Source organism: Methanobrevibacter thaueri, assembly GCF_015062915.1.
Classification (GTDB): Archaea; Methanobacteriota; Methanobacteria; order Methanobacteriales; family Methanobacteriaceae; genus Methanocatella; species Methanocatella thaueri_B.
This window is the reverse complement of record NZ_SUTJ01000003.1, coordinates 57672-115342: the sequence shown is the minus strand read 5'-3', so window position 1 is coordinate 115342 and position 57671 is coordinate 57672. Positions and strand designations below refer to the sequence as shown.

Below are 57671 nucleotides of genomic sequence, written 5' to 3'. Positions count from 1 at the left end.
AATGTCTTCGAGTACAGTGTATTCGCCTTCTGCTGCGATTTCTGTAACTTCCCCTTCCATAGTTGGAGGAACCATGATTTTGTGTAAAACTGCGGTAGTTTCTTGTACTTCACCAAGCACATCTCCGCCTTTTACTTTGTCTCCCACTTTAGCTACTGGTTTAAATGCCCATTTTTTCTCTTTGTTGATTGAGTCTACGTCAATACCTCTAGCAATGAAGTCACCAGATTCTTCTCTGATGATTCTTAAAGGTCTTTGAATTCCGTCGAAAATGGAACTCATTACACCTGGACCGAGTTCTACTGACAATGGACCACCAGTACATTCAACTACTTCACCCGGTTGAATACCGGCTGTTTCTTCATATACTTGGATAGTTGCGGTGTCACCTTCTAATTCGATGATTTCTCCGATAAGCTTTTCGTCACCTACCCTAACCATCTCAAGCATCTGAGCCCCTCTCATACCATCTGCGATAATAACAGGCCCAGCAATCTTAATAATATTTCCTTCAATAATCATTTAACCATCTCTACCCCAATAACTCTTTTAATAAGGTCATTTATTTGATCAGATGAACCTTCAGAGGACCCATCTTTATCAGGTATTTCAATTATCATTGGTAAAACACTTGAACCAATTTTTCTATCAATGTGATTTCTTATTTCATTAGCCATTAATTGAGTAATGATAATAATTGAAATTTCTTCATCTAAAAATTTATCAAAAGCTGCGATAGCTTCGTCAGGAGTATTAACTACTTCTGCCTTTTTGACACCGCCTAACCTAAATCCTGAAACAGTGTCAATATCGCCTATAATTGCTACTGAACTCATATTAACATCTCCATGATTTTAGAATTAGGGAAGTCTGCTTCTCTTTTTGCCCTTGCAATAATTTTTAAATTCTTAATTTCATTTTCTTTTTGACTTAAATAACCAATAATTGGACCAATTCCTAATGGTTTTTTAGAAGCTAAAGATTTTGAATAGTCTGAAGTGTATTGATCTAATGCCTTTTCGAATACGGCAACTGAACCGGTTTCGTTGTAGACTGGCATTACGTCAGTCAATGCGTCGGCATATTTTGTACCTTCTAAACCAGAGACTACGTTAGTAACGTCTGGTGATTCCATTAAATCTTTAAGTTTCCATTCACGTAATTGGTACCCTTCTTCTAATATATAAGGAGAGATTGCATCATAATCAAGGCCATCCTCTTTTGCCCTTATAATTAGTTTTAGATTAGCTACATCAACTTGAGTTCCAACATATGAGTATAATATTTGTTTGTTTTCATCTGAAGGAACGTCAGTAGAACGTAATAACTTGCGTAAATAGTATTTATCTAAAGCTGATTCTAATGGAAGAATCATTTTAGTATCTTCATATTGTGGAAGAGCATCTTCTAATGCTGTTGCATATTCAGTACCATCTAAACCTGTTATGATATCGGTTACATTGTCGGAGTCAGCTAATGATTCTAACTCTTCGTATAATGAACCACAAGGAATTAATAATTCTCTTGTTTCTTCAGGGGAAAGACCAACTTCCTTAGCGGTTAAAAGACTTTTGATGTTGTCAATGTCTGTTTTCTTGGACATTGTAGCAAAAGGCTTTTTAATTTCCTTAGGAGCTAATCTTGCAACTAGATCATAAGTATTAGCACGTTCAACGTCTAATGCTTTGTCTAATGGATAGTCATCTAACACATCAGCGTAGTCAGGAGAACCTTTGAGATAGTTTTCAACTTCTTCGACATTGTTGGTTTCAACAAGTTCGGAGATTTGTTTTTCGTCAAATAGCCTTCCTTTTCTAGCTCTTGCTCTTGCACTTGGGTTAAGATAAGGATAAATGTCCAAAATTGGTCTGGATGTAATGATTACAACTACTGCACCTACAACAAGTATTGCGATTAAACAGAATACCAGGAAGGTTTCTTGTGTTAATCCCAATGAACCTATTAAGGTAGCAATTCCATCTGCCATAATTTATCCTCCTAATTATTTAAATAAAATTTCAGCAACTTCACTACGTAAGATACTTTTAAATCTTTCTAATCTAGCTTCAATAGTGTTATTTACTTCAATATCTCCATTAACGGTTTTTAAAACAGCTCCACCCATAGCATCAATAGGTTCACCTATTGTGAAATTGATTCCTTCTAATTGGAAAGAGTCTGCACCATCTGCAGATAATTCTTGTTTAATTTTATTTGTATCAGCTTCATTTAATTGAATAATTAAATCATTACCGCCGATTTCATCAGCAGCTTCTTTAATCATTTTACTTAATGAATCTTCATATTCATCGTCACCAGAAGAAGCTTTTGTTTTTAATTCTCCAATAGCTTGATTGAAAGCAGCTTCAATAACTTCTTCTTTAGCGCCCAATTCTGCTCTACGAGCATTCATCTTAGCTTCAGAGATAATTTGCTGATATCTCATATCAGATTGTTTTTTACCGTTTTCCAAAATTTTTGTTTTTTCAGCTTCGGCAGTTTTTTCAGCTTTTGCTTGAATAGCTGAAACTTCAGCATTTGCATCTTGAATGATTAAATCAGCTTTCTCTTGGGCTTCAGACATAATGCTTTCAACAATTTTACTTGTGCCTGAGCTCATATAAAATGCCTCCTTAACCTAAGATTCCACCGAATACCATAAGTAAAATAGCAATCAAGAAACCGTAAATAGCTTGTGTTTCTGGTAAAGCGGAGAAAATAATACCACGTGCGAACATATCATTATCTTCTACAATAGCACCAACGGAGGATGCTGCTGCCATACCTTGTCCCATACCGGAACCTAAACCTGCAAATCCAATGGATGCACCTACACCGATAGCAACAATACCTGCTTCAGTAGGTAATCCTTGTCCTCCACCGAGTAAACCGGAGAAAACTAATAATAAGATTGCAACCAAGAACCCGTAAATAGCCTGAGTTTCTGGCAATGCAGAGAAAATAATACCTCTTGCAAACATGTCATTGTCTTCTGCAACTGCACCAACAGATCCAGCAGCTGCCATACCTTGCCCTAAACCGGAACCTAATCCAGCAAAACCAATTGCTACTCCAGCACCAATAGCTGCTAAAGCAGTACCTAAAGCAATTTCTACCATATTTAATTCACCTTTGAAATAATATTGATTTTTTTAATTTAATTTAAGATATAAATGAAAAATTTTTAATTTTTAATTTTAGTAAATGTTCTTTTTGCTTTGAAAGCTTCGAATTTACCTTTACCTTCCATGAAGAATTGTGAGAAGAACTCTACATAGTTAAGACGTAAAGCGTTAATAAATGCACCTAATACTTGGAAAGCGAAGTTTGCAATGTGACCACCAATGAATATGATGATTGCTAAGATGAAACCAATGAATGGAATCATGTCGCCGACTAAGTTGGTCAAGATGTTAACGGTCATAGCAATACCACCGGTAGCTAAACATAAAGCTAAAAGACGTGCGTAAGATAAAACGTCTCCCATGTAACCGAAAATATCCATTACACCGTATGCACCGTTAGCCCATACTAACATTCCAATAGTTGCAACTATTAATATTCCACCTAATACCATACCAATCATTCCGATTGCAGGCATTAAGAATCCTAAAGCAAGTAAGATAATACCAGCTTCGAAAACAAACCAACAAATTTGAGAACCAATTGCGTCTTTAACATTACCGTATCTAAGGTTGTTAATAGCACCTAAAATAAATCCGATATTGGTGTAGATAAGACCAACAATGATAGCTATTATCAAAATAGTATCTGGATGTACAAATGCTTCAACCGCAGGAATTACAGTTGGTAAACGGTAACCTAACATTCTTTCCGGGAAGTCTCCCAGGAAACCGTTAGTTATAAGACCCAGCACAACTGACCACAGACCGGACCAGATTAAGATCCAACCAAATGAGTGCATTGATTCTTTAACTTTACCCATTCCTTTTAACAATAGCACACCAATGAGAGCTACAAGCAATCCATAAATTGAATCGGTCAAACAGAAACCGAAGAAGAATGGAAATGTGATTGCAACAAAAATTGTTGGGTCCATTGCATTGTAACGTACAGGGGAGTACATGTCAACAAGGTATTCGAATGGTTTTGCGTACCATCCATTTTGTTGTAGGATTGGAACATTTTCATCATCAGTACCTTCAACCTCTATTGTTTCAAAGGCACAATGTCCATCGGAACTTTTTTCAACAAGTTGTTCAACCTTTTCGGTATCTTTTACAGGTACCCATGCTTCAAGAACGTAAGCATCCTTGGTTTGAACAAATGATGAAAGAATTTCGTTCTTTTCTTTTTCATTTTCTAGTTGTTCTTTGAGCGCTAATATATCGTCATCCCATTGTTCTGCAACGGCTCTGAGTTCTGTTTTAACAGATGCCCTTTCAGATTCAATGGTCAAGAGTCTTGATTCAGCATTTGAAATGATCTGTTGAGGAGTACCTTCAACATCACCTACTTCAATTCTCTCAAAGTCGAATTTACGAAGTGTTGAATAAACATCATCACTAAATTCTTTTAATGTTACTGCAACGATAATTTCTCCTTCTTTATCATCCGCAGGAACAGTAAATATATCTAATTCATCAGTCAAGTTACTTAATTCATTTTTGATTTCTGAAGCAGATCCAGCATTAATCCTTCCAACAGTAGTAGAAGTGTACTTAGAATCTTTTAAATCAGCTAAATCCATGTCAAAATTAGACAAGCGATTAGCCAAAGTTATATTAGACTTGAGTTCACTTGTTTCAGCGTCGAGTGCGGAAAGTTTCCCTTCAATAACATTTGTTTTAGCTTCCACCTGGGATAGAGTGTCTTCAGCTTTTTCAATGAAAGCTTCAGTGTCTAACTTATCTATTTCTTTTGGAACTGGAACATCTGGACTAATAAAAGACATTGCTAAGTCTTTTAACCCATGGCCTTCTGATAAAGAATTTCCTAATAGTTCAGATATACCGTTTGTTTTCATAAGAAGTGAAGATAATTTACCAGTGTATGGAGTGGCTTTAGCAGGAGTTACTAATTCCGCTAATTCAGGATCTTGCTGAATGCTATCAGAAATATCACTGATTTGTATGAGCCCTGATTCGTGGAGAGCGTCCACTGTAGGAGCCACATACTTCTCCAGTGTTACTATTCTAATTTTTCGCATTCTAGCTGTCTTGAACATATAATCTCACACTACAAAATATTTTTGACAATTATAGAAGCAGCTTCATCAACATTTGCCATAGCCTTGTCTTTTAAGGATTTAACCTCCACTTTGGACTGCTCTGCAATAGTTTGTGCTTCTTTTTTAGCTTTATCTTCTGCATCAAAAACAGTATCTTTAGCATCGTCTTCTGCTGCTAGCTTAGCTGTTGAAACAATTTCTTCAGCTTTAACTTTAGATTCAGCGATTAAGTCTTTTGATTGAGACTCTGAATCAATAATGAGTTGTTCAGCATCAGATTCAGCTTTTTTTATCATTGCGATTGCGTCTGATATCTCTGCCATAATTAATCACCATGGTGTACTTATTTTTGTTGTGTAATATATATATCTTTTACTATTCAATTTGATTAGAAGTGGTAAAATTCTAAATAAATTAAAAAAAAGTATTTAAATGATAATAATTACATGAAAAAATTTGATAAAAAAAAGAATAAAAGATAAATAGATTATCTATAGAACCATTTCAATATGCTAGGCGGTAATTTTTGCAAATAAGCAAGGATTGCTATTACAATAATGATTAAACCCACAATTGCAAATTCAATGTTGTACGGATGGGACAATAGCATATACCCGCTGACACCTATGACGATACCTTCAAAGAAGAACACTGCCTTGGTCCAACCTGGGTTGAACAGTATGACAAAGTAGGCAATTGCAATCATAATCAGCACTATTGCGGTAGCCATGACATCATTTGTTACTGGCTGGTGCCTTAGGAATGGAGAGATAGCCCAGACAATCAGCATCAAAGCCAACATTACTCCTAACAATTTAAACATTTTAACGTTTGCCATAATAACACTTAGTCTTTAATCTTGACTTCATAATATTTATATCATTTCATATTAACTACTATACATGGAACGTGCAGTTTGGATTATCTTAAACAAAAACTTTTCACTTACCCTGGACGGTGAAATGGCTGACGGAAAGGTGATTGACAAGAAATTCTCACCTGGCAATGACATATGGACAAATGAGCTTCCTCGCCTTGGATTCAGTGATGAGAAAGTTCAAAAGGATTATGATGAGTTCATTTCAGACATATTCGCATTGTTTTCAGAGCCAAGCGTGGATGAAGTGTTCATCAATGCAAAATTAGGTGAGGAATCAGAGTACCTCAATTGCGAAAATCCGTTATTGATTAGAAAAATAGAAGAGTATAGTGTAGATGAGATTATAGAATAGCTGTTGCCTTATCAAGAATTTCATCCATACTATTGAATTCCAACGGGTTTCCCTCATCATCGACTTTTTCTGTTGTAATCAGCACATTCGGTGAAGCCCATAGAAGGGAATATGCAAGATAAACCACATTAACGAATATTGCCAATGAAAAAAAGAACAGTGCAATCACTAAAATAACTGCATGCACAAGGACATTACCGTATCTTTTTCTTTTCATCAATATGAAATTGTCCTGCTGTTCAATGATTTTAAACTTGTTTTGAGATAACTCCACGGATATATTCTCCATGTCCTTGGAATTATCTGCCGGCAGTACGAATAAAGACATCTTAATCTACATACACTACAAATTCATCCAATTCTTTTCTTGGAGTTTCCCTTGGTTCAGCATTGCCGTAGCCTAAAGGTGTGAACAGTACTGCTTCCTCGTTTTCACCTAGGCCTAGGAATTCATGAGCCTTATATTTTTTGAATGCACCAATGTAGCAGGTTCCAAGGCCAACGTCGGCAGCTGCAAGAATCATATGATCCATTACGATTGTGGCATCGATGTCTGCAATGTTTTTCATGTCCCATGGTCTGGTCCATGCCTCGTTTTTAATTGCAACAACGCATAATACGTAAGGAGCTTCCACAAACCATTTTGCTCCGTAGATTTCAGACAGTTCGTCCTTATGCTTTTTGGTGTCTATGACATATACCTTGAAAGGCTGTGCATTTACGCCTGTAGGTGCTATTGTAGCTGCTTTAAGCACATAATCAAGTTTTTCCTTTTCGACTTCCTTATCCAAGTATCCTCTTACACTGTATCTTTCATTGATTACATCAATAAATTCCATTTTATCTTCCTCCAACGTATTCTATATCATCAAGGTCGCAGAATCTTCTGAATTCTTCCTCATCCATCCTTTCCTCACGAATATGGGCGATTATGCCTGGAACTCTTCCAATGATGAAGACTCCCAATCCTAATTCAGGGTCAAAACCCAAATCAGACAGTATTGCTGCATTTGCACCGTCCACATTCAATCGAATGTTTTTCTTTTCAGCCAGCAAATCCTGAACTGCAAGCGCCAATTTAAGGTGAGGTCCTATAAATCCTTCATTGATGGCAACTTCTATCAATTTATCCGCCCTTGGATCAACCTTGTGATACCTATGGCCAAAACCTGGTATCTTTTTACCCTTAAGGACATATTCCTTGTATATTTCAATGGCCAAACTAGCAATCTGCTTGTTGTCAATGTCCGGATCATCAATCAGATGAGCTGAATTGATTTTGGATTGGTACAGTTCCATGGCCTTTTCAATGGCTCCGGCATGCTTGTGTCCGAATGAGAGCAATGCACCTGCCACAGCGGAATTCATGGGAGAACCTGATGATGCAATCAAACGTGCGGTCTGTGTGCTTGGCGGAGTCACACCATGGTCACAGAATGACACCAGAACATGATTGAATATTCTAGCCTGCTTAACTGTCGGCAATCTTCCTTTTAAAAGCAGAAAAACCATGTCGCTATATCTGATTTTTTCAATCAAATCCCTCTGGTTGTATCCACGGGTTACAATCTTATCCTTCTCAACACGTGAAACAGCAGTTTTTAAAGAACGAGGATTAACCTTAAAATTATTTTCTTGCATTTTCAAAAACCTTTAATCTTGTTAATTAAAAATAATATTAAATTAATATATAAACTTTACAATTCTAAAGTTGCAACGCGAGGCTCAACAAAACAGGACGGCCTGATTGAAACGACCCTGACACCGCTTGCACGCTGATTTCCAATATTGAGATAGCATCCCAACACTGTTGTTTTGCCTCCAAAACCTAACGGACCAATACCTGACTCGTTCAGCCTATTTGTGATTTGCCTTTCATGTGCTGACTGATTGTCAAGGTTTCCGTAGGCAATTGATTTCAATAAGAGTGAAGTGGCCTCGTAATGGGTTCTGCCTATTCCAATTGATGGAATTGACGGTGTGCATCCAAGCATCTTAAGTGAAGATTCAAGCCATTCGCATGCGGTACCTATTACATTTTCAAATGAACGCTTATGATAAACCCTGTAAGTCTTTGACCGTATTTCAGGACCTCCACCTTCAAGTAAAAAATGAATGTTCAAAGTATCCGGGGAAATGTCTCGCTTGTATGTTGACTCGTCATTGACATTATCTATTAGAATTGATGCTGGGCGAAGCATTCCCGGTTTTTCATATAATCCCTTGCTTTGCTCAATCCTTTCAACCTCATCGCCTTTGACGGCCATTGGTCTTGCTGGAAGGTTATTCAAGCCCTGATAAATCCCTTCATGAATCTGGTTTATAAGCTCTCCGGTAATGTGTCTTTCAGACCCAAGTTCTATTATGACATGGGGAATTCCCGTATCGTCACATAATGGGAATTTCTTTTCGCTTGCAACCTGATAATTCTTTAAAATCATCTCCAATGCCCATTTAGCATTTTCATTGCTTTCAGTGGAAATGGCCTGCTTTAAGGCATTATATTTATCGTTAGAAAGAGTTGTTGATGCTTTTATAATTGCATTTGAAACATCATCTAGAATATCCATAAAATCACTCTGGAATTGCCAAATCATCTGATTTTTCAGGTGATGCAACAGCTTCAGGACAGTATTCATCAATCATTCTCTTGACAAGCCTGACCTGCTTGATTCTGGCCACTGCTTCCGCTTCTGTTGTGTCCCAATTGTGATTGGCCGCAACGGATCCTCCGGTTTTCAGATATACAGGACTTGCAACCCGTATGAAATCAGGAACTTCGTAATGTCTAATGAATCCTCCTGTTGATTTTGGGTTTTCAGTATGCAAATCCAGGGACATGTCTGTTGCATTTCTTATTGCTGCTATCATTGGTATTTGCAAGTCACGAACAGGGTTTAATGAATTCAAACCTGTTTTCTCCAGCAGTTTTGCTGAGGCAGGATTTGAATGGCCCGCATGAGCTGATAATTTGAAATATACGTTTTCGGGAATTTCGCCTTCCTCTCTCATTTGGCTTAAGGTCCACAATAGTCCCTCATCATAAAGCAGTATTCCTCGCACTCCCAATCTGCATGCTCTTTTAACATCTTCAATTGCATAAACAAGATTGTCATAGCCCCTTAGGCGATATCCGATTCTGCTTCCCTCTTTTGTATGGACTGTTGCGGAAGTGTCATAGGTTGCCCTTGGACCAACGGACAGGAATAGTTCGCAGCCATAATCCTTGGCCAGACTAACCATTTCGCTTATTTCCTCATCTGTCAACATCATTATTCCCTTTGTCTGTGTTACGCGATGAATGAAAATGTTATTCTGCTTGGAGGCATCCAATAATGCTTTCATTGTTTTTGGAGATTGGATTCCCGGAACCTCAAATCTGTATTGTCCTCCATCGCCAAATCTTTTGGGAGATACATATTCCTTGGAGGTATCCTCAATGCCCAATTTCTTTAGGAATTTCTTTGTGTTTTCCATAATATCTACTCATTTAATTTTCGAACCACATAACTCATAGAATACTCTTCTAAAGAGTCTATTACCGTAAGGTTATTGATATCGTAGTGTGGATTCAATCCCTTGAACTTTTCGATTAAATCCCTCAATTCAAATGGGTTTTCAAAGTCTCCCTGAGGAAGCAGTGTGAGGTTTTGAAATACCCCATTTCTAAATGTCTTATCCAATCTTATAATCACGTTGGAAGGCCTTTTGTCAGGATATAATTCATTTAACTTGTCGTCTGTGACAATTATCATGTTGTTCACAAGGTTCTTGATGCTATTCACCTTATCCACTGTCGAATAGTTCTCAAGAAGACCGAATTCAATCAATTGATTAATCTCATCGACACTGACCTCTCCAACCACCAGAGAGATTGCAACGGCATAAGGCAGGCTTTGCTTCAATTCCTCCAGGTTTTTTGGATGGTAATTGTCATGTTCGGCGGCAACGGAGTATGTCTTGACCGCCACATTTTCAATGTGATTGTATTCATCACCTATGCTTGCCTTCAGCTTCAGTGCAGTGTCTATTGAAGAGTGCAGATGTCTGCAGAACGGATATTTCTTAAAGTAAATGTCCCTTACCCTTACCTTGCCAACGTCTTTCAGGACGTTTTCGACTGAGAAGTCCTCTACCTTGTAGTCTGTATTGTCAAGAACCATTGCTTTTAGAAATCCTTCCTTACCTTCAAAGATGCTTTCACTTCCTGTAAAGCCATTTCTTGCAAGGTATGCTGATAAGATGCCGTTGTATGCAGCCTTTCCTGCATGCAGAGATTTGCCCATAGATCCGCCATGGTCTGATTCCAAAAGACCTGCAGCCTGGGTTCCGCATAATCCCAAAGCGTTTAGAATCTGATTCTCATCAAGTTGCAATAATTTTGATGCCACTGTTCCGGCTATAAAAGTTCCGATTGTTCCGGTTGTGTGGAATCCCTTATTCCTGTGCTCCGGATTGACGATTTTTCCAAGAAGAATTCCCACTTCATAGCCTACAATGACTCCTTCGAGAAATTCCCTACCGCTTAGGTTATATGCTTCTGCTATGGCAAGGGCTGTTGGAAATATTACTGCACCCAAATGAATCTGAGCACCCCTGTGACCGTCATCCAATTCCAATACATGTGCTGCAACACCGTTGACGAATCCTGCACTAAGCACGTCTGTTTTGAACTTGGTTCCGATAACTGATGCCTTCAGGTTCTGGTCGGGGATTTTTGAAAATATTTCATCGATGGTGTATAAGGCTATTTGAGGAGCCGCTTCATTAACTCCACGGTAAGTGACGCCTAAAAAATCAAGTAAGGCTGCCTTTACAGTGGTTATGGACTCTACTGTTGCCTGTTCATAGCGATAGTTTGAAATAAATTTTGAAATATTTTGCAAAAACATAAAACACCTACTAATAGTATATGTCAAAGGTAGTATTAAAATAGTTAAGTTATCAGCCAAAACAATATTGCATGTTTAGCTGAATTACACTGCAGGAACGCCGGTTAAAACCAATACGATGTGCGCTACGATAGCTGCACCATAATAGGTTGCTGCAATGACAAGAACGGTTATTACAACTGCTCTCCAACCTAATGCCTTGAATTCATCCCAACTTTTACCCATTCCAATACCGACATATGCTAAAAATACGGTCACTATGGATAAAAGCTCCACTTGGGATACGTAATGCAATACAAAATTAGAGGTAGGCATGCCTGGGAAAGCCAGTATGATACCGATTACGCTGATATATAGAATTGAGGATATGTTCAAAGGCAGGTATCTTTCCATCCAGACCCCTGCAAGGGTTATGATTGAAAGTATCGCCATTCCCACTAATGAACCTTCCATAGGATGATGATAACCCAAGTAATTTCCGATTACTGTAATGAGTGAAAAGATTATCAACAGTAAAATCCAATTGAAAATACCGTGAACAGTAACGTTTTCGGATCCGTCAATTAATTCTGGCATCTATTCATCCTCCTTTTTATCAGGTATTATGGAATCCCTTCCGATTCTCGGTTCCAGTATGTTGTATATTTTTTCTGTCAATGGAAGTGCAACGAATATTACTATATATATTCCAACACAGAATGATAATAAGTTACTGAATCCTGCAAACGCCTCAATTTGGGTTTCCATTCCAGGAAATGCCGCAAGGGTCGGTCCGATAGCGGCAGCATTCATACTTGCACTTCCCACACCGCTTGCCATCGCAAATGCGTATGGGTGCAGTGGAAGGAATGACAAGGACAATGTCACAAGGAAACTGATGAATATTGTACCGATAACAGTACCGATAATGAATATTGCAAACACTCCTCTTGATTCAGGAGAATTGAAACCATATTTATCAACAACAACAGCAACGTTCGGTTCACGACCAATTGAATTTGTCATACCGATTGCTTCCTTTTTAAATCCTAAAAGCAATGCTATTGGAAGAACAAGAATTGTTGCCAAGTGTCCTAATTCTTGCAATATTAGCGCAGGACCCATTTCAAAAATTAAACTGATTGATTGACCACTTGAAACTGCCAATTTAGCGATTAGAACGCCAATGAAAAGCATCATTGCACCTTCAGCAATACGTGCCTGCTTTCTTTGAATCCATTTGATCGGTTTGGCCAAATAAAAAACAAGACCCAGTATGATAGTGTAAATCAATGGCATGATTGTTATTGCAACATCCTTAGTGATTGGAATGCTGATTGTACCAATCAATTCCGCAATAACAACTAAAATTAGAACAGTGATGTGTAGACGATAGTCTCTCCACGGATTTTTCTTTAAAATACGCTTATCCGTTTTTTCCCTATATAAATGTTCAACATGACCATCAAGCTTTCCATCCGGAATAATAACCACCTAACTAGTTTCAGTAGTATATCAAAATTTATAATACTATATATTATTTTCAAATAACCTATTATATAAATTAATAACATTGAAATCTTAAAAATTCACATAAGATGAACTAAAATAGCAGTTAATATTCCTAAAATATGAAAAAAAGTTATACTGGAACACCAGTCATAACCAAAACGATATGGGCAACAATAGCCGCTCCGAAATAAGTGGACGCAATAACCAGCATAGTGATGATGACCGCCCTTGGACCGAGCGCTTTGAACTCATTCCAACTTTTACCCATCCCAATTCCCACATAAGCCAGAAATACGGTTACAATGGATAGGAGCTCTATTTTGGACACGTAATATGAAACAAATTCAGAAGTCGGCATTCCCGGAAATGCCAGAGCAATACCGATTACACTGATATATAGAATTGAGGATATGTTCAAAGGCAAGTATCTTTCCATCCACACTCCTGCAAGAGTAATCAGGGACAGTATTCCAATCCCGATAAGGGAATCAGTCATGGGATGCTTATATCCTATATAATTGCCTATGACAGTGATGATAGAAAATATTGTCAGAAGCAATATCCAATTGAAAACACCGTGAACAGTTACATTTCCTGAATTGTCGATAATTTCAACCATTATTCATCCCCCTCATCAATGATGGCATCCCTTCCGATCTTAGGCTCCAGCCAATAGTATAATTTTTCAGTCAATGGCAATGCAATGAATATTACAATGTAGATTCCAATTGAAAAGGACAGGAGATTACTGAAACCTGCAAATGCCTCGATTTGAGTCTCCAAATGAGGAAATGCCGCAAGGGTCGGTCCAAGGGATGCAGCATTCATACTTGCACTTCCCACACCGCTTGCCATTGCGAAAGCAAATGGATGGAGAGGTAGGACTGAAACGGAAATGCTTGTTAGGAAACTGATAAACACGGTTCCGATAATGGTTCCCACAATGAACAATGCGAAAATTCCCCTTGATTCTGGAGAGTTGAAACCGTACCTGTCAACAACAACCGCCACTTCGGGTTCACGACCAATGGAATTGGTCATACCAATAGCTTCCCTTTTGAATCCTAAAAGCAAAGCTGTAGGAAGAGCTATTAGAATTGTTGCAAGGTGTCCCAATTCCTGAAGCATCAATGCAGGACCCATTTCCAGCAATAGGTGAATGGACTGTCCACTTGATACGGCCAATTTTGCAATTAAAACACCAATGAAAAGCATCATTGCCCCTTCAGCAATACGTGCCTGCTTTCTTTGAATCCATTTGATCGGTTTGGCCAGGTAAAAGATAAGGCCCAGAACCATTGTGTAAAGCAAAGGCATTATTGATACCTCTACGCCTTTCACCAGTACAATTTCAATAGGTCCAATGGACATTGCAATAATTGATAGAACAAGAACAGTCAAATGCAATCCATAATCCTTCCATGGATTTTTCTTTAAAATACGCTTATCAGTCTTTTCACGATATGGGTGATTTATATCCGTCGTCAAATTATCATCATTAGTAATAATACCCTCTCCATCCACCATATAGAATGAACTTAATTATTTTAATCTATCCAAAAGGTAGTATATAAATTGATATGATTTAATTCTCAAAAGTTCTAATTTCATGAAAAAAAATGAGGTAAATTGAGAATTTATTTCCTAAAAAGTGAACTAATTATTTTTTATTAGAATAGCTTAAATTGAAAAATAAAAAATAAAAAATAAGATTATAATATTAAAACATTCTACAAAGTGGTTTTGAAAGATGTCTCCTTGCAGAAACGGGTGTTTCATAAAATTGAGCATTTTTTAATGAACGTGAAATTATAATAGGAACTTTTTTATCACTTTCAATTCTTCTTCCACACTTCTTGCATTTAAAACCCTTATTCTTTCCGGCAGAAGTCATTCTCTTTCCACATTCGCAAATCGGATTTTGATACTCGACATCATTCAATTCAATGACCTGGAATTTCTCAATATTGAAAGTGTTTTGCTCCCCTATACCACCGTAAACCCTTATGACATCTCCAGGACGCAGATGGGAAACGGTTTTCCTGAAATTCTTTGTAGGTTCATATGCTCCGCATTCAATCTCACCGGACTCGTCAAAGATATAGAAGAACATGTGCCCTCCGTCAATGATTGTAGGCCTGTTTTTTACAGTGCCGACCACTTCATAACATCCGAACTGTTTCATGGAACTGATATTATCTGTCTTTTGGATGTGCATGTCGGTATGCTGGTTTGTCTTGAATATGCACCAGTCATCAATCGCTTCACCCACCTTAACGATACTTTTGGCCTTTTGCAATGCTTCAGGAGCGTTTGATCTGATTCCATACAGTACAGGGCATGGTGTTTTAGGTTCAATGGCAATGTAGTCCTCTGAATAGTCAATGTTTTCAAATGTGTCGGGGAATGTCTCCTTGTCCATTTCATAAACGGAATCGTAATCGATTTTTCTTGGGGTTCCAAAGTTTTCAGGTGCCCTATACGCTAAAAGCTCATAGGTGTAATCGGCCAATGGAAGGCTGATAGCCGCAATTGATCCGATGATGCCCCTTCCCTTCTTGAACTTATGTATTTCACAGCCAACGGATTTGCCGAATTTTTCTGCCTCACCTATTGTTATGAATTCATAGATTGCCCTGAAAGCATAATCCTGCATCTCCCTTGTGATTTCACCTTCATAGAAAATCACTCCAGGATTTGTATTGTCGCAGTCAAACATGGAGAGCTTTTCAACTTCAGACAAGACTATACTTTTAGCTAATCCTGCCTTATCATCATTAGGTATCTTTAATGCAACACCACCATTGCCTCGTGTTTTGAAGCGGGCAAATGGATTCAGCCTTATCAGTCTTGGATAACCAACCAATTCAATGCCGTTATCCTCGAACTTGTTGATAATCTGGCTTGCAAGATATGTAGTGCACATTCCGTCAGGGGAATCAGTGTCATCAATTCCAATATGTAAATACTTAATTATAATCACCTTACTAAAATATATTAATTGTAAGACAATAAATAGTTTAAATGAAGAGGTATTGAAAAATGTTAACTCGAAGCCAAATGCTGCACAATATTGAGAATCTATTGACATCACAGGGCTTTAAAACCTCTGACATTTATGACCAGGGTTCTTTCGATATTGTGGCTAGGAAAAATCTGTTGATTCTACTTTTAAAAACCTTTATAAACATTGACAGCATCAACGAGCATAACGCTCATGAGATGAAACAGTTGGCCAACATATTCCTGGCTTCACCCATCATAATCGGTGAAAAGTCAAGGAACGGCCTTTTAGAGGAAGGCGTGATTTATGAGAGGTATGACATTCCTGCAATAGGCTTTGAAACCCTGAAAAACATGATTTTATACAATGAATATCCTGAAATATTGGCAGACCGTGGTGGATACTTCGTTAAAATCGATGGAAATGTCATTAAGCAATACCGTGAAGAGTATTCAATGTCACTTAAGGATCTGGCCAGTCTCGCCCATGTTTCACGTGCAACAATGTACAAGTACGAAAACGGAATCGTGAGGGCGAACACCGAAACCGCAATGATTCTTGAGGAGATACTCAATACAAAGGTGACATTGGACATTGACCTATTAAAACAGCCACAGCAAAAGGAAGAAATCAAATTCTCCGATGACGTTAACGACTTATCCAAACTTGGATATGGAGTATTGTCAACAAATAAAAGTCCTTTTGATGCAGTGGCTAAAATGAAAAGTTCCGACAAGGATTCCCCATTGATGGCGAATGTTGAAAAGAACAGAAACGAAAAAACCCTGAAAAGAATGGCAATACCCCTTAAGGACTTGTCAATGGTTACAACCTCAGAACCTGTTTTCATCATCAACAATGACAAGATCAAGGAGTCAATCGGCACAGTGCCGGTCATCAAGTCATGGGAATTGAAAGAGTTTGAAAACTCAAAAGAATTACTTAAAATGATTAGAGAGAGAAAGGAAAACTAGTGTGATAACATGGAAAACTTGAATATTACAAATATGGAAAATTATCCATTGAAATGGGTTTGCAATTTCAAAGGCCAAAGGGCTATTGGAATCTGTGGAAAAACCCAAAAAATAGCAATGTTTGCATCAGACGAAAGGGTATCAAAACTTCTTAATGATATTGTAATCGGTACCGATCCAGAACAGGAAGGATACGGCTGTGAAGAAAAGGAAAGATGTTGCAACTTCGAATGCGAATATTGTGAGATTTCACCTAGGCAATACCTTCAGATTACCGGTAAAAAGCCATCAAACAAAAACATTAAGGATTTAATCAACGGACTGGCTGACTTGAACAATTCATTGGAAGAAGACAGCCATGTGCCATTTGAAGAGTATGAAGTGATAAACCTCTAATACTCTTTTAACAGCTCGAAATCCTCACGGGCTTCCTCAACCTTAGCCACACCAATTGCTATTGCATCCACATAATCCACATTTTTAAAGAATGTGAATGCTTCCTTAGGTTTCAATACACCTGCAGCCAAGGCTCTGGTAGCTATCACTTTTTTATCCAATGCAAGCAACCTGTCAACGAATTCCTGTCTTTGGGCCGCATTGAATGCATTGATGTCCATCATATAGGACAAGCTGTTCAACGGTATCATGTAAAAGTCAAAGAGATTCATGTCAATGTTGTCTGCAAGCAAGTCTGTTGTTCTTGACGGGAACGCCGTTACCAATCCTGAAAGGGATCCTGTATCATTGATGCGGTTTAAAATTTTGCTTGTAAGTCTCCAGTCATATGCATCGGTTATGAACTCGTCAACAAGCATTAGCGGACAGTCATAAGTGGAAAACAATTCAATGTCCTCATCCCAGTCCACTTCCTTTGCTACCTCATAGTTAGGATTCAAGTAATCAACATCGCTTTTTCCGATTGTTGCGATTACCTTCATCTCACATCCCGCATCAGCCGCAAGGTCATATGCCTTGAGAATATGGTCATCGTTTACAAGGTTGATTGCCCTGACGCCCTGCTCATATGATTCTATAATGACTTCAGCCATGTTTTGAGGGTCATTATATAAGTCATCCAGGTAGAGCCTTGACCTGTGGCCGTAATACAGTTCCGCCATGAACGGACCATATCCAAGTATTGTTTGAGGTATCTCTTTACATTTATATTTCAAATCCTCAAAAAACATTGTATCTACTCTTTTTCAACTACTACAGCAGTTCCGTAAACCAAAATTTCCTGCATTACATCAGAAATTTCATTTGAATCGAATCTGATGGCAACAATTCCGTTGGCACCCAATTCCTTGGCATGAGCGATTGCCCTGTGCAATGCCTCTTCCCTTGACTCTTCCATCATCTTAACGTATTGGGTGATTTCTCCACCAAAAAGGGACTTGATGCCTGCACCTATTTGGCCCCCTGCACCTCTGCTTCTGACGGTTAAACCGTAAATGAACCCTTTGGTTTCCACAATCCTGAATCCTGGAATGTCATTTGCTGTTGAAATTGGAAATTCCTCTACTGATACCATTTTATCACCAATTTAAATTTATGATTGAATGCCATTAAAATATTTTTTCAAAAAAGAAGAGCGTTCAAAAAATTACTGTAAAATGTAACATCTTTTAAATATAATAAAATACATAATTTTAATTAATATTTATTATTAAATATATTCGAAAAATTATGGTGAAAATATGAAAGTACTTATCGCTGATGCTATTAACGAAAAAGGTATTGAAAATTTAAAGGAAGTAGCTGAAGTCGTTGTAGACACCACTATCACTCCTGAAGAATTGGCAAATACCATCCATGAATACAATGGAATTATTGTAAGAAGCCGGACAAAATTAACCGCAGACATCATTGAAAAAGCTGACAATCTGCAGATTATTGCAAGAGCAGGTGTTGGAGTTGACAACATTGACCTTGACGCTGCAACCGAAAAAGGTATCATGGTTGTAAACTCACCGGAATCCACCTCTGTCACTGTGGCTGAACACACCATGGGTTTAATCTTAAGCATGGCCCGTAAAATATCCATTGCTGATAAATCTGTTAAAGAAGGCAAATGGGAGAAAAAACAATTTATGGGTGTTGAACTCAGAAACAAAACTCTTGGCGTAATCGGTATGGGAAGAATCGGTTCACAAGTGGTTAACAGATGCAAAGCATTTGGAATGGATGCAATGGCATACGACCCTTACCTTCCTGAAGAAGTCGCAAAACAGATGGGCGTTGACTTGACTGATCTTGACACCGTGCTTAAAAACTCCGATTTCATTACAATCCACGTGCCTCTCACACCTGAAACCAAACATTCAATCTCAACTGAACAGTTTGACCTTATGAAAGACACAGCATACATTGTAAACTGTGCCCGTGGTGGAATCATTGATGAGGACGCATTATACGATGCATTAGTGAACAATAAAATCGGTGGTGCCGCATTAGATGTATACGAAGAGGAACCACCAGCACAAGACTCAAAATTATTCGAATTAGACAATATCGTTTTAACCCCTCACATTGCAGCTTCAACAAAAGAAGCTCAAAGGGATGCCGCAATTATCGTAGCTGATGAAATCATCGATCTTGCTAAAGGAAACAATCCTAAAAACGTATTGAACATGCCACGTATCGACAACAATACCTACCAGGAATTAGCTCCATACATGGAATTATGTGAAAAATTAGGTAGTTTCATCTCCCAAGCTGTAAACGGTAAAATCCAAGAAATCGAAATCGTCTACAGTGGGGAATTAGCAGAAATAGACAACCTTGAAATTTTAACCAGAACAGTTATCCAAGGCGCTGTCAACCCATTCTTAAGCTCACCAGTAAATGCAGTTAACGCAGCTCTTGTTGCAAAAGACAGAGGAATCAGCATTACTGAAGGCAGAAAAGACAACGCAAAAGGATACGATTCATTGATTAAAGTTATTGCAAAAAGTGAAAAGGACACCTTCTCAGCTGAAGGTACTCACCTGCACGAAGCAAGAATCCTAAAAGTAAACGGTTACTGGGTGGATGTTATTCCTGAAGGACATATGTTCATTGCAAAATATGAAGATGTCCCTGGAAGCATCGGTAAAATCGGAACAAAATTAGGAGAACATGGCGTCAACATTGGAATCATGCAAGTTGGAAGAGATGAAAAAGGTGGAAGAGCCATCATGGTTCTAACTTTAGATAAAGAAATTCCAAAAGACGTTATTAAAGAAATCCAAGCTTTAGATAATGTTTATGAAGCTATTGGATTAGAATTATAAAAAACAATTTTCACCATAATTGTTTTTTATTTTTTACTTATTTTTTTAACACTGCCATCCGGATTCAACTCAATTCTAATGACCTTCTGCTGAGGCATTTGAGTGTTTGATATGATATTGACCTGATTAGGAATCTGAGTGTTTGAAATTACTCTTGGCTGGTGTTGGCGTTCATATTCACCATAACGGTCAACGCGTTCCTCATCAAGTGTCTGGAAGAATTCATCATCATCCTCATCGAAAAATCCTGGCTTGAACTCATCATCATCGGTTACAACATCATTTTCATCGAAAAAATCATCAGGGTTATTCTCATTAAGATAGGAATAGTCACCGATTGTGTAGGGCATATGATCGCCGTAACGGTCATAGGATTTGAAAGTTTCAAGGGAATACGGAAGACAAACAATCATGTGGAAATACCCGTTTTTTGAAAATGTCTTCAAGTCGGCACTGGATGGGCTTGCACTTGGTCCTGGGTGTGAGTGGACGGAGCCCATGTATTTTGTGTTCATCGGAAGCAGTTCTGTGTGAACGACAGCACCTGTTTCACAGGTTTCTCCCGGAAGAAATATCAAACCTGTAATGTAGAGTATCTTGTCCTTTATCTCACCGTCAAAGAATGCTAGAAACTCGTTAGGATATGATTTTTTTGAATAGTATATTACGGATTCAAGAACTTCACGGTCGACTCGAACCTCGCTGAACTCCTCATCATTTTTATTAAACAATTTTGAAATGAAACTCATTCTATCTCCTCAAAGAATTCATCGCTGAATTTTGGAAGTTCCCAGTCAGTGTAGACATAGCTTCTGTATGATGTCTGGTTTCTGTTTTCTTTCTTATTGAAACCCACTACTTTTTTCTGTTTCCTATATATTCCTATTCCTCTTTTTTTATAGGTCTCAACATCATTCAAGTTAATGCCATCATTGAACAATAATTCGTGCACCTCATTTAGTTTCATGCCTTTTATTATATCATTTGCCTGAGAATTTGAATACTTGGATTTGAGGTGGGAAATTCCATGGGAATTGACGCAGTTCCTCCAGGACTCATCCTGCCTCCATCTGAAATATTTAAGTATATCCTCATCAGAAACTGGAATGATTCTTGAGTCGAATGCAGGGGGCTTTTTAAAATCAGCATCATAGTGCATCACAAAGGAACTGGATGCAAAACTGGCAATTACTGAATTTATCTTTTCAACCCTGCCGTCAAAAGGAATATTTTCTAAAAGTAAGCTTATCTCATCAGAGAAAGTGTAAACAAAACTTGCTGAAAACTCGTTGAACAAGTCATTGCACACATCAGCCATGACCCTGTAGAAATTCTCATCATAGGGCTTTGTCAATTTCAAATCACTTGCCAGCTTATGAAAACTTCTTCCATCTAGGCGAACGATGATTTTTGAGTTTTTCGGAACCTTCAAAGATGAATAAACTTCGTAATCCTTCATTACATACCCACACAAATTGTCTCATTGAAACTTTTAAGCAATCTTATTGCTGAAAGTGCTGCCAACATGCTTGTTTTCGGATTGGCTGCACACGGATAGTTCATGGTGGTTGTTTTAAATTCACCAAAGTCTCCCTTGGCAGTTATCTCATGGACATTCCTGTCAACTTTCGGGTCCACGATAATCTTAACGTCAATATCTCTTTGACATGCAATGCTTATGGTTGCTGCAACATTAATGTTCAATGGGAATTCCTTTACCGCATCTGATGCCTTGCCCTCAAACAACACTTCTTCAGTGTCAATTTCCTTTCCAAGGGATTTCGGTGATTTTCTTGTAACAAGATTCACTTCCTTAAGACCGAATTTTGCCACTGCCTTGATTCCATCCAAACCGACGATGGCTCCTGATGGAAGGTGTATTTTTGCATTGTTCTCCTTTGCAAGTTTTTCCATTTCATAATAGAAGTCCATGTCCATGAATGCACCGATGCTCATCACAATCATGTCGCATCCATTCCCTAAAACCTTTGGAGCATATTCCTTTACGGAAGCGGGAGCAGCACATTCCAGAATCAAGTCCACATTGCCCAACATGTCATCAAAGTCAAGCACCGCCACTCCTCCGGCTAAGCTTGCCAGATTTTCTGCCCTTTCAATATCCTTATCGAAAAAGTATGCTATATCGATTTCATTTTGTTCTTGAACAATACTTGTTGTAATAATATTAGCAATGGCTCCACAGCCTATAATACCTACTTTCATAGTATCACGCGAAAAAAAGTTATTAAAAAAAAGAATTAAAGAAAGATTGCTTATAATCTTTCTGCATCAAACTGACTTTGAGTTTCAACTTGTGGTTGTTGTGGGGTTTCTGGTTTTGGAGTTGTCACTTCAGGGATTTGTGGTTCAGGATTTACTTTTTTAATATCCCTAGGGTTGATTAACATTATGTCTCCAATAGCTTGAACCTTGTCAAAGTCGACGGTCAACAAGTCGCTTTGGAAGGATCTCATTTCATTTTCTTCTGGAGTTTCCCCACGAAGCATGCCCATGAATGATCTTGAAAGGCCTGCTGGTTTTGGTTGTTGCTCAATAGCCCTTACTTGTAATTTTGAAATAGTTCCTAACCTGATGTTAAGAATAACATCTTCTACACGACCAACATAATGTCCTGTGTTGGTATAAATATCTAAACTGCGTAATTTTGAAACTTCTACCATGATTACACCACATAATTATTAAATAAATATGTATAAATTTATTTTATTGTTAATATAAATACTTTATGTTTTTAAACTTTAAAAATGCCTTATTTTGCAAAAAACTTATTAAATTATAAAGTTAAAATATAATTTAGACTTAAAAGAGGACTTTAAATGTGGGATACAACAAAAGATTATAGAATTTTAGTGGCAAGCAAGGCAAGAGAAAATTACCTAAACCTCATTCCAACAGCCTCATTCAGAGGAAGCTGGAACAAAAAGCAGGCAGTTGATATGGGAAAACAGATGAACAGTGATTTCCAATCATTGACCTATTCATACCTTGAGGGAGACGAACTGGTAAACTCTCCGGACGTTGCTGCATTAAAAGAGAAAGCTGAAAAAATTATTGAATATTTGGGTGGAGACGACTGGAACAAGAAGTTCCTTAACAACGCTCCAAAGGAAGACAGGGAAAAGACCCAGGAAAACATTGCAAAAGTGAGATTCTTCCTTGATACAATCATCGGACTTAAAGACCGTTTGGCACTTGGACCGATAAACGATCCTATTATGGGCGTCGACATCAAGGTCGGAGAAGTTATGAGCGTTACCAAACACCCTAAAAATGACAATCTGATGCTTTGTAACGTCAATCTTGGAAAAAGGGCAATAACAGTTGTCACCAATGACTTGAACGTTAAGGACGACAACAGGGTTGGAGTGTCACTGCTTCCTCCACAGGCATTCAGCGACATTGTCAGTGAAGGAATGTTTCTGGGAATGAACGGAAGCATTCTTAAGGACGTTGAAGGCGAGCTTGGAGCAATGCCTAAGGGAATTCCAATGGAATCACTGAATGAAACACGTAATCTTGTTGAAAACTATTTGAAATAGATTTAACCACATTAACCAACCTCACCATTACAAAAAAATTATGCAACCAAAGCAATATTGATTTGAGCGGATACATACTTTTTTAAATGATGCAGTTCATAACATACTTTAATCAGGAAAATACTGAAAAATATATTTCATATGTATCAAAATTCCAATATTCATAGAATAAAATGTGATTGGAACAATATTGCAAGGTGAAAAAATGTATGATTTCAAGGAATTTTATGGAATCGGCGAAGAATTAAGCCAAACAAATGATGAAGCACACATCAGATCTGCAATCAATAGAGATTATTATGCACTGTTCGGGGAATCTCGAAAATATCTGGTGGAAGTTCGTGGAAAGAAATATTTGACAACCAGGAATGGAGTCCACACAAAAGTGTGTAATGCATTGAGATTTTCAAAGGACCCAAGTGAAAAATATGTTGGAGACATTTTATTTAATCTGAAAAAAGTTAGAGGACATGCAGATTATGATTGGAATGAAAAAAATATTGATTATTTCAAAAAATCATTATTTCAAACCCGAAATGATGTTCAAAACGGATTGGAATCATTGGAATACCTGAATAGAAAATATGCCAATACTTAAGGAGATTGAATTATGACACATAATAACAGTTTATTTGAAAAAAATTTTTCCAGATTAACCGAATTCTATGAATTGAAAAACCCTAAAAAAATTCATGATTTTATTAAAATGCATGAAAACCTACTGGAACTTCTTGATGAGGCAAAACCTTATCTATTAGAAACATTTCCACAAGGGGAATTCGAACTAGAAATGTACTGTGATTTAAGTGGTGAAGAAGACCATTCACTGCTGGTAAATATTCATGTTGATGATGAAACATTCAACAATGGATTCATGCACAAAATCCACCACGTTAATATGAAAATCCTCCCTATTCAAAAAAAGCTCAATATCTTCTCTGAATTTGGTTTGATGCCTGGAGTGAGGAATCAATGTTGAAAAGTGAGGATTCCCACTTCCAACAATTTTAATTACCTTAAATTCAATCCTATCAATTTTGTTTTGGTCATTTCTTCAACGGCATATTTAATGCCCTCTTTTCCAACACCACTATTCTTGAATCCTCCAAATGGCATGTTGTCTGTTCTGAAGGTGGATTGCTTATTGATGAACACTGTTCCAGCTTCAACTTCCTGGGCACACCTCATTGCTGAAGCATAATCTGAAGTGAAAACCCCAGCCTGCAAGCCATATTCAGTGTCGTTAGCCACTTTAATTGCATCGTCAATGCCTTTCACCCTGATTATTGGCGCTATCGGACCGAATGTTTCCCTTACAACCAAATCCATTTCAGGATCAACGTTGTCAATTACTGTAGCCTGATAGAATGCTCCTTCACGCTTTCCTCCGGTGAGTATTTCGGCACCGTCCCTAACTGCATTGTTGACTGTCTCTTCAACTTGCCTTGCGGCATTTTCAGAAATGAGTGTTCCTAATGTTGTGGTTTTTTCCAGTGGATTTCCCATGACCAGTTTTTCAGTCTCTGCTACCAGTTTATCTGCAAATTCATCGGCAATCTCATCTTCAATGATTATTCTTTTGACTCCCATGCAGACCTGGCCAGCATTTAAGAATGCTCCGTTGATGACTCCCTTAACCGCCTTGTCAATATCGGCATCCTTTAAAACAATCATCGGGTCGTTTCCTCCAAGTTCCAAAGTGACCTTTTTCATTCCCGCCTTTTGGGATATCATCATTCCGGTTGTTACGCTTCCTGTGAATGATATCTTGTCAACTTCCGGTGAGCACACCAGGTAATCCCCGACTTCAGAGCCGTATCCGGTTACTGTGTTGACCACACCATCTGGAAACTCCTCATTCAAGAGTTCCCCAAACTTCATTACGGTTAAAGGTGCTTCTGTTGGTGGTTTTATGATTACAGTGTTTTTGCAGGCAATTGCAGGTGCAATCTTGTGTATTGTCAGGTTCAATGGATAATTGAATGGTGTTATTGCCGCAACAACTCCCAGCGGCAGGCGTTGTGTGAATGCGAAAAATCCCTTTCCGTTCAATCCGGCATCCAACGGCACGCTTTCCCCATATATTCTTTTTGCTTCTTCAGCAGCCAGCTTGAGTGTTTCGATTGACCTGTCAAGTTCAACCAGTGCCTCGTTAATGGGTTTTCCAACTTCCAGTGCCAACAGTTCAGCGAACTCCTCACGTTTGTCTTTTAATTTCTCACAAACTGAATATAACTTGTTTGAAACCTTAAATGCAGACATTTCAACAAGACTGTCTTTTGCATCATTTGCCGCATCGATTGCAAGCTGTGCTGTCTGCAGGTGTGCTATCGGCACAGTGTCTATTACACTGCCATCATAAGGGTTGACTACATCTTCCAAATCTTCGCCTGAAACGTGTTTTCCGCCTATTAACATATCCATTTTATCACCTTTAATTAATATTTTATATTAAAAATTATAAATATTGTCATATGGAAACCAATAGATTTGAAACATTTTTTGATGCGATTATTGCAATCATAATCACTGTTCTGGTTTTGAAAATTCCCCAACCGGCAACTCCGACATTGGGTGGAGTTTTAGAGCTGCAAAATGTTTATATTGCTTATTTGATTAGTTTTTTGATTTTATATAATATCTGGTATGCCAATCATAACCTGTTCCAGGTTGTGGAGCATATTGAAAACACTACCGTATGGATTTATGGAATTATGACCTTTGTAATATCCTTGCTTCCGTATTTTACAATCTGGCTTGCAAACAACATTTATTCCATACCTGCCGAGATAATGTTTGGTTTGATATTCATAATAACCCATATCCTTACCACATTGGCCAATCACACTATTTACAAAAGCAATCCATATAATAAGGAATTGAAAACATTGAACAATGATTCATACCTGTTAAACACCCCTATAATTGTTTTGATAATTGGTTTCATCCTAACTTATACAGTGTACCGTCCGGGAATTTATTTATGCTGCCTGCTTTCAATTGTCATGTGGATTATTCTTGGAAGAGTTGTGAGGAGGAATGAAAATGGAAACTGAACGATTTGAAGCATTGATTGATGCAATTTTGGCAATCATCATTACAATCATTGTTTTGGAAATTCCCCTTGCATCAGCAGGAACCTGGGAGGCATTGTTTGAGCTTAAATATGAATTTGCAATCTATGCCATCAGTTTCATAGTGTGTTTCAATTTCTGGAATTTCAACAACAACCTTTTCGCAATTGTGAACAAGATTGACCATAAGGTCATATGGACAATGGGAATAACCCTTTTTGTCTTCTCATTGCTGCCTTACCTGACTACATTTGTTGCTGAGAATTTCTATTTGTTCTTCCCGCAATTGCTATATGGACTATGCTTTATTGTGACTGCAATACTTTCCAAATTGATTTCAAAATTCCTGAAAGAATCAGATCCGGCAAACATTGCACTTCAATTGGCTTTGGAAAAAGATTATATATTCGCAATGACCATTGTTTTAGCCGTCATTGGAATTATAATTGGTTATTTCGCATATCCTCCGGCGATCATCATTTGTTGTCTGCTTTCAATAATTGCAATGTGGATTGTTCCAAAATTCATTAACAATTAAACATTAGTTAAATAATTATATATCAAAAAATAATATAATTATTAACTAATTATTTTAGAGGTGCAATTAATGAACAGAAAGCTACTTACAATATTGTTTATTGCAGTTTTTCTAACAGCATGCGTTAGCTTCGTTTCTGCAGCGGATGATATTAAAACTCAAGACATCTCTGTAAAACTTACATGGGATGACATAGTAAACCTTCCAGATAAGGTAACAGTAAATCTTTTAAAGGACAACAAGGTTGTTGACACCAAAGTATTAAGCAAATCCAATTCTTGGTCAGCAGTATTCAAGAATCAGGAAGATGACGGAAAATATTCAATTAAAGTGAATGACAATAAAGATTATTCTTTTCATATTATCGGTGATGCAAAGAAAGGTTTCATCATAAAAGAGAATCCTCTTGATGGAGATATTTTAGGCATTGATAATGAAACAACTGTAGAAGATGTATTGAATACTGAAATCCCTTCTTCAGACAATGAAGATAATTTGACTGAAGATGAATCAGACAATGACAATCAGACAGCCACTGAGGATGAAACAACACCAACTGAAGATGCACAATCTAATTCAACAGATGATGACAACTCCACAGACGATTCAACAGACAATTCAACCGACGATTCTACTGACAATTCCACAGAAAACTCAACATCAACTGATGACAAGGATGATACCAGCAAAGATAAAAATACTAAAACTAAAAAAACAACCAAAACAAAAGAAACAGTGAAAACAAAAATCGTTAAACATTACAATAAAACCAAACCTGAAAACAACACTAAACAGGACATGAAAAAGACAGGAATACCTATAGCATTAGTTTTAGTGGCAATGATTGCCATATTTGTACCAATTATACGTAGAAAATAATCGGAGACATAATTAATGAGTAAAAATAGAGTCGAATGGATTGATCTTGTACGTGCAATAGCTATCCTGACAGTACTGTACATTCATGCAACAGATGGTATTTATATAATATCATCTGATGCAATAATGCACTATACATTATTTTCAAGAGTTTTTCAATTCATTTCACTGTTTATTGGACGTATTGGGGTTCCGTTCTTTTTAATGATTACAGGTTATCTGTTACTTGACAGAAGCTATAATGACGAGCGTGTCCGCAAGTTCTGGAGCAAAAACTGTAAGGGACTGATTATAGTCACTATCCTTTGGACCGTGATTTATGCAGTTAGCCTGCAGTTTGTTGCTGTTGGAAGCCAGTCCGTCAACTTTACCGAAGCTGGAAACCTATTCTTCAGCCACATGTGGTATATGCCGATGATTATTGGAATGTATCTTTCCATGCCGTTTGTTGCAAGCGCATTGGATAATTTCAAACCGGAAACAATCAATCAGGCCACAATCGTATTTTCACTTTTGGCATTTGCGATTCCATTCATCACATTACTGTTTGACATGCAGGGGATTAAAGGCATTTCAATCCAATTCAGTTTAGGATTCAGTGGAGGAGTATATGGAATTTACATTATACTGGGATACTTGGTCAAGAAAGGAGTTTTCAAGAAGTATTCAACCAATAAATTCAGATTGCTTGCACTCGTGTCATTTTTAATTTGTGTAGTCTTCCAGTACTATGCATTCATCAGAGGATACAATTTCTTCCTATGGTATGAGTTCCCATTCATCCTGACAGGATCATTCGCACTGTTCGAACTGTGTTCCAGAAGAGGAAGCGTCAGATTCTATAGTGGAGTCCAAGTATTGTCAAAATACTCATTTGCAGTATTTTTAATACATAACCTATTCAGACTCCCATTATTACCTTTGATTGTTGGATTGCCATTCACAGAACCTGTCAAGGCTCTGATTTTATGGGTTTTACTGATTTTCTTCAGTTATGTGGCGGCCGCAATCATTTATAGAATCCCTAAATTCGGTAAGTTTATTTTATACATGAGATAACTTTAATCAATTATCTCTTTTTCCACTTATTTTTTTGATTCAGAGATAGTGTTCAACACCGAAAGGAATATCTACAGGAAATTTCAACAAAATATTTAAACTTACATAAAAATATATTAAACCAGTGATATTATGAATATTTTAAAAGATTATGATAACAAGGATTTAACATTATCAGTAGAGGGTAGAATTGATACCTTGACTTCACAGGACTTGGAAAAGGAAATTAATGAAGAGCTTGGAAAATTTGACTCATTAGTAATTGATTTTGAGAAAGTGGAATACATTTCCAGTGCCGGTTTGAGAGTGCTGATAGCAACCCAGAAAAAATTAAAATCCACAGACACCCCAATGGTTATCAAAAACGTGAACGAAACCATTAATGAAATTTTCAGGATGTCTGGATTTGATAAAATATTAAAGATAGAATGAATTCATTGGAATTGGCTCCTCAAATTGAGGAATTATACAAATTGAATGATTTCATCAATGAAATTATTGGAAAACAGGATTTTCAGGTTGATCTGATTCTGGAAGAGGTCTTTGTAAACATTGTCAACTATTCAAAGACCGATTCAATCAGGGTCAACTCTAGTTTTGAAAACTCCATATTGACACTTGAGTTTATTGATGATGGAGTTGAATTCAATCCTCTTTTAAATGAAGACCCTAAAATGCCGGAAAGCATTGAAGATGCTGAGGTAGGCGGTTTGGGAATTCATCTGACAAAAGAGCTTTCAGATGATATTGAATATGATAGGATTGCCGACGAAAACCATCTCAAGATCACCAAGAAAGTGGAATAAACAATACCTAATTTTAACATTGAAGATTAAAAAATGATTAAAATAGCTTACTGCAATGTCGACGATTTGGATTTGACAAGGTCATACGAATTGCTCCCGGAACATAGAAAATCAAAAGTGGATTTTTATAGGTTCGAAAAGGACAAGAAACTGAGCGCCGGAGCATATCTTCTTTTGAATACCTTGCTTAGAGAGGAAAACATCACAAACCCCACTTTCGAAACCGGAAAATACGGCAAGGCATACATATCAAGCCATGAAGACATTCATTTCAATTTGAGCCATTCACGTAAAATGGTAGCTTGTGCAATATCCGATATGGAAGTCGGCGTTGATGTTGAATATGTTGATGGGGAAATCGATTTGGACATAGCCAAACACTACTTCTTCAACTCAGAATATGAAAGCATTATGAAATCCCACAATCCTTCAAACGAATTTTTTAGATATTGGGTTTTAAAGGAAAGCTATATGAAATACACTGGTTTGGGATTCAATCTGGAACTGGATCAGTTTGAAATACTGATCGGGGATGAAATCACATTAAAAGGCAATGAAAATAATCTGAAATTCAGCTTATTTGATGTTGAAAACTATAAATTGGCAGCTTGCTCCAAGCATAATGTCAAAAAAGCGGTTGAATATAATATTGAAGACTTGTTTTAAAAAAAGAAAAAATAAAGGTTTATTTATACATTAGAGTATAATAAACCAGTAGCTCTACTTACAAAGAATGAGAAGTAAACCCCTAAAATACCAATTAGTATTCCGCCAATGATATTGTTCCATCTAGCAACGAAAATCATAATTGTTGCTAAAATCACTGCAATAATCATCATGAGAATAATGAATACTAAGAGTTTAACGATACCCACTCTGGAAATATCGCCGATAGCATCACCAATTGCTAATGCATGAGCCATATCTTCACTTTTAGCTAATCTGCATTGACCCATGATTGCTGCTAATCCAAAGATAATAGCAATAATGAAGTTTATGATGCTGGATAGCCAATTTTGGAAGAAAATTGCGAGAATAGCTCCGATAATGATTGGAATAAGATAATAAACAATTTGAACAATAAACAATTTAAATCCATTAACGAATTGTCTGATAATATCAATTCCAGGTGCACCCGGATCCCTATTTATACCAAATTTAACAATATCCAATTGATAACCTGATATGATGAATGAAAGGATAAGAGCGATGATTACTCCTAAAACTCCAGTACCTAGAATAGCCAAAACATTTTCAGCAGCATAACTGGCAGCCAAGGCCACAACGAGTCCCGCAATGGAGATTCCTAAAATTATTCCCAAAATAAGATAAAGTACTAATGCTTTAATATTCTGAAATGGATACAGTAAAGCATCTGACATGATTTCTGTTAATTCCATGTTTTATCACCATCTAAGTTTTAATACTCAAAAATTAAAGAGCATTAATATTTTTGGCATTAATATTATTTAAAATATAACAATGAAAAGTCAAATCAGTTATAATGCCTCTTGAAGATATATGCAAGAATTGACCCTGCAAAATTCTGCCAAACCGAATACAGTGCTCCAGGAACTGTTGCCTGGGCCAGATTTGGAAAATGAGTCTTGGCAAGGCTTGTTGAGAGTCCTGAATTTTGAAATGCCAGTTCAATAGCCACAGTAATGACCTGCTTTCTTTCCATTCCAACCAGATAACCCAAAAGAAAACCAAGCAGCATTCCGATAAAATACTGTAGAACGATGACAACAATCACTATTCCTGATGAGGTCAGTATAGCCTGCTTGTTTGCCCCAATCACTCCTGCAACAATCAAACAAACGACAAGAGATGATATTGCCGGCAGATAATCTTTGAGTTCATCGCAAAAGCTTGGGAACTTATAATTCAAAAGCAAACCCAATGCTATTGGAATGATAACTATCTGAACAATTGAAATGAACATTTGGGTTGGATCGAAATGAATCTGATTGCCTATTAGCAGCAAAGTGATTAGTGGAGTCAGTACTGGTGAAAGCAAAGTGGAGACTGCTGTTAATGAAACGGAAAGCGCTACATCACCATTTGCAAGAAACGTAATGACATCAGAGGCAGTTCCACCGGGAACAGTGCCGACTAGAATGATTCCCACAGTCAATGCAGCATCAAGGGAAAACAGGCTTGCAAGGGCAAATGCCAGAACAGGCATTATGATATACTGGGCGGAAATTCCAACTGCAATCTCGCGAGGATGCCTGAATACATTGACGAAATTGTCCAACTTCAATGTTGTTCCCATTGTGAAAAGAACAACGCTTAAAAGCAGATTCAGTATATTGACACCATTAATTTCACTTAAAACCCAACTGAATGACTTGGGATAGGCCAGTGAAATGCCAACGGCAATCAAAATGATTATAAAAAAATATTTTTCAATAAGATTAAAAACCCTTTTCATCAATTAAATTTTGTTTTTATAACTAAAAAAAGTTAATGTAAAAAAATATATCAGAATGAGAAATTATGAAATTTCCCATCATGAACTTCTAAAAAATCAGTATGTTCTGTATGCGTCAATTGCACAGTAAAGCGCATAGATTGTATAAATTACATTTCCAATAATTCCAGTAAGGTATATAGCTATTATAAATGCTAAAATTACCGCTATTATAAACATTATTATTCCTTTTTTCTTGTCACCATTTATTGCCTGGCCCACACCAGGAATAATGAATGAAAGAATTGCATTGACAACTGCATCCCATTCCATTTTAACCATCCTTTAAAATTTTTTTAGCGCTCAGCATAATTATCTCTAATGTTGAACATATTTAACATTAACTATTTGAAATACTGTCCAAGGTTAGTCAATTCATTGTTGAATTCGCTGACTTCCTTTGATGCAATCTCCTCACTCAAATCATTCATATACTTATTGTATAGATGAATAGCAAGCAGAACAACAACAATTATTCCACCAAACAACAATATGAATTCCGCTGATGCCTGACCCTTATTATCCATTAGAATCCCCCCATAAGCAAGGTTCCGCCAAATGTTGATATGAAATAGAATATTCCAAATGACCCCACAGCCAGAGGCAGGGAATATTTTACGCCCTTCTTAACATCCCCATACATGATTATGCTGATGATAAAGCCCACTAGAATAGAATGGATAATCAAGTACATTTCCCCTGCAATCGGGGCTGTGAAAATGATTTGTGAATCCATCCCATAGCTTTGCATGAATCCCGAATATACGCTTACCATGCCTATAGAAAATGGAGTAGCTATAACCGCTGAAATCAGAAGAAACATGACTGACATCATGACCGATGATCTTCTCTCCCTTTTAAGAGCCATCAGCTCCCTCAAGTCATCCGAAACATCAGACAATACTTTTGAAATGCTTGAACCGCTTTTGCGCCCATCAAGAATTATTCCAAAAATCCTCTCCAGTTCCCTTGATTTCAATCGCTTGCTCATTGCACGCCATGCCTCATCGAAATTTCGCCCCATTCGAATTTCTATGATCGTTCTCCTCATCTCGTCGTATAGCGGGCCTTCGCCGTATTGCGACATGTCCTCCATTGCATTTTCAAAGCTGAGTCCTACCTGCAGCATGCTTGAAAGCTGCCTTAGAAAGTCTGGAGCGGTTCGCTCTATTTCTTGAGCTCTCCTCTCCTGTTGGACAATGACATATGTGAAAAGTCCAGGAATGACAAAAAGTGGCAATATCAGAACAGAGACTGGAAGGTTTAGGGACATTAACATTGCTGCAAATGCGCTTTCTGACAATAATAAGAAAATTATGAGAATGGCTAAAACTTTACTTGCATCTGTAAAAATTGCTCCACTCAACAAAAATTCCTGAAACCTGGACAAATACCTTTCAGGAACAATATTGTCAATGAATACAACTAAATTATCAATTATTTTTAGATTCATAAAATACTATTATCGTTTAGTTAATATAAAGACTTGGTTATCTTTTAAATCAATTTTACAATGTGAAAACAATATTATTTAAAGTATAATATTTCAGAAATAGACCAAACTTCAAAATGCAAAAGATATATGATAAAAAATAAAAATCTATAATCATGACAGAAAAAGAAATAAACGAATTCGTTACATTTCCAAAAACTTTTGAAAAATACAAATGGTACAAACCAATACTGGTATTCATAATAGGATTAATAATAAATGCCATTCTGATCGTATCGATATACTTCATTTTTTCAATTGTATATGGAGAGCATTTAATAGATGGATTCCTAAACGGAGGATATGAAACATTGAATAACGAGTTGGGCACAATCATTTCTAATTTGTCAGTTATCACCATGATTCCCGCAGTGTATATTGCAACAAAGATTGTTAAGGACAGACCATTCTCATCATATGCTTCTTCAAGAGGAGGATGGAACTTTAAACTCTATTTTAAAGCATTTATAATTCCATTTATACTGTTCTTGGTTTTTGAACTTGTTGAAACAGCAATAACCGGTCAAACTGGGACTTATCATTTTTCCATACCGTTTTTGATAATTTGTTTAATTTTAGTGCCCCTTCAATGTATAGCAGAGGAATACGTGTATCGTGGACTCATAATGCAGACATTCGGATCATGGTTCAGCATACCAATTTTAGCAGTGATTCTTCAGTCAGTTATTTTTGCACTGTCTCACGGTTACAACAGCCTAGGAAATGTTGAAATATTCATTTCAGGACTGATTATGGGATTTTTAGCTTGGAAGACAAATGGTATAGAGGTCAGCTCTGCGTTCCATACCGCAAACAACCTATCCCTCAGTTTACTTATTATGTTCGGACTCCAATCAGCCCAAACAAACGTGACACTACCTGATTTCATAGAGGTGACCATTTTCGAGATTATCCTATGTTTAATAATGTATTACGTTGGTAAAAAAACAGATTGGTTTGGCGAAATCCCTGAAAACTCTTAAAATTCATGATTATTCAGTTATGAATAATCATTTAATTATTTCTTTTTTTATTTCTTTAAATGCGCTTTTTGCCTCAGGCATCGGGAACAACGGATAGATATGGAATAGTCCATCGCCTTCTATGAACTTGACATCAACATCATCTCTTTTTAGCTTTTCAACATACATCTTGATGTCCTTGTAGAATATCTCATTTGTTCCGGCAAAAATAAGGGTTCTCGGCAATCCGCTGTTATCTCCATATGTGGCGCTTACGCGATAGTCTTTGCTATCCCAGTCACCTGCCCATGATTTCCCGATTTCCCTCAGGCCGATTTCACCTAAAATCGGGTCGTTTTCATTGTCATACGGCCCGTTGCTCATTGAAATGTCAATCCATGGGGAAAATGTTATGATCTTGTCGGGTTGCGCCAGACCGATTGTATTGAGATACTGACAGAATGAAAAAACAAGTCCTCCTCCTGCGGAATCGCCCATAAGTATCAAATTATCCCTTGAGGTTAGGGTTTCATAAAATTCTCGAAGCAGGTCAAAAGTTTCCTTCGCTTTATGTAAAGGAGCGAGTGGGTAAACTGGCAACAACACTTGGACATCTAATTTTCGTGAAAGCAAAAAGCAATATAATAGATGCTGATAATTTATTTCATTAACGTATGCTCCCCCATGTAGATACAGTATTGTGTTTTTGCAAGTTTCATCACCTATTTTGAAGACTTCCATACCATTGAAATCAAAACTCTTGAAAAGGCCACTTGGAGGCTTAGGATCATTTTGCCTATCGGATAAAAAGTGACTTACCTCATCTGAAAAGTCCATATATTTTGGTTTGGTTGCCTTTAAAATGCTTTCCTCTATTTTCGCAATAAATGATTTTTGACCAGACATGTTAATTAACTCAATGAAAATTATGTTAATGAAAATATAAATAATTAATTTAATCGAAAAAAAAGAATTGGATAATGTGTTAACATCATCCTTAAATATCACTTAATTTTTAATTGTGATTACAGTGCTGTTCAATCCCAAAACTCTGGAATAATCGATTTTATCCGCAATTTTATTTAAGACACTTATGTTGTCAAATTCCAAATTCTCATTTTCAACAACAGGATTGAAATCGATTCCTGTATCCTTGACTGAAATCAGAATATTGTCCTCATTGTTTCTGACGATAACATCAATTGTGCCGACCTCATCATTGGTGTTGATGATATTTACAAGCATTTCCTCAATGGCCATGCTGACCACCGTTGCGGATTTGTTTCCTTCTAGATAATTTTGAACTTCTTGTGATAATTCCACAGCCTCGTCAATATTGCCTCTTATGGTATACTCAAATACCTTTGTGTCGTCATTGTGCTTGTTGATGAAAAATCCGGTGTACTCCCCATCGGTTTTCCTGCTTAAGTGCCTTGAATATGCAAATATGAAAAGTATTGTAAAGAGTTCAGCCAATGCAAATGAAATCCAAATTCCATTTCCTCCAAACACAAAGGACAATACTGTTGCAAATCCAATCGGAAATATTAATCCCTCAAGCAATGAAATGATTGTTGACAATTGATTTTTCTGTATCGCTTGAGAATAGAAAGTGTATAGGAATGTTATTGCAGTTCCAACATAGCTTATTGCAAATATCCTTACTGCGTTTAAGACAACAAGAACATAAGACGGGTCCTTGACACTGTACAGCATCAACAATGATTGAGGATAGACTATGAATAAAACCGCCAATGCAAGACTTGAAGCAAAGACTATTTTCAACGACCTGCGAATAATGTAATTCACTCCGGAATAATCCTCTTCCTTATAGTAAACTGACACGATTGGAGACATTGTCTGAGCTGTCCCGATTAAAAAGATGTACAATATGAACAGACTGTTATAGCAAATACCAAATGCTACAAGACCTGCGTTTCCAACATATATTCCAATCAATGAGTTTATAATCAATAGCTTTAATGTCAAGTATAATTGGGTTGATGAGGATGAGAATCCAGAAGTGACAATCTGCCTAAGATAAGACAGAAATGAAGTCACTTTCAATTTTATAAATTGTAGTGTTCGTTCGGACTTGTAGAAGTAAAATGAAATTAATATTGAACCTGTTAAGTACCCTGTTGAGGTAGACAATGCTGCTCCTCCTATTCCCATATTAAATAATTGGAGATATATGATATCAAAGACTATGTTAATAATATTAGCCAACAATATCGCCCTGAATGGCAGTGTAGGAATTCCATCGGCCCTTATGAAGTATGATAAGCTCATCATATAACATAAAAATGGCATTCCAATAACCAATAAAATGAAATAGCTAGTGACATCCGGAATCAATTCAGGCTGTGAAGCACATAACAACTGGGCAATTGGGCCTGAAAATATAAGACCTACAACTGCTATCACTATGCCTAGGGTTATAAGAGATATAATTGCCACCGAAAAGTAGCTATTGCTCTTTTCATCATCGAATTCGGCCTTTGCAACAGAGCAGAGAACACTGCCCCCCAATCCGATCATCCAGTAAATGAGATTGACAAAGGTGATTAAAGGAGCAACAATCTGAATAGCCGAAAGGTTTGCTGCACCCAGCAAGAAACTCACAATCAATCCATCTACAAAAAGACAGATGTTTCCTGCCATGGAAGTGAACAATGTAGGCAGGAAAAACTCAGTAAACTTACTTCTCAATAACTCATAATTACGTTCATGCATTGTTTTACCCCCTAAACACTAAAGAAATCAAGTTCATCCAAATATTTTACAAAATTATAAACGTATTCCTCTGAAAGGAATGGCCAGGTAATTCCCAAACGATATAATGCCTGGATTGTGTATGAATTGTCTACAGGAAGCCATATCTTTTTAACCTTACCCGAACCAATAGAAGTGATTAAACCGGAAACTCCCTCTTGTTTTGTTTTGTCTGCAAGAGCCTCATCCAATGCTTTTTGATAATCATCATCTTCAGCAGGATCAATTGTCAATCCTAACGGCCTAATTATATCAATTATGTCTCCGAAGCTGATATTGTGATAATCATATGGATGGAAAATGGTGCATTCCTTAGGAGTCTTGGACAATCCCACAATGGCCTTAGCTGTAATGTCAATCGGTGAGAATTCAACAGGATTCATAAGCATGGAATATGGCATTTTACCTATTGTCACGAACGCCTTAAGACGATTGATGAAACCGTTTGTTACGAAGTTGATTTGGAATTCACTGTCTGAACTTCTGGCCATCAGGTTACCTACACGCATGATTTTAACATCCAAATCATCATTAACGGCAGCTTCCAAAACGGCACGTTCCGCAAGGAATTTACTGTTTAGATATTGGTTATCCACTGCCTGACCAATGAATAGATCATTTTCCGTAAATTTAACGTCAACCGGAGGATAATTGTCAATACTTTCACCTGCAATACTGTAGGTTGAAATCTGAACATATTTCGCATTCTTCATTTTAGCAAACTTGAGTCCATTGACTACACCCCCAAGGTTGATATCTTCAATATCTGTTCCTGATGAGAAGTGTTTTACGTTGGCGGCACAGTTGAAGACAGTATCTATTTTTTCATGCACAAGCTTTTCAAAGTCCTCAAAGTTTGTGATGTCTCCCTCGATAATGTGCAGCCTTTCATCAAATGCCTCGTTGTACTCATCTGAGAAATAATAGAAGAGAAGTGATTTCAATCTTTCAGCACCGCTTAGAACCTTATTGGATCTGATGAAACAGTAAATTTCACCATCCTCATTTTCAAGTAATTCACGCAATACATGTATTCCTAAAAATCCTGTGGCACCAGTCAACAGCACATTACCTACACTGTCTTGGATTTCACCATTAATGATTGTTTCAAGATTGTTTTTCTCAAGCAGGCTGTTGATTTGTGAATAGTCATAAGCCATTTCTGATTTCTTCTCCAATGACTCATCAGATAGGATAAAGTCTGACAATGCCCTTGGAGTTGGATTTGAGAATACGTCCCCATAATTCAGGTTATAATTTCTGTTTATAGCTTCCATGGTAATTTTAGTAACTAGAAGTGAAGTTCCACCAATTTCAAAGAAGTTATCGGTGGCGCTTACCTCATCAAGTCCTAAAATTTCTGCAAAGAGATTTGCAAAGAATGCTTCAATTTCATTTTCAGGAGCAACATATTCAGTGATTAGAACCGGTTCAGGCAAGTTCCTCAAGTCTGTTTTGCCATTTACGGTTTGCGGCATTTCATCAAGTTCCATGTAGACTGTTGGAACCATGTAATATACCAATTTTTCAGCAAGTGAAGCCTTTAACTCATCAATATCAATTGAATATCCATTTTCCTCACGGTTTTCATCCTTGTAATCATCATGAACAGTGAAATATGCACATAAGTGATCATTGCCCTTAATCTTTTTAACGACAACCGCAACGGATTTGATTCCAGGGAAGTTTGAAAGACCAACTTCAATCTCACCTATTTCAATCCTTAAGCCTCTAAGCTTGATTTGGTTATCCATTCTTCCGAACACATAATAATTCCCATCTTCAGTGACTTTAACAAAGTCCCCTGAGTGATAGAATCGGATTCCATTAATTATTTCATATGACTCCTCATTTTTCTCAGGACGGTTCAGGTACTCTCTTGAAACACCCTTTCCTGCAATGTACATTTCCCCAATGACATTTGGAGGCAATGGGTTTGAATCGAAATCCATAACCATTTCATGTACGTTGAAAAGCTCTTTTCCAATGTGAATGTCTGAACTTTCAAGCAGCTGACCGTTACAGTAGACTGTAGTCTCTGTTGGCCCGTACATGTTGAATAGTTTTCCATTGGAGTTTTGTGAAAGCAATTCATATAATCTGGCTGAGAATGGTTCTCCAGCGTGAATGTATACCTTGAATCCGTACATTGTCTCCTGCATCGCTTCGATTTCCAGATATTGCAGCAAACGTGATGGGGTTGCAATGTAGACATTAGCGCCTGTCCTGTGAATCAGACTCATCATTTCGATTGGGTCCTTGTATTCAGTGTCATTGGCAAATACCATCGGCACCCCGTTCAATAGGGATCCCATAATCTCCTGCTGGAACACATCGAAAGCAACTGTTGTAGTGGACAATACCTTATAATCCTCTTTTTCAAGATTATGCACCAGTTCATAGGTACATACATTTCTAGGGTCAGGATAAACGAAGTTTGCAATGTTTCCATGTTCAAGAATTACTCCTTTTGGAAGTCCTGTGGAACCTGAAGTGTAGATGAGATAAGCCATGTTATTGGCATGAACGTCAGGGTCGGGGTTTGAAGTGTCTTCCTCTTTTAGAAGTTCATGGACATCCAATAAGTTATCCTCATATTGGGACAGATCTATGGATTTTTTCTCAATTACATCATCCACAATTATGTATTTTGACTCACTGTCTGTCAATACATGCTCAATTCTTTCAGAAGGATATTCTGAGTCCACTGGAATAAATGCAGCACCTGATTTCAGGATACCGAAAATTGATGCTATTGTGTTACTGTCCCTATTAAGAATAAACATTATCCTGTCCTCAGGACCTACACCCCTTTTGATAAGGCCATGTGCAATCCTATTGGCCTTTTCATTCAATTGCTCATATGTGAATTCCCCGTCGGTGGCATATAAGACAACCCTGTCAGGATGCATTTCCACCTGATTTTCAAATATCTTGTTTAATCTTTCCTCTGGAATTTCATCATACTCTAAATCGTCAACTCCCCAGTCATCATTTTCGATTATTGAAATATCCTTCATCAATGTTTTTTCATCGAAACTTTGGAATTTATTCAGGACAATCCTAATACAGTTAAGGAATGTGTCAATTAAAGTTTTAGAGTATAATTGGTCATTGTATTCGCAGAAAATCCTATATTGGTCTCCGACATCGACAACATTAATATTTATCTTGAATTTCAATCCTTCATAATCTATTGACTGCCTTTCGACATTCATTCCTCCGATTTCAATATCCTCAATGATTTTGCCGTGGTATGCGTACAATATCTCAGGAGTGATGTCGAACTCGTTTGAGATTTCTGTTAGAGGATATGATGAGTAACCCAATACGTTTAACCACTCGCCGTTAATGTAGTCAAGGTATTCCTTAATGTTTGAATCTGAATTCAATTTCAATGATAAAGGCAATGTCTTAACCATCATTGCCAATGTCTTTTGCTGGTTTGGATTGAATCTGCCGTTAGTGATTGTTGCAATCAATATTTCACGATTATAAACAAACTTGTTTATGACGAATGAGGTCGCAGCCAGGAACAAGTTGTTTTGGGATATGCCGGATTTTGCGCAGAACTCATCTATGGATTCCTTACCCAAGAAGATATCATCCATTGCGGCACTACCCTCAGACTCATCACCATTGATGTCCTGCGGAATCAATGTGGCATCATCAAATTCCTTGACCTTATTGGAGAAAAATAGTTTAGCCTCTTCATACAAGCTGGATTGTTCTGTTTTCTTTTCATTCAATGAATATTCAAATCCATCAATCTCCTCAATCTCATAATCCTTTCCATCATAGATTTTAGCTATCTCATCAAATAGAATGTTTAATGAAGTTCCATCAACGATAATGTGGTGGAAATCAGCAAGCAACATTGAATTTCCAACTATCTTGAAGCGGAACAATGGCCCCTCATCAAGCTTGAACGGCTTTACAAACTCGTCCACATTAGCATCATCAACCATTTCTATTAAATCATCAACTTTCAGGTTATCCCTTCTTTGTTGGTAAACTTCACCGTTTTCCATTACAATTCTTGTTTTTAAATATGGATGATTTTCAATGGATTCAATAATTGATAATTTGAGTTTATCTGCATCAATGCCTTCACTAAATTCCATTTTCTTTGGAAGGTTATATGCAGTGTTTTCAGGATCTTTAATGCAGTCAAAGTAAACTCCAAGTTGATTTGAGGTTAAAGGATATAATTCCTGCACATCACTTGATGATGCATCATCTATCTTAATTTCAGAAGCGATTCTTTCAATTGTCTTATAATTAAGTATTTCAGTAACGTTTAACTGTGCATTCAAGTTATTGTAAATTGCAGATGTCAGTTTGATTACAGACAATGAAGTCAATCCTATGCTGAATAAATCAGTGTTTACACCAAATTCCTCAATGTTCAAGAGCTCGGATACAATATTGAATAACTCCTGTTCAATCTCATTTCTTGGTTTAATAAAATCATCAACATCAATTTCAGGGTCAGGCAAGTTTTTAAAGTCTGTCTTGCCATTTGGAGTTTTTGGAAACTCGTCAAGTTGTGTGAAATAAGATGGAACCATATACTCAGGAATTGAATCAACTAAATGTTGCTTTAAATCATCAATATCTATATCGGTTACGGCTGTAAAGTAGGCGCATAAATGCTCCACTGAATTGACTTTTTTGACAACGACCTTTGAAAGGGAAATGCCATCATAATTGGCAATTGCCCCTTCAATTTCAGACAATTCGATTCTTAAGCCCCTAAGCTTGATTTGAGTATCATTTCTCCCATGAACATATAGCTCGCCGTTAGCATCTTTTTTACCCAAATCTCCAGTATTGTAATATGGAATGTCATTAAGTGTTAAAAAGACCTTTTGGGTTTGCTCCTCATTATTCAGATATCCTCTTGCAATTCCTGCACCACCAACATAGATTTCGCCCATGACATATGGAGGAAGTTGATTTCCATCGATATCCATTATCTTATCAACCACATTGAGCATCTTCCATCCTGCGGTGACTTGAGATGAGTCAATCAGCTTGTAGTGTGATGCAATGGTGACCTCTGTTGGGCCGTAAGAGTTGTAGATGTCTGCATCAGTGTATTTTGACAGCCTTTCATATAATATAGGAGGGAATCCTTCACCGCCGACAATTATCACAGTGCAATCCTTAACAACATCCTGAATCTCTTCAAGCTGAATGTATTCGAGCAGTCTTGTTGGTGTGGAGCCAAATCCTTGAGCTCCGGTTTTTTTGAACAATTCAACCAATTTCAATGGATCTATTGATTCTTCATCGTTTGCAAACACCACTGGCAATCCATTGAGTATTGTACCAAACACTTCTCTCAAAAATACAATGAAAGAAACTGTTGAAATTGAAATGAACTTGTTACACTTATGGTTCAGCTCATAAATCGGAACATTCTCCTCAACATTTGCAACATAATTTGTGATACCCCTATGAGTAATCATCACTCCCTTAGGTTTTCCGGTTGAACCTGAAGTATAAATCATGAAACACAAGTTATCCGGCGTTAACTCGATTTCAGGATTTGAATCATCAATTTCATCAAGCAAATCATCAATATCTATTCTGTTTTCTCCATCATAACCTATTTCTGAACTTGTTATGACGAATTTGGAATCACTGTCATCCAGAATTTGATTGATTCTGTTTTTAGGATATTTAGGGTCAATTGGAATAAAAGCGGCTCCTGCCTTGACAATACCTAAAACTGCAGCTATCAGGTCACTGTTTCTTCTCATCATGAACATTACCCTATCTTCAATGTTCACTCCTCTTTTGATTAATGCATTAGCTATCCTATTGGCTTTTTTATCCAATTCCCCATATGTTACTTCCCCATCCTCTGCAATGAGTATTGTTTTTTGAGGGTTTTGAGCTACAGCCATGTCAAAGACCTTGTTTACAACACCTTCATTTGCAAGTTCAATCTTGAAGTCCTCATCATATTCAAGTTGTCTTCTTATGGAGATATCTTTCAATAAATTATCGCCTGATTCGAATCTATCCAATAAGACTTCCATTGATTCCAGAAATGTTTCAATTAGTTCTTTTGAATAGAATGACTCATCATAGCTGATGTTGATTTTTCCACTTTCATAATTAAATACGAATTTATAGTCCTTGGCATCGTATTCATCAGTGAAAAACAATATTTCACTTTCAAAATTGAGTTTTTTATTGTTTAACAAAGGATAATTTGAATAATACTTGAAATACTTTTTAAAGTCCTCCAAGTATTCAATAACAGATAAATCTGTGTTGAAATGATATCCACAAGCCTGTTTATTGTAGGCAACAAGAATATCTTTTGAAAATGAGAATTTTGTCAAGTTAAACATGAACACAGACAACAGCATTCTTTCCTTAGACAGATTATATTGTTTTGACAAGTTCTTTAATTTATCATCATCTATAGGTTTGGAAAGTTCAGAGAATATTACATTGTCTCCACTCATATCTGGAGAGATTGCTGTCGGATTGTCAAATGAATTCATCATGTTGTTGTAGTAGTTTTCGGCATTGAAGAAATCAACCACTTCAACAGTGTAATCCTTACATTTTTTGGAGGAATCATCCATTATCTGCCTTAGCAAATCCCTTAAACCATTTGCAATTGATTCAATTTCACGATGGCTGAAACAGGATTTGTCATATTCCACAAATATGGATTGCAGGCCGTTTTTATCTGAATAGTTCTTATTTATCCTGAAGTGCAATGGGAACTTGATGTCCTTTTGCAAAGTCAGGAATTTTGAATCATAGTCTGTGGAATTGGACACTATGGAAAACATTGAAATGCAGTCCGGGTCAATGTTTACGTTTCTCAAATCGGTTGCGTATTCACTGAACTGCAATTTAGCATGTGCCAATCCCTCTTTTAAAACTGATTTTGAATATACCATCAACTCATCAAAGGTTAAATCCTCATCATAGGTCAGCCTTAATGGAATTGTATTTACAAACATTCCAAGAGCGTCGCCTTGTCCGAAGTATCTTCCATGGACGGAAGTGTTCATCACAATGTCCTTAAACAATTTGTTGCTCTTTTTGGATTTTGCAAAATATAAAAACTCAAGTGCAAGTGCAGTGACAAATGGGGAATACTTGAAGTTAGGGATTTGATCCAAAAGCACTTCATAATAACCAAGTTCAGAATTGTCGAATGAATACCAATCCTGAGAATAATCTTTTAAAATGTTCAACCAATATTTTTTATCCTCACTGGCTTCAGGGGACTTTAAATACTCCATTTCATCATTAACATATGTTTCGTAAGAATACTCATCTGAAACATAATCCCCATCACGGAGGTATTTTTCAATCTCCTGAGGAATTAATGAAAATAAGGAAGTACCATCCAATAGGATATGCTGTACAACACCTATAAGAACAGCTGATGATTCTGTTTTCAATACTGCCCACTTATACAATGGAGAATCGAAAACATCATCAAAAGGTTCATCCAAGTAATCGACAATGAATTGGTCCAAATTTTCATCAGCAACTTCAAATGATTCCACATTTACATCAAAATCATCGTAATATTGCTTGAAATCCCCCTTTTCATCATATTTAATTTTTAAGTTTAAATGATTTCTAGAAATACTTTCAATTGCCTGTTTCACCTTATCAAAATTCTTCAAATCATAATCTTTTCTGAATTTGAGATAAAACGAGTCGTTGTTAGGATTGTTTATCTCAGAAAACAACAACATCTTCTGAGATGACGATAAATTAAACTTGTGCATAAATTCCCACCTAAAATGTAATATATATTATTATAAATATTTATCATTAGAATAAATATATTTTATCTTAATAGTGCAAGAATACCATGACCTCTTTTAGGTCGTGGATGAATTGCACAAAAACATGGGATGAATTAGTATTAGTTTCCAAATGCTCTCTCACTGTTTGTTTATATTATGGTTATTTAATAATATATTATTGTGTGTTTTCTTAATTTGGAAAAAATTGTAAAAAAACTCCTGTTTTGGATGTGATTTCATATGTTTTCTGAGTATAATACGGTTAATAAAGGTATTGTGGTTAAATTGTATCCTGATGAAAGTATGAAGGATAAAATTAATCAGAATATTAATAACGCCAGATTAACTTGGAATAAATTATTAGAAGAATATCAGGAAACATTTGAATTGTTTAAACAACAAGGATACACAAAGTTACAATGCAATCAGAAAACATTCAATACAATGTTGAACATGTTGAAAACACAATATCCCTTCTTGTATGAAAGTGAGTCAAGCAGCCTACAACAGGTCTATCGTGACCTAATAACTGCATTTAATAGATTCTTCAACAATACATCCGATTATCCTAGATTCAAATCCAAAAAGAATCCAAAACAAAGTTTCAGAATACAAAACAACAATAATATCAAAATACAAGACAATACAATTGTCTTACCAAAACTAGGAAAAGTACATTACAGAACCAGCACCCATTATAAAAGATTACTAAAAGAATCTAAAATAAACAATGTAACCATTAAAAAGGAGCACGGTCACTTTTATGCAGTTTTCAACATCGAAACCGAAGTAGAGACAATGGATTATACTTATAAGAGCGTGGGAATTGATCTTGGTATGAGAACATTAGCAATCCTCAGCAACGGACTAAAGATAACCAATTTAGACACGACACATGAGGAAAAAATGATTAAAAAATACCAAAAAAGCCTATCACGAAAAAAATACAACAGCAACCGCTACAACAAAACACTAAAAAAACTAGGCAAATGGATACAAAGAAAAAACAACCGCATAAAAGACGCATACCACAAATTAAGCAACTACCTAGTCAAAACATACGACCTAATCTGTATGGAAACACTAGACATACAAAAAATATTCGAAGAAACCGATTATAGCAAAAAACTACAGAATATCAGCTGGTACAAGTTAGTGGAAATGATAAAATACAAATGCGAATGGTACGATAAAATATTCGTCCAAATAAGCCAATGGTACCCATCCAGCAAAAATTGTAACGTATGCGGATACTACAACAAAGACTTAGGCGAAGAAAAAAGATGGACCTGTCCACACTGCCAAACACAACACGACAGAGACATAAACGCCGCCAAAAACATAGAACAAGAAGGATACAGACTTCTTCAAGAAAAAACAAAAATGAACCTCAGGAACTGGGGGGATAGCACGGTAAAACTACTTTCGTGGGAAAGTACCTGCCCGTGAAGTAAGAATCCCCGACCTCATCCAAGGTCGAGGTAGTTCAATGAAAATAGTGCATTTCAGTGAAGAAAATATGTAAAAATTTAAATTAATCTTCGCTTTATTGTTTTTTGTAAAAAATTGAGGAACAGATATTGTGAAATTATAGATACACTGTATGTATTATATCGCCAATATCCTTACATAGTTGGTTTTTTTCGCCTCGCCTAATGGGAATCCTCCTGTGATGACTATCAAATCACCCTCATTCAGATTGAATTCCTTTTGAGCGATTTTTTTTGCATTTTCAATGACCTTCTCAGTGCTTTCATATACCTCAGTCAAAACAGGCTTGACGCCAAAGTTCAATGCGACCTTCTCGGCAATGTGATTTGACGGGCAGCATGCCAGAATTATGGAGTTTGGCCTTAAATTACTGATCTTGCGGGCGGTGAAACCGGTCATGGTAGGAGTGACTATCAGCTTGATGTTAGAGTATTCAACGGCATCAACTACCAGTTTTGCGATTGTGTCGCTGATTCCAATTGATCCCTTGTAAACGGGGTGTTTTGTGTAATCTATTGTTGATTCGACGTATTTGCATATTCTGCTCATTATTTCAACTGCCGCTACCGGGTACTTTCCGATTGTGGTTTCACCTGACAGCATCACGCAGTCTGTTCCGTCCAGCACTGCATTGGCCACGTCTGAGACTTCCGCTCTTGAAGGCCTTGGATTTTCATACATTGACGCCAGCATCTCTGTAGCGACAATTGCGAACTTTCCCTTTTCACGGCATTTCCTGAGGATATCCTTTTGAAGCATCGGCAGCTCCTCCATCGGAACCTCAACTCCCAGGTCTCCTCGAGCCACCATGATTCCATCGGATTCGTCAATTATCTCATCAAGGTTTTCTATTCCCATCCTGCTTTCAATCTTTGAAATGATGAGAGCGTCGCCTCCGGCTTCCTCGATTATTTCACGGGCTGCAATAACATCCTCTCGAGTATTTACAAAGGACAATGCCAAGTAATCGCAGGAGTGTTTTGCGGCAAAGGCGATGTCTTTTTTATCAACATCACTTATGAAGTCCAGTTTCAAATCAACACCCGGAACATTGATTGTCTTGTGGTTCTGTATCTTGCCGTTGCCCAATGCCTTCAACACAACATAACCCTCTTGTTTGTCAATAACTTCAAGTTCTAGAAGAGCATTGTCAACAAGAACCTTGTCTCCGACTTCTATAAAGTCAATGGCTTCACTGTGATTGACTCCAAATTCATTTTCATTGCCCTGGATGCAGTCCTTGCTCATTTTGATGGTATCTCCCTTTTTAAGGCTTACTCCACCATCGTCAAATTCCAATGTTCGAAATTCCGGCCCCTTAGTGTCATACATTATGGCCACTGGTGCATTGCATTTCCTGCGCACTTGCCTGACGACCTCTATTGTGTTCAGTATATCATCCTGTGTGGCATGACTAAGATTTATACGTGCACAATCCATGCCCTTATTGACCATTTCACCCATTACCTCAACAGAATTGCTTGCCGGCCCAACACTACATATGACTTTTGTCTTTTTCACACAATACGCCCCTAAAAAAATCATTCATGAAAAAATATTACACAATTCAATTAGTTAATAGTTTAAGAATGAGAAGTTATATAATTTGTTGAATTATCTTTTGAACACTTCGAAAAATGCCCTCAATGAGATGATTACAGGATATATTTCAAGCCTTCCGGTCCACATGTTGAATATTCCCACAACCTTTAATGGCCATTCCAATGCCTGTGACATTTGCCCGATCTCCAAGCCAACGTTTCCCTGCATGGACATTGAGAAGAATAATGAATCAATAGGATTATGGCCATATAAACATAACAATGACCAGGTAAAGACAATGAACATCAAATAAAGGGCGATGAAGTTTCCGCTTTGTGCTGCAACGCTTTCCTTAAGCTCCTTACCGTCCATCTGCATCTTTAAAACACTGCCTTGAGGGGCCAGGATCTCACGAGTGTTCTTATAAATTCCCTTTGCAAATGTAATGACCCTCATCAGTTTCATGGCTCCCACAGTTGAACCGTTTGACCCTCCAATGAGCATCAGCATCATAATTATGAAGAGCACAAAAGGAGGCCATCCTCCCATGACCGTTGAGCTTTCAATGCTTGCCCCAGTTGTCGTGATGGCCGAAACGACAACAAATAGTGCATCCATTGAAACAATGTTTGATGTGAAATATATCAATAGAGAGGCAATTGCTATTAAAGAAACCAATACCTTGAACTGCAAATCCTGAATCAATGATTTACCCCGTGTTTTAATAATCCTATAATGAACCAGAAAGCTGGTTGCCCCCAGTATCATCAGGACGATAGTGATGAAATAAATCACGTCACTTTGATAAAATCCGATATTGGCATTCTTTATGCTCATCCCTCCGGTTGAAATTGTGGTGAACGTATTGCACACCGAATCGAAAAGAGGCATTCCCGCAAGCAGGTATAAAGTGATTCCAAGAGCCGTGTAAATAAAATAAATCAGGATGGTTTGCTTGATTGTGGCCATGATGGATGGTTTGAGACGATCTTCCCTGGCTTCGGAACGATATAGTTTGGATGACATGCTGCCTGGTTTTGTCAAAATGAATATTATGAAAAAAACAATACCTAAACCGCCAACCCATTGTTGAAATGCTCTGAAAAACAGGATACTGTATGGAAGAACTTCCACATCGGAGTATATTGTTATTCCACTTCCGGTTAAAGCGGATATGCTCTCGAAAACGGCGTCCACAATTCCAATACCTGTTACAGAGTAAAGAACCAAGCCGCAGATTAGACCTGCCCACAGCCATGACAGTGAAGATATGAGCATTGCATGCTTGAAGCGGATTTTATCAGAGGAATATTGATTTAGCGCTCTTGAACAGATTAAACCAATGAGAATTGATACAAGGGCAGGCATAATGTAATATATGGCATTATACTCAAGATACAAAAAATCTACAATGACCGGAACCAGACACATCCCTCCGATTCCAATCATCAAAATGCCCATATTCCTGACAACGATTAACAAGTCATTTCTATTGAGGTACCTCATATTAACCGCCTTCCACAATCAATAAAAATATTGAATGAATGAGCATATAAATATTATGAAAAAAATATTTTACAAAAGATTGGATAAAATATCAAAAAAAGTATACATCTATAAAAAAAAACTACCACTTTACTTATTAAAAAATTATGCTCAAAAGTATCCATATACTTTTGATTCATTCTAATTTTTCAGCCTCGGCAGCTTTCATTTTGGCATATACCGCACCTATACCCATGAATTGGGTTACAAAAATTAAAAACATTAGAAACGTGTCAAAAACATAATCTATCACAGGAATATCAAATTGAATTATGCCAATATAAAATAGGATTGTCACTGTAATGAGAATTAATGTGTATTCCTTCGTATACTTCTTCCATCCCCATGCATGAATGCTTCTGAATATTGATTTGAGATTGAATGCTTCCAATATACTGCCGGTATCAGCCAGCTTGGCAATGGCAATTTCCAGGAAAAATGCTGTGATGTAAAAGAGTATTGTGCCGACCACAAAGAAAATTATAAGGCTTGCCGGGTCATGAGTATATATTTCATGAATGGTATGGGGCAAATCCCATAGCATGTCTTCCAAATCATAAGTCTGGAAATTCAAAGGGGAGCATATGAAATCCAAAATTATCCCTTGAACATAAACATAAACTGAAGAGACAATGACCAGCTTAACTCCCAATGACAGCATGACTTTAGGTAACAGTTTTGGCAATCTCTTGCCTCCATTAATCCTGTCACGGGTTATCTGCATCCCATAACCCCACAATACAATATTGAACATGAATTGAATAATCATGGCCATGGTGTTATCTAATTCCCTGAAGAAGAAATCCGTAATTGTGTTTGAGGCCAATATCAGTATAAATACAAATAAGAGAAATGGTATGTTATACGTACTGTAATCCCAAACTCTTTTAAAAATATTTGCCGGCATGATATCTATTTATAACATATTTAATTTCATCATATAAAATTATACGATGTCAAGCGGCAAGTCACCAATGACATTACCTTTTTTGGAAATTGATATGGTATCTTCTAGACGAACCCCGAATTCGCCTTCCAGGTATATTCCTGGCTCAACCGTTATGACCATTCCCTCTTCAATGACTGTTTCGTCACGAGGTGAAAATCCTGGAGTTTCATGAATGTCCAAACCGAGACTATGGCCTGTGGAATGGATGAACTTATCGCCATATCCATAATCTGAAATGATATCTCTTGCAACCTTATCGACTTCACAGCATTTCATTCCAGGTTTAATCGCCTTTATGGCCTTGTCATGGGATTCAGCCACAATGTCCCATATTTCCTGCTGGTGTTCTGTGTAAACCATTGTACGAGTGTTGTCTGAACAGTACCCTTCGAAAATGGCTCCCCAGTCAATCAAAATTGGGTTGTCGAGTTTTTTATCTTCAGGGATTGCATGAGGAAGACTTGAATTGGAACCGCTTGTCACGATAGTGTCAAATGATTCCTTAGATGCTCCATTTTCAATCATGTAACGGACAAGATCAAATGCAACTTCCTTTTCAGTGTTGTTATTATTCAAAATATCCAACTGTAAAAATGACTTTTGAGCAATCTCGGTCGCTTTTGTAATCTTTTCAATTTCCAGTGGGGTTTTAATCATCCTCTGTTTGTCAATGTATGTCTTTGCATCAATCTTGAAATCATCACGAAAACGTACATAAGTGCTGAATGGAAGAGTTGGCTCGATTGCAAGGTTTTTTATTCCATCCTCCTTCAAATCTTTTATCATGACATCGTAGGACTCGTATTGGCTGACTTCTATTTGAGAGTCCCTGTTGGCCAATTCCATATCCATTCCGGATGCGTAAATAATTGGATTTTCCTTGATTATGCAGAATGCAAAGCTGGTTGGTTTATAATTGGATATGTATTCGACATTAGTGAATTGTGTTAATAAATAAGCGTCAAAATCATCCTTTGTTAAATCTTTTAATATGTTATCTATATGAAAGTCCATAATTAATATTAGAAAAAACTTTATATATAAAATTAGATATTTTAACATTATGTTTAGATTTACAAGCAGTGAAGTAAGAGATTTAATAATCGCATTTTTCGTTATTTCACTCTGTTTTGCAATAGTGCAAGGTGGAAGAGACACCAATGCAGTTCTATCCATACTGCCAATCGTTATGGTTGGCGTAGGGGCAGGTTTTATTTTGCACGAGCTCGGACACAAGTTCGTTTCAATGAAATACGGATACTGGGCCGAGTTCAAATTATGGCCTCAAGGACTGATTTTTGCGCTCGTCACATCATTTTTCGGTTTTGTATTTGCTGCTCCGGGAGCGGTTTACACCTACGCAAACTACATGACCGATGAGATTAACGGAAAGATTTCTATTGCAGGACCGATAGTTAATATTATACTTGCTTTAGTCTTTTTGGGAATTGCAACAGCAGTTTATCCATCAGCATTCTATTCCAGTAACATGTTGCTGGCTTTCATAATCTGTTCAGTCGGTTATTCAGTGAACAGCTTCCTGGCAGTGTTCAACCTATTGCCTATTGGAAACCTTGATGGATCAAAAGTATTGACTTGGAATTTTGGAATTTGGATTATTACAATAGCCATAGCCGGAATCCTGACATTAATGTCAATGACTATGGGTGTTGAAAATATTGTAAGATTGATTTTAGGAATGTAACATGACAGAAGAACTCACATATTTTAAAGGAACTCACAGGGTAATCGCCCCTAAAAAAACAATTGAAATCAATGAGGATAAGCTTAAAAGCGTTGGAATAACTCGTGTGGCTGACATTACAGACTTGGATAGAATTGGAATGCCTGTCTTTACAGCCATTAGGCCAACTGCAGAGGATGGGGCAATCAGCATCTACGGAGGAAAGGGTATCAGCAAGGAACATGCCAAGGCCTCCGCAATGATGGAAGGTTTTGAAAGGTATTCAGCTGAAAAGCAGAAAAGCGACGATACCATTGTCGCAACACCTGATGAAATAGCTGATAAAGGAGATTATATTGAACCTAAATCCCTGAACTTGCCTCAGAAATTTGAAAAGGAAGATTTAAGCGACACCGCATTCGAATGGAGTCTGGCTCATGACATAATTTCCGACAATGACTATTACGTTTTGTCAAATGCGGTTTTCCACCCTTACAATCATGGTAATGATGTTCAAAGCCTTTTCAAATCAAACACAAACGGTCTTGCCTCTGGAAATGTTCTTGAAGAGGCAATATTGCATGGAATATTTGAGGTTATTGAAAGAGATGCGTGGAGCATCTTCGAGCTGACCCATAAGAACTATTCACAAATCAACATTGACAGTATCGAAAGCGAGCTTATCAATGAAATAATCGATAAATTCGAATCACAGGGCATTAAAATCAAGCTGATGGACTTTACAGCAGACATAAATATTCCAACAATCGCCGCATCAGCAGATGATACAGTAACAAGAGATGCCGGACTGCTGACACTCGGTATCGGAACACACCTTGACCCTGAAGTTGCAATCCTAAGGGCACTTACAGAAGTGGCTCAAAGCAGGGCAACACAAATCAATGGTGCTCGTGAAGACACTGTAAGAGCCGATTTTGCTCGTGAAGCCGGATATGAGAGGATGAAAAGAATCAACAAATATTATTTCCAGCAAGAGGAAAATCAAATTGATTTATCAGAAATTGAGAACAAGTCCACCACTTCAATATTGAAGGATATTGAAATCGTTAAGGACGAACTGGTTAGAAATGACATCAAGCATATCCTATACACTGATTTGACAAGACCTGAAGTGGATGTCAGCGTTGTGCGCGTGATAATACCTGAAATGGAAGTTTATGCAATTGATTCGACAAGAGCAGGATACAGATTTTTAAAAGTATGATACTATGGTTAAGATTTTGATTTATGGAGGACTGTCACTCTCATTTGATGAATCCCGTGAAATTCTGGATTCAACAGACAATATTGAAGTAATCTACAAAAGACCCATCAAAAGGGGAGATCTGGGCCATGACATTAAGGAAAATCCCGACATTATTGGAATAATCGATGGAGTTTTCCATCAAAATTCCGCCGTGGGCCATAGGGAAATCCTTGATGTGATGAAAAGGGGAGTCAAGGTATTTGGAGCTTCAAGCATGGGTGCCTTAAGAGCCTCTGAACTTGACAGTCTTGGAATGGTTGGAATAGGCTATTGCTATAACCAGTATGCAAGCGGTGCGATTGATTCAGATGATGACGTTGCCGTGATGCTTGACAGCGAAAGCCTGGAAGCATTGTCCGTTCCTTTAATCAGCATGAATTATGTCTTTACCAATGCCGTATCCGAAGGCATCATAACAGAAAATGAAAAGGATGAGCTTGTCCAAATCTCAAAGGAAACTTTTTATCCAAAAAGAAACTATGCAAAAACACTGTCCGAGTCCGACTTGGATGAGGATAAGAAAAATGAATTAATCAATTTTATCCGTGAAAGCGAAGACATCAAAAAACATGACGCAAAGGAATTGCTTGAATACATTAAAAATTATGTTAATGAATGAGTTGATATAGCTTCACCAAAAACAATTCCTAAATATTAAAAAAGCAATTCATTAAAATAAATCTACATCAAAATAAATGAAAACAATTTCATAAACCATTATTATAATTAATTGATTATTCAATTAAACGATAGGATTAAAATTCCTAAAAAATAGATGAGAATTAATGAGAATTAATTCTTGTTTTCCATTTCCCTATATTTTTTCAAAACAATGTCAGGAGTTTCAATTACTTGATCGAAGGTTGTTGAAAATTCCTTAACTTCAAAGTCATCTTCAACCTTACGGATTCCTTCCAGGGAAAATGAACCGCCATCAATCTTAAATCCAACTTCATCTGCAACTACAGAAATCAATTTGATTTCAATTTCAGAAGCTTTTTCTAAATTTTGATTGGCATTGACCTCATACTTCAGTTCCAAAGTTTTATGAGGCATGATCTCATTAATTGTTCTTTTGATTACAGAATCAAAAAGCTCTAAAAATTTTAAAGCAGGCGGCATGTTATTTGCCCACCAATAAGTGATGACAGAATTCAAAACAATGTTGTGTTCGGAAAAATCATCATATAATCTTGCACGAACGCCTACAACACTGTCGTCTGTTTTAATCACTAATACTGGACTAACCGCCATCTTATCACAATTATTCAACTAATGCTTTGATTAAGTCACTTGCTCTTACAAGTCCCACTAAATCTCCTTCAACACCGATTACAGGAATTTGCTCAATGTTTAAGGATTTCATCTTTTTAGCACAGTCAGAAACTTTAGTTTTGGAGTTTGCTACTTCCACATTTCCAACAGCAACATCACTAACCACTTTGTCTGTGAATTTCAAGTGGTTTTTCTCAATGTACAATACGGAAGTGCTGTCCCAAGACCATTTGTCCCCTTCAGTACCAACAGTAGAACTGTGTTCGCTTCTTTCAGAGATTATTTCAATTTCGGAAATGAAATCGGTTTCAGTTAAAATTCCTGATAATTTAGCATCATCATCCAATGCTAAAACAGATTTTAATCCGAATTGATTCATAGTTTCAAAAGCAACATTCAATGGAGCTTTTTCCCAAGTTGTCGGAACAGTGGTAATCATATAATTTTCAACTGCATCGTTTACTTCAATTTTAGTTAAAGCTTTAGATACCAAGTCAAAAGAGGTGATGATACCAACTAATTCGCCATCATCATTGACAACAGGAACTCTTCTAACATTATTCTCCATCATAAGACGAGCAGCATCCACTACATCGTCACCAGGTTTAACAGTGATTAAATCTCTGGTCATTAACATTGCAATTTGCTCTTCATCAGGATTATTAATTAAATCAGAACGAGTTACTAGTCCTACTAAAATATCAGTATCTTCTTTAACTACAGGAAGCACTGCTTTGTTTTCTTTTCTCATTAAGTCTAAAACTTTTTCTCTGTTACCTGGAACGGAAACACTTACTACATTTTTAGACATTGTTCTTTTAACTAACATAAAAACACCTTTACAATTTACAATAATAAAATGGTAAAACTAATGAACTACAAGCACTGCACATTTGGCTGAATTTACAACCTTGTCTGCTACACTGCCCATAATAAATCTATCAAAACCAGATTTACCAGAACTACCCATTACGATCAAGTCAACGGCCTCTTCTTTTGCAACCTCTAAGATAACCTTAGCAGGTGAACCTTCTCTAACCACATGAGTAATTTTTAAATCGTCTTCATTTAACTTGTCAAATTCCTTGAGATTTTCTTCAGACCTCTCATTGAGAATTTGATTTAACTGGTATACTTCATCATCTAATGGAAGTCCGTTAACAAAATTATTTTCTGTGACGCTCACCGCCACAATTTCAGCTCCGCTTACTTTAGCTAAAAATAAAGCATGCTTTTGAGCTTTTTTTGCGTATTCAGACCCATCTGTAGGGACCAATATTTTATTATACATCATTAACATCTCCCATAATATATAGATTTATATCCATGATATTATATGCTAAATTTTTTGTTAATGATATATAATATATTTTTCGTTTCTTGGCGATTGCATATATTTAAGTAAGGATTTTTAGAAAAAGATTTGAAAACAATAAATTCTGCAAAATCGCCCACTTTTATCATTGATTTTTGAACAATATCGTTAATGTTGAAGCCGCAAATGTTTGTTGTTGCCATTTTCAACAGTTCTTTAGGGTCAATGTAACTCTTATGATAAACGGACATTATCTTTAAGCTGAACTCCAATTCCCTCAACATGTTAGGTGAATTGAGCATTACATTATCAGTACCAAGCAATGGACGGATGCCCATGTCAACCATTCGGTTTAAGGGAGCCACTCCAACGTTTAATGTTGCATTTGCCCTTGGACACACTACCACGTTCTGCATGGATTTTGAAACCCCCTCCAAGTCATTGGATTTGGGATTTGTAAGATGAACAAGTTGACTGAACCCTGCATCCACACCCTTGGCGATTTCAGTCATGTTAAACTCATTTAATGACTCTATCTGATTGGATTCTGATTCTGCAACATGAATTGATGAAATCTTGCCCTGCCTATTGCATTCATCAACAATAAGTCTGGCAACATCGGAGGTTATTTCGCCAAAACCGCTTGGCGCAATACCATCGGCAATCTTTAAAAGCTTACGGATTGCATTTCTGACTTTGCCCAAGTCAGGATCATCACCATAGAAACTGTCGTCACGACCAAGAACAATAGGTTTGATCGGCAAGTCTGCAGATGCCTTTTTCAAAAGCTTGACGCCTTCAATTCCACCTTCCCTGTAGTCTATGAAATGGGTTGTTCCTGATTCAGCCATCTCCTTCATTGACTGTCTCATGGCATCAATCAAATCATCATCGCTTGCATTTGAAAGGGCCACATGCTTCACACCATTCGGTGGCTTTACCATTTCGCTCAGGGAAAGACCATAACCCTCATCCTTAATGATTGAATCGCCAATATGAATATGACCATTAATAAATGATGGGCAAACCACTGCACCATCAACATCTATGATTTTACCTTCTTTTGCCTCTTTTCCAATTTCAATGATTTTACCATCGTCAACAACAATGTTTTCACGAACTGGCTG

Annotated in this window: 62 protein-coding genes (2 of these 62 cut by a window edge); 20 read left to right on the top strand and 42 right to left on the bottom strand. The window is 37.1% G+C overall.

Features of this window, described 5'->3' with window-relative positions; translation table 11 throughout:
- The 8 genes from E7Z78_RS03100 to E7Z78_RS03065 all read right to left on the bottom strand — a co-directional run.
- Positions 1-522, bottom strand: the 5' end (the start) of a protein-coding gene (locus E7Z78_RS03100; RefSeq protein WP_303723722.1) for an ATP synthase subunit A. Its footprint begins 1221 nt before the window's first position; only the first 522 of its 1743 coding nucleotides appear in the window; its start codon is at positions 520-522; its stop codon lies off the left edge, out of view.
- Positions 519-836, bottom strand: coding sequence for a V-type ATP synthase subunit F (locus tag E7Z78_RS03095; RefSeq protein WP_303723721.1), 318 nt, complete (start codon positions 834-836; stop codon positions 519-521). The genes E7Z78_RS03100 and E7Z78_RS03095 overlap by 4 nt, the downstream gene beginning before the upstream one ends.
- A complete protein-coding gene (locus E7Z78_RS03090; RefSeq protein WP_303723720.1) occupies positions 833-1987 on the bottom strand; it encodes a V-type ATP synthase subunit C in 1155 nt (384 codons plus the stop codon). Before E7Z78_RS03090 ends, E7Z78_RS03095 begins: the two co-directional genes overlap by 4 nt.
- Positions 1988-2002: 15 nt before the next feature.
- Complete coding sequence (locus E7Z78_RS03085) at positions 2003-2620, bottom strand: V-type ATP synthase subunit E (RefSeq protein WP_303723719.1); 618 nt, start codon at positions 2618-2620, stop codon at positions 2003-2005.
- Positions 2621-2633: 13 nt separating this feature from the next.
- A complete protein-coding gene (locus E7Z78_RS03080; protein ID WP_069573492.1) occupies positions 2634-3119 on the bottom strand; it encodes a V-type ATP synthase subunit K in 486 nt (161 codons plus the stop codon).
- 65 nt (positions 3120-3184) lie between these two features.
- Positions 3185-5188, bottom strand: a complete 2004-nt coding sequence (locus tag E7Z78_RS03075; protein ID WP_303723718.1) for a V-type ATP synthase subunit I — start codon at positions 5186-5188, stop codon at positions 3185-3187.
- Between the two features lie 11 nt (positions 5189-5199).
- Positions 5200-5514, bottom strand: coding sequence for an HrpE/YscL family type III secretion apparatus protein (locus tag E7Z78_RS03070; protein WP_303723717.1), 315 nt, complete (start codon positions 5512-5514; stop codon positions 5200-5202).
- Between the two features lie 164 nt (positions 5515-5678).
- Positions 5679-6029 carry a hypothetical protein gene (locus E7Z78_RS03065; RefSeq protein ID WP_303723716.1) on the bottom strand — a complete coding sequence of 117 codons (351 nt, stop codon included), beginning with the start codon at positions 6027-6029 and terminating at the stop codon, positions 5679-5681.
- 64 nt (positions 6030-6093) lie between these two features.
- Between E7Z78_RS03065 and E7Z78_RS03060 the strand changes: the two genes are divergently transcribed.
- Positions 6094-6423 (top strand): hypothetical protein, encoded by a 330-nt coding sequence (locus E7Z78_RS03060; protein ID WP_303723715.1) that lies wholly within the window; start codon positions 6094-6096, stop codon positions 6421-6423.
- Here E7Z78_RS03060 and E7Z78_RS03055 read toward each other — a convergent pair.
- The 11 genes from E7Z78_RS03055 to E7Z78_RS03005 all read right to left on the bottom strand — a co-directional run bounded on the left by E7Z78_RS03055 (position 6413) and on the right by E7Z78_RS03005 (position 15789).
- Complete coding sequence (locus tag E7Z78_RS03055) at positions 6413-6751, bottom strand: hypothetical protein (RefSeq protein ID WP_303723714.1); 339 nt, start codon at positions 6749-6751, stop codon at positions 6413-6415. The two genes, E7Z78_RS03060 and E7Z78_RS03055, sit on opposite strands and share 11 nt — an antisense overlap.
- A gap of 1 nt (position 6752) precedes the next feature.
- Complete coding sequence (locus E7Z78_RS03050) at positions 6753-7262, bottom strand: nitroreductase family protein (RefSeq protein ID WP_303723713.1); 510 nt, start codon at positions 7260-7262, stop codon at positions 6753-6755.
- Between the two features lies 1 nt (position 7263).
- Complete coding sequence (locus E7Z78_RS03045) at positions 7264-8064, bottom strand: citryl-CoA lyase (protein WP_303723712.1); 801 nt, start codon at positions 8062-8064, stop codon at positions 7264-7266.
- A gap of 56 nt (positions 8065-8120) precedes the next feature.
- Positions 8121-8993 carry a fumarate hydratase gene (locus E7Z78_RS03040; protein ID WP_303723711.1) on the bottom strand — a complete coding sequence of 291 codons (873 nt, stop codon included), beginning with the start codon at positions 8991-8993 and terminating at the stop codon, positions 8121-8123.
- A gap of 4 nt (positions 8994-8997) precedes the next feature.
- Positions 8998-9900 (bottom strand): peptidase, encoded by a 903-nt coding sequence (locus E7Z78_RS03035; protein WP_303723710.1) that lies wholly within the window; start codon positions 9898-9900, stop codon positions 8998-9000.
- Positions 9901-9905: 5 nt separating this feature from the next.
- Positions 9906-11315 carry an MmgE/PrpD family protein gene (locus E7Z78_RS03030; RefSeq protein ID WP_303723709.1) on the bottom strand — a complete coding sequence of 470 codons (1410 nt, stop codon included), beginning with the start codon at positions 11313-11315 and terminating at the stop codon, positions 9906-9908.
- A gap of 84 nt (positions 11316-11399) precedes the next feature.
- Positions 11400-11891, bottom strand: coding sequence for a hypothetical protein (locus tag E7Z78_RS03025; RefSeq protein ID WP_303723708.1), 492 nt, complete (start codon positions 11889-11891; stop codon positions 11400-11402).
- Positions 11892-12788: a DUF3100 domain-containing protein gene (locus E7Z78_RS03020; RefSeq protein ID WP_303723707.1), complete on the bottom strand. Its 897-nt coding sequence runs from the start codon at positions 12786-12788 to the stop codon at positions 11892-11894. It lies immediately after the preceding gene.
- A 148-nt stretch (positions 12789-12936) separates the two neighbouring features.
- Positions 12937-13425 carry a hypothetical protein gene (locus tag E7Z78_RS03015; protein WP_303723706.1) on the bottom strand — a complete coding sequence of 163 codons (489 nt, stop codon included), beginning with the start codon at positions 13423-13425 and terminating at the stop codon, positions 12937-12939.
- Positions 13425-14333, bottom strand: coding sequence for a DUF3100 domain-containing protein (locus tag E7Z78_RS03010; protein ID WP_303723705.1), 909 nt, complete (start codon positions 14331-14333; stop codon positions 13425-13427). Before E7Z78_RS03010 ends, E7Z78_RS03015 begins: the two co-directional genes overlap by 1 nt.
- A gap of 193 nt (positions 14334-14526) precedes the next feature.
- A complete protein-coding gene (locus E7Z78_RS03005; RefSeq protein WP_303723704.1) occupies positions 14527-15789 on the bottom strand; it encodes a tRNA(Ile)(2)-agmatinylcytidine synthase in 1263 nt (420 codons plus the stop codon).
- A gap of 59 nt (positions 15790-15848) precedes the next feature.
- Here E7Z78_RS03005 and E7Z78_RS03000 point away from each other — a divergent pair, with 59 nt between their 5' ends.
- The gene (locus E7Z78_RS03000) at positions 15849-16784 is read left to right on the top strand and encodes a transcriptional regulator (protein ID WP_303723703.1); all 936 of its coding nucleotides are present in this window, start codon (positions 15849-15851) and stop codon (positions 16782-16784) included.
- A gap of 9 nt (positions 16785-16793) precedes the next feature.
- Positions 16794-17180: a hypothetical protein gene (locus tag E7Z78_RS02995; RefSeq protein WP_303723702.1), complete on the top strand. Its 387-nt coding sequence runs from the start codon at positions 16794-16796 to the stop codon at positions 17178-17180.
- Here the strand turns inward: E7Z78_RS02995 and E7Z78_RS02990 are convergent.
- Both E7Z78_RS02990 and E7Z78_RS02985 read right to left on the bottom strand, forming a co-directional pair.
- Entirely contained in the window at positions 17177-17971 is a 795-nt protein-coding gene (locus E7Z78_RS02990) for a hypothetical protein (RefSeq protein WP_303723701.1), read from the bottom strand. The two genes, E7Z78_RS02995 and E7Z78_RS02990, sit on opposite strands and share 4 nt — an antisense overlap.
- 5 nt (positions 17972-17976) lie before the next feature.
- Positions 17977-18315 (bottom strand): heavy metal-binding domain-containing protein, encoded by a 339-nt coding sequence (locus E7Z78_RS02985; RefSeq protein WP_303723700.1) that lies wholly within the window; start codon positions 18313-18315, stop codon positions 17977-17979.
- 166 nt (positions 18316-18481) lie between these two features.
- On the opposite strand from E7Z78_RS02985, the gene serA reads away from it, so the two are divergent.
- Positions 18482-20056, top strand: coding sequence for a phosphoglycerate dehydrogenase (serA, locus tag E7Z78_RS02980; RefSeq protein WP_303723699.1), 1575 nt, complete (start codon positions 18482-18484; stop codon positions 20054-20056).
- A 26-nt stretch (positions 20057-20082) separates the two neighbouring features.
- Here the strand turns inward: serA and E7Z78_RS02975 are convergent, their stop codons facing one another.
- The 4 genes from E7Z78_RS02975 to E7Z78_RS02960 are packed head-to-tail and all read right to left on the bottom strand — an operon-like array spanning position 20083 to position 22737.
- Positions 20083-20805 carry a Mov34/MPN/PAD-1 family protein gene (locus E7Z78_RS02975; protein WP_303723698.1) on the bottom strand — a complete coding sequence of 241 codons (723 nt, stop codon included), beginning with the start codon at positions 20803-20805 and terminating at the stop codon, positions 20083-20085.
- On the bottom strand, positions 20802-21515 hold the full coding sequence (locus tag E7Z78_RS02970; RefSeq protein ID WP_303723697.1) for a tRNA(His) guanylyltransferase Thg1 family protein: 714 nt from the start codon (positions 21513-21515) through the stop codon (positions 20802-20804). The genes E7Z78_RS02975 and E7Z78_RS02970 overlap by 4 nt, the downstream gene beginning before the upstream one ends.
- The gene (locus E7Z78_RS02965) at positions 21515-22279 is read right to left on the bottom strand and encodes an aspartate dehydrogenase (RefSeq protein ID WP_303723696.1); all 765 of its coding nucleotides are present in this window, start codon (positions 22277-22279) and stop codon (positions 21515-21517) included. The genes E7Z78_RS02970 and E7Z78_RS02965 overlap by 1 nt, the downstream gene beginning before the upstream one ends.
- A 50-nt stretch (positions 22280-22329) precedes the next feature.
- Positions 22330-22737: a PRC-barrel domain-containing protein gene (locus E7Z78_RS02960; protein ID WP_303723695.1), complete on the bottom strand. Its 408-nt coding sequence runs from the start codon at positions 22735-22737 to the stop codon at positions 22330-22332.
- A gap of 156 nt (positions 22738-22893) precedes the next feature.
- On the opposite strand from E7Z78_RS02960, the gene E7Z78_RS02955 reads away from it, so the two are divergent.
- From E7Z78_RS02955 to E7Z78_RS02945, 3 genes are all read left to right on the top strand, one after another.
- A complete protein-coding gene (locus tag E7Z78_RS02955) occupies positions 22894-23616 on the top strand; it encodes a tRNA-binding protein (protein ID WP_303723694.1) in 723 nt (240 codons plus the stop codon).
- 205 nt (positions 23617-23821) lie between these two features.
- Complete coding sequence (locus E7Z78_RS02950; protein ID WP_303723693.1) at positions 23822-24214, top strand: hypothetical protein; 393 nt, start codon at positions 23822-23824, stop codon at positions 24212-24214.
- Positions 24215-24226: 12 nt separating this feature from the next.
- On the top strand, positions 24227-24595 hold the full coding sequence (locus E7Z78_RS02945; RefSeq protein ID WP_303723692.1) for a hypothetical protein: 369 nt from the start codon (positions 24227-24229) through the stop codon (positions 24593-24595).
- Positions 24596-24627: 32 nt separating this feature from the next.
- On the opposite strand, the gene E7Z78_RS02940 is transcribed toward E7Z78_RS02945, so the two are convergent.
- A complete protein-coding gene (locus tag E7Z78_RS02940) occupies positions 24628-26040 on the bottom strand; it encodes a lactaldehyde dehydrogenase (protein WP_303723691.1) in 1413 nt (470 codons plus the stop codon).
- A gap of 50 nt (positions 26041-26090) precedes the next feature.
- Here E7Z78_RS02940 and E7Z78_RS02935 point away from each other — a divergent pair, with 50 nt between their 5' ends.
- The 7 genes from E7Z78_RS02935 (at position 26091) to E7Z78_RS02905 (ending at position 30638) form a co-directional block, all read left to right on the top strand.
- On the top strand, positions 26091-26672 hold the full coding sequence (locus E7Z78_RS02935; protein WP_303723690.1) for a TMEM175 family protein: 582 nt from the start codon (positions 26091-26093) through the stop codon (positions 26670-26672).
- Positions 26662-27228: a TMEM175 family protein gene (locus E7Z78_RS02930; protein ID WP_303723689.1), complete on the top strand. Its 567-nt coding sequence runs from the start codon at positions 26662-26664 to the stop codon at positions 27226-27228. The genes E7Z78_RS02935 and E7Z78_RS02930 overlap by 11 nt, the downstream gene beginning before the upstream one ends.
- A 69-nt stretch (positions 27229-27297) precedes the next feature.
- Entirely contained in the window at positions 27298-28107 is an 810-nt protein-coding gene (locus E7Z78_RS02925) for a hypothetical protein (RefSeq protein ID WP_303723688.1), read from the top strand.
- Between the two features lie 15 nt (positions 28108-28122).
- A complete protein-coding gene (locus tag E7Z78_RS02920; protein WP_303723687.1) occupies positions 28123-29166 on the top strand; it encodes an acyltransferase in 1044 nt (347 codons plus the stop codon).
- A gap of 132 nt (positions 29167-29298) precedes the next feature.
- Positions 29299-29598 carry an STAS domain-containing protein gene (locus E7Z78_RS02915; RefSeq protein WP_303723686.1) on the top strand — a complete coding sequence of 100 codons (300 nt, stop codon included), beginning with the start codon at positions 29299-29301 and terminating at the stop codon, positions 29596-29598.
- The gene (locus tag E7Z78_RS02910; RefSeq protein WP_303723685.1) at positions 29595-29972 is read left to right on the top strand and encodes an ATP-binding protein; all 378 of its coding nucleotides are present in this window, start codon (positions 29595-29597) and stop codon (positions 29970-29972) included. The genes E7Z78_RS02915 and E7Z78_RS02910 overlap by 4 nt, the downstream gene beginning before the upstream one ends.
- Before the next feature lie 33 nt (positions 29973-30005).
- Positions 30006-30638 (top strand): 4'-phosphopantetheinyl transferase superfamily protein, encoded by a 633-nt coding sequence (locus E7Z78_RS02905; protein WP_303723684.1) that lies wholly within the window; start codon positions 30006-30008, stop codon positions 30636-30638.
- 23 nt (positions 30639-30661) lie between these two features.
- On the opposite strand, the gene E7Z78_RS02900 is transcribed toward E7Z78_RS02905, so the two are convergent.
- The 5 genes from E7Z78_RS02900 to E7Z78_RS02880 form a co-directional block, all read right to left on the bottom strand.
- On the bottom strand, positions 30662-31372 hold the full coding sequence (locus tag E7Z78_RS02900; protein WP_303723683.1) for a DUF4013 domain-containing protein: 711 nt from the start codon (positions 31370-31372) through the stop codon (positions 30662-30664).
- A gap of 95 nt (positions 31373-31467) precedes the next feature.
- Positions 31468-32409 (bottom strand): bile acid:sodium symporter family protein, encoded by a 942-nt coding sequence (locus E7Z78_RS02895; RefSeq protein WP_303723682.1) that lies wholly within the window; start codon positions 32407-32409, stop codon positions 31468-31470.
- A gap of 96 nt (positions 32410-32505) precedes the next feature.
- Positions 32506-32721, bottom strand: coding sequence for a hypothetical protein (locus E7Z78_RS02890; RefSeq protein WP_303723680.1), 216 nt, complete (start codon positions 32719-32721; stop codon positions 32506-32508).
- A 71-nt stretch (positions 32722-32792) separates the two neighbouring features.
- The gene (locus tag E7Z78_RS02885; RefSeq protein WP_303723678.1) at positions 32793-32975 is read right to left on the bottom strand and encodes a class III signal peptide-containing protein; all 183 of its coding nucleotides are present in this window, start codon (positions 32973-32975) and stop codon (positions 32793-32795) included.
- Positions 32975-33721: a type II secretion system F family protein gene (locus E7Z78_RS02880; RefSeq protein ID WP_303723816.1), complete on the bottom strand. Its 747-nt coding sequence runs from the start codon at positions 33719-33721 to the stop codon at positions 32975-32977. Before E7Z78_RS02880 ends, E7Z78_RS02885 begins: the two co-directional genes overlap by 1 nt.
- On the opposite strand from E7Z78_RS02880, the gene E7Z78_RS02875 reads away from it, so the two are divergent.
- Positions 33672-33827, top strand: coding sequence for a hypothetical protein (locus tag E7Z78_RS02875; RefSeq protein ID WP_303723820.1), 156 nt, complete (start codon positions 33672-33674; stop codon positions 33825-33827). The two genes, E7Z78_RS02880 and E7Z78_RS02875, sit on opposite strands and share 50 nt — an antisense overlap.
- Positions 33828-34056: 229 nt before the next feature.
- Positions 34057-34923, top strand: a complete 867-nt coding sequence (locus E7Z78_RS02870) for a CPBP family intramembrane glutamic endopeptidase (protein WP_303723676.1) — start codon at positions 34057-34059, stop codon at positions 34921-34923.
- 27 nt (positions 34924-34950) lie between these two features.
- Here the strand turns inward: E7Z78_RS02870 and E7Z78_RS02865 are convergent, their stop codons facing one another.
- The 3 genes from E7Z78_RS02865 to E7Z78_RS02855 form a co-directional block, all read right to left on the bottom strand.
- Positions 34951-35808 carry an alpha/beta hydrolase fold domain-containing protein gene (locus tag E7Z78_RS02865; RefSeq protein WP_303723675.1) on the bottom strand — a complete coding sequence of 286 codons (858 nt, stop codon included), beginning with the start codon at positions 35806-35808 and terminating at the stop codon, positions 34951-34953.
- A gap of 102 nt (positions 35809-35910) precedes the next feature.
- Positions 35911-37638, bottom strand: a complete 1728-nt coding sequence (locus E7Z78_RS02860; RefSeq protein WP_303723674.1) for an MATE family efflux transporter — start codon at positions 37636-37638, stop codon at positions 35911-35913.
- An 11-nt stretch (positions 37639-37649) separates the two neighbouring features.
- Entirely contained in the window at positions 37650-45455 is a 7806-nt protein-coding gene (locus E7Z78_RS02855) for a non-ribosomal peptide synthetase (RefSeq protein ID WP_303723672.1), read from the bottom strand.
- A 261-nt stretch (positions 45456-45716) separates the two neighbouring features.
- Between E7Z78_RS02855 and E7Z78_RS02850 the strand changes: the two genes are divergently transcribed.
- The gene (locus E7Z78_RS02850; RefSeq protein ID WP_303723667.1) at positions 45717-46925 is read left to right on the top strand and encodes an RNA-guided endonuclease TnpB family protein; all 1209 of its coding nucleotides are present in this window, start codon (positions 45717-45719) and stop codon (positions 46923-46925) included.
- Between the two features lie 159 nt (positions 46926-47084).
- Here E7Z78_RS02850 and pyk read toward each other — a convergent pair whose 3' ends face one another.
- The 4 genes from pyk to E7Z78_RS02830 all read right to left on the bottom strand — a co-directional run bounded on the left by pyk (position 47085) and on the right by E7Z78_RS02830 (position 52017).
- On the bottom strand, positions 47085-48488 hold the full coding sequence (gene pyk, locus E7Z78_RS02845) for a pyruvate kinase (RefSeq protein WP_303723666.1): 1404 nt from the start codon (positions 48486-48488) through the stop codon (positions 47085-47087).
- 93 nt (positions 48489-48581) lie between these two features.
- The gene (locus E7Z78_RS02840; RefSeq protein ID WP_303723665.1) at positions 48582-50015 is read right to left on the bottom strand and encodes a TrkH family potassium uptake protein; all 1434 of its coding nucleotides are present in this window, start codon (positions 50013-50015) and stop codon (positions 48582-48584) included.
- 175 nt (positions 50016-50190) lie between these two features.
- Positions 50191-50823: a DUF4013 domain-containing protein gene (locus E7Z78_RS02835; RefSeq protein WP_303723815.1), complete on the bottom strand. Its 633-nt coding sequence runs from the start codon at positions 50821-50823 to the stop codon at positions 50191-50193.
- 177 nt (positions 50824-51000) lie between these two features.
- Positions 51001-52017, bottom strand: coding sequence for a M24 family metallopeptidase (locus E7Z78_RS02830; RefSeq protein ID WP_394354854.1), 1017 nt, complete (start codon positions 52015-52017; stop codon positions 51001-51003).
- Between the two features lie 49 nt (positions 52018-52066).
- Here E7Z78_RS02830 and E7Z78_RS02825 point away from each other — a divergent pair, with 49 nt between their 5' ends.
- Genes E7Z78_RS02825 through E7Z78_RS02815 form a run of 3 tightly spaced genes read left to right on the top strand, consistent with a single transcriptional unit; the run spans position 52067 to position 54573 of the window.
- On the top strand, positions 52067-52708 hold the full coding sequence (locus E7Z78_RS02825) for a site-2 protease family protein (RefSeq protein ID WP_303723664.1): 642 nt from the start codon (positions 52067-52069) through the stop codon (positions 52706-52708).
- Position 52709: 1 nt separating this feature from the next.
- Complete coding sequence (locus tag E7Z78_RS02820; protein WP_303723663.1) at positions 52710-53912, top strand: YcaO-related McrA-glycine thioamidation protein; 1203 nt, start codon at positions 52710-52712, stop codon at positions 53910-53912.
- Between the two features lie 4 nt (positions 53913-53916).
- A complete protein-coding gene (locus E7Z78_RS02815; RefSeq protein ID WP_303723662.1) occupies positions 53917-54573 on the top strand; it encodes a TfuA-related McrA-glycine thioamidation protein in 657 nt (218 codons plus the stop codon).
- Positions 54574-54746: 173 nt separating this feature from the next.
- Here E7Z78_RS02815 and E7Z78_RS02810 read toward each other — a convergent pair whose 3' ends face one another.
- The 4 genes in view from E7Z78_RS02810 to E7Z78_RS02795 are tightly spaced (at most 41 nt apart) and all read right to left on the bottom strand, a layout consistent with a single transcriptional unit that may run on beyond the window.
- Positions 54747-55208, bottom strand: coding sequence for a hypothetical protein (locus E7Z78_RS02810; RefSeq protein WP_303723661.1), 462 nt, complete (start codon positions 55206-55208; stop codon positions 54747-54749).
- A 10-nt stretch (positions 55209-55218) separates the two neighbouring features.
- Positions 55219-56058 carry a CBS domain-containing protein gene (locus E7Z78_RS02805; RefSeq protein ID WP_303723660.1) on the bottom strand — a complete coding sequence of 280 codons (840 nt, stop codon included), beginning with the start codon at positions 56056-56058 and terminating at the stop codon, positions 55219-55221.
- Between the two features lie 39 nt (positions 56059-56097).
- Complete coding sequence (locus E7Z78_RS02800) at positions 56098-56520, bottom strand: universal stress protein (RefSeq protein WP_369693462.1); 423 nt, start codon at positions 56518-56520, stop codon at positions 56098-56100.
- A 41-nt stretch (positions 56521-56561) separates the two neighbouring features.
- Positions 56562-57671, bottom strand: partial view of an amidohydrolase family protein gene (locus tag E7Z78_RS02795; RefSeq protein ID WP_303723658.1) — the 3' portion only. 45 nt of this gene lie beyond the right edge of the window; 1110 of the gene's 1155 nt are visible here — the last part of the coding sequence; its start codon lies beyond the right edge, outside the window; the stop codon is at positions 56562-56564.

Coding starts and splice junctions, on each gene's coding strand:
- E7Z78_RS03095 (WP_303723721.1), bottom strand. CDS start 836: ATGAGTTCAGTAGCAATTATAGGCGATATTGACACTGTTTCAGGATTT.
- E7Z78_RS03090 (WP_303723720.1), bottom strand. CDS start 1,987: ATGGCAGATGGAATTGCTACCTTAATAGGTTCATTGGGATTAACACAA.
- E7Z78_RS03085 (WP_303723719.1), bottom strand. CDS start 2,620: ATGAGCTCAGGCACAAGTAAAATTGTTGAAAGCATTATGTCTGAAGCC.
- E7Z78_RS03080 (WP_069573492.1), bottom strand. CDS start 3,119: ATGGTAGAAATTGCTTTAGGTACTGCTTTAGCAGCTATTGGTGCTGGA.
- E7Z78_RS03075 (WP_303723718.1), bottom strand. CDS start 5,188: ATGTTCAAGACAGCTAGAATGCGAAAAATTAGAATAGTAACACTGGAG.
- E7Z78_RS03070 (WP_303723717.1), bottom strand. CDS start 5,514: ATGGCAGAGATATCAGACGCAATCGCAATGATAAAAAAAGCTGAATCT.
- E7Z78_RS03065 (WP_303723716.1), bottom strand. CDS start 6,029: ATGGCAAACGTTAAAATGTTTAAATTGTTAGGAGTAATGTTGGCTTTG.
- E7Z78_RS03060 (WP_303723715.1), top strand. CDS start 6,094: ATGGAACGTGCAGTTTGGATTATCTTAAACAAAAACTTTTCACTTACC.
- E7Z78_RS03055 (WP_303723714.1), bottom strand. CDS start 6,751: ATGTCTTTATTCGTACTGCCGGCAGATAATTCCAAGGACATGGAGAAT.
- E7Z78_RS03050 (WP_303723713.1), bottom strand. CDS start 7,262: ATGGAATTTATTGATGTAATCAATGAAAGATACAGTGTAAGAGGATAC.
- E7Z78_RS03045 (WP_303723712.1), bottom strand. CDS start 8,064: ATGCAAGAAAATAATTTTAAGGTTAATCCTCGTTCTTTAAAAACTGCT.
- E7Z78_RS03040 (WP_303723711.1), bottom strand. CDS start 8,993: ATGGATATTCTAGATGATGTTTCAAATGCAATTATAAAAGCATCAACA.
- E7Z78_RS03035 (WP_303723710.1), bottom strand. CDS start 9,900: ATGGAAAACACAAAGAAATTCCTAAAGAAATTGGGCATTGAGGATACC.
- E7Z78_RS03030 (WP_303723709.1), bottom strand. CDS start 11,315: ATGTTTTTGCAAAATATTTCAAAATTTATTTCAAACTATCGCTATGAA.
- E7Z78_RS03025 (WP_303723708.1), bottom strand. CDS start 11,891: ATGCCAGAATTAATTGACGGATCCGAAAACGTTACTGTTCACGGTATT.
- E7Z78_RS03015 (WP_303723706.1), bottom strand. CDS start 13,425: ATGGTTGAAATTATCGACAATTCAGGAAATGTAACTGTTCACGGTGTT.
- E7Z78_RS03010 (WP_303723705.1), bottom strand. CDS start 14,333: ATGGTGGATGGAGAGGGTATTATTACTAATGATGATAATTTGACGACG.
- E7Z78_RS03000 (WP_303723703.1), top strand. CDS start 15,849: ATGTTAACTCGAAGCCAAATGCTGCACAATATTGAGAATCTATTGACA.
- E7Z78_RS02995 (WP_303723702.1), top strand. CDS start 16,794: ATGGAAAACTTGAATATTACAAATATGGAAAATTATCCATTGAAATGG.
- E7Z78_RS02990 (WP_303723701.1), bottom strand. CDS start 17,971: ATGTTTTTTGAGGATTTGAAATATAAATGTAAAGAGATACCTCAAACA.
- E7Z78_RS02985 (WP_303723700.1), bottom strand. CDS start 18,315: ATGGTATCAGTAGAGGAATTTCCAATTTCAACAGCAAATGACATTCCA.
- serA (WP_303723699.1), top strand. CDS start 18,482: ATGAAAGTACTTATCGCTGATGCTATTAACGAAAAAGGTATTGAAAAT.
- E7Z78_RS02975 (WP_303723698.1), bottom strand. CDS start 20,805: ATGAGTTTCATTTCAAAATTGTTTAATAAAAATGATGAGGAGTTCAGC.
- E7Z78_RS02970 (WP_303723697.1), bottom strand. CDS start 21,515: ATGAAGGATTACGAAGTTTATTCATCTTTGAAGGTTCCGAAAAACTCA.
- E7Z78_RS02965 (WP_303723696.1), bottom strand. CDS start 22,279: ATGAAAGTAGGTATTATAGGCTGTGGAGCCATTGCTAATATTATTACA.
- E7Z78_RS02960 (WP_303723695.1), bottom strand. CDS start 22,737: ATGGTAGAAGTTTCAAAATTACGCAGTTTAGATATTTATACCAACACA.
- E7Z78_RS02955 (WP_303723694.1), top strand. CDS start 22,894: ATGTGGGATACAACAAAAGATTATAGAATTTTAGTGGCAAGCAAGGCA.
- E7Z78_RS02950 (WP_303723693.1), top strand. CDS start 23,822: ATGTATGATTTCAAGGAATTTTATGGAATCGGCGAAGAATTAAGCCAA.
- E7Z78_RS02945 (WP_303723692.1), top strand. CDS start 24,227: ATGACACATAATAACAGTTTATTTGAAAAAAATTTTTCCAGATTAACC.
- E7Z78_RS02940 (WP_303723691.1), bottom strand. CDS start 26,040: ATGGATATGTTAATAGGCGGAAAACACGTTTCAGGCGAAGATTTGGAA.
- E7Z78_RS02935 (WP_303723690.1), top strand. CDS start 26,091: ATGGAAACCAATAGATTTGAAACATTTTTTGATGCGATTATTGCAATC.
- E7Z78_RS02930 (WP_303723689.1), top strand. CDS start 26,662: ATGGAAACTGAACGATTTGAAGCATTGATTGATGCAATTTTGGCAATC.
- E7Z78_RS02925 (WP_303723688.1), top strand. CDS start 27,298: ATGAACAGAAAGCTACTTACAATATTGTTTATTGCAGTTTTTCTAACA.
- E7Z78_RS02920 (WP_303723687.1), top strand. CDS start 28,123: ATGAGTAAAAATAGAGTCGAATGGATTGATCTTGTACGTGCAATAGCT.
- E7Z78_RS02915 (WP_303723686.1), top strand. CDS start 29,299: ATGAATATTTTAAAAGATTATGATAACAAGGATTTAACATTATCAGTA.
- E7Z78_RS02910 (WP_303723685.1), top strand. CDS start 29,595: ATGAATTCATTGGAATTGGCTCCTCAAATTGAGGAATTATACAAATTG.
- E7Z78_RS02905 (WP_303723684.1), top strand. CDS start 30,006: ATGATTAAAATAGCTTACTGCAATGTCGACGATTTGGATTTGACAAGG.
- E7Z78_RS02900 (WP_303723683.1), bottom strand. CDS start 31,372: ATGGAATTAACAGAAATCATGTCAGATGCTTTACTGTATCCATTTCAG.
- E7Z78_RS02895 (WP_303723682.1), bottom strand. CDS start 32,409: ATGAAAAGGGTTTTTAATCTTATTGAAAAATATTTTTTTATAATCATT.
- E7Z78_RS02890 (WP_303723680.1), bottom strand. CDS start 32,721: ATGGAATGGGATGCAGTTGTCAATGCAATTCTTTCATTCATTATTCCT.
- E7Z78_RS02885 (WP_303723678.1), bottom strand. CDS start 32,975: ATGGATAATAAGGGTCAGGCATCAGCGGAATTCATATTGTTGTTTGGT.
- E7Z78_RS02875 (WP_303723820.1), top strand. CDS start 33,672: ATGACAAAAAGTGGCAATATCAGAACAGAGACTGGAAGGTTTAGGGAC.
- E7Z78_RS02880 (WP_303723816.1), bottom strand. CDS start 33,721: ATGTCCCTAAACCTTCCAGTCTCTGTTCTGATATTGCCACTTTTTGTC.
- E7Z78_RS02870 (WP_303723676.1), top strand. CDS start 34,057: ATGACAGAAAAAGAAATAAACGAATTCGTTACATTTCCAAAAACTTTT.
- E7Z78_RS02865 (WP_303723675.1), bottom strand. CDS start 35,808: ATGTCTGGTCAAAAATCATTTATTGCGAAAATAGAGGAAAGCATTTTA.
- E7Z78_RS02860 (WP_303723674.1), bottom strand. CDS start 37,638: ATGCATGAACGTAATTATGAGTTATTGAGAAGTAAGTTTACTGAGTTT.
- E7Z78_RS02855 (WP_303723672.1), bottom strand. CDS start 45,455: ATGCACAAGTTTAATTTATCGTCATCTCAGAAGATGTTGTTGTTTTCT.
- E7Z78_RS02850 (WP_303723667.1), top strand. CDS start 45,717: ATGTTTTCTGAGTATAATACGGTTAATAAAGGTATTGTGGTTAAATTG.
- E7Z78_RS02840 (WP_303723665.1), bottom strand. CDS start 50,015: ATGAGGTACCTCAATAGAAATGACTTGTTAATCGTTGTCAGGAATATG.
- E7Z78_RS02835 (WP_303723815.1), bottom strand. CDS start 50,823: ATGATTATTCAATTCATGTTCAATATTGTATTGTGGGGTTATGGGATG.
- E7Z78_RS02830 (WP_394354854.1), bottom strand. CDS start 52,017: ATGGACTTTCATATAGATAACATATTAAAAGATTTAACAAAGGATGAT.
- E7Z78_RS02825 (WP_303723664.1), top strand. CDS start 52,067: ATGTTTAGATTTACAAGCAGTGAAGTAAGAGATTTAATAATCGCATTT.
- E7Z78_RS02820 (WP_303723663.1), top strand. CDS start 52,710: ATGACAGAAGAACTCACATATTTTAAAGGAACTCACAGGGTAATCGCC.
- E7Z78_RS02815 (WP_303723662.1), top strand. CDS start 53,917: ATGGTTAAGATTTTGATTTATGGAGGACTGTCACTCTCATTTGATGAA.
- E7Z78_RS02810 (WP_303723661.1), bottom strand. CDS start 55,208: ATGGCGGTTAGTCCAGTATTAGTGATTAAAACAGACGACAGTGTTGTA.
- E7Z78_RS02805 (WP_303723660.1), bottom strand. CDS start 56,058: ATGTTAGTTAAAAGAACAATGTCTAAAAATGTAGTAAGTGTTTCCGTT.
- E7Z78_RS02800 (WP_369693462.1), bottom strand. CDS start 56,520: ATGTATAATAAAATATTGGTCCCTACAGATGGGTCTGAATACGCAAAA.